We start from the raw sequence: 52,743 nt of genomic DNA, 5'->3' as shown, positions 1-52,743 counted from the left end.
TCCTTGAGGCCGTGCAGGCTGATCTGCGGGCTCTGAGCAATCCGCTCGGCTATGAAAGCGCGATGCGGTTCCAAAAGACGCTTGCGATGCCCGCCCATCTGACTGGGCGCGACGGAGCCGCTGCGGCGATAGCGCTGCGACCACTTCACGACAGATGAGACCGAGACACCGAACCGCGCCGCCACCGAGCGGCAGCTCTCTCCCGCCGCAGCAGCGCCCACGACACGTTCACGCAGATCATTCGAAAGAGGTGCGACCATCGATGCTGACCTCCTCTCAGCCAGCATCTTGAATCACATTCGACAACAAAAGGGAATCCGCGATTCAAATAAAATCAGAAACGCTCTAGCGGCTCGCCTTCGCCCGCTGCCGCTCGAAATAGATGAGATAGGCGGCAAGGCCTGATGTCATCACGGCAAGCCCGTACCAGGTGATAGCGTAGACCAGATGATTGTTGGGAAAGACGATCTGCGTCAGGCCGCCGACCGGCAGACCGCCGGGGTTCTTCTTGTCGTCGGCATCGATAAAATAGGGTGCGACGTTCTGCAGGCCCCGTGCCGCGGCGATCGCCGTAACGTCGCGGGAATACCAGCGCTCTTCCGAGGGCACGTTGGAGCGCAGCAGCGTGCCCTTCGGCTCGTTCATCCGCAGCAGGCCGGTGACGGTCGTCTCGCCGGAAAGCTCGCCGGCGGCTCGGGTATCCGGATTGCGCTTGTCGGCCGGCACAAAACCGCGATTGACGATGATGATCGTACCATCGGCCAGTTTCATCGGCGTCAGCACCCAGTAGCCGGGGCCGAGCACGGTCGAGGCATAGACCTGCGCTTCCTTGTCGTTGAGGAAGGTGCCGGTTGCCTGAACATGTTTGTATTCGTAGCCGGCGGCGTCGATCGCAGGCCATTCCGCCGGGCCGGGGGCGGCCGCGGGCGGCGCGTGCACGCGGGCATCGACGCGGGCGATCAGATCGAGCTTCCAATGCAGCCGCTTCACCTGCCATGTGCCGAGGCCGATGAGGAGTGCGGTCAAGAGCAGGAGCAGCAGCACCCAGATGGCAAGAGCAAGCATGGAACGCGGCTTGCCGTGAGAGGTGTTCGAGGAAATGTCGGTCATGGCGCTGGTCTCCGGGGACGCGCTGTCGCATGATTTCGGGAGGTCTTAATTTCTTCGCTGAAAATCACGCGTCCGGCGGAAGCAAGCGCCGGTGGAAGAGGGGCGGGCCTTCGGCAGAAGGCCCGCCGCTCGATCTTACGGCATGTTGCGCATCATGTCGGGCGACATGGGCATCATGTTGGAATTGAGGTGGTGCATGACCCAGAGCGAGCCGGAGAGCGCGATGATCACCAGCACGATGGTGAAGATCAGAGCCATCATGTTCCAACCGCCTTCCGACTTGGTGTTCATGTGCAGGAAATAGATCATGTGCACGATGATCTGGATGGCGCCGAAGATCATGATCAACGCCGCGGTGACGGTCGGATCGGAGAAGACCTTCGCCATGACCAGCCAGAAGGGGATGGCAGTGAGGATGACGGAGAGGATAAACCCCGTCATGTAGCTCTTGAACGTGCCGTGACCGGCCTCGTGGCCGCCATGGTGGTGGCCATGGGCGTCGGCGGAATGATGCGAAGGATTGGCGTTCGAGCTCATCCGAGAACTCCCATGAGATAGACGAAGGAAAATACGCCGATCCAGACGACGTCGAGGAAGTGCCAGAACATCGACAGGCACATCAGACGGCGCTTGTTTTCGGGAATGAGCCCGTGCCGGCTTGTCTGCACCATCAGTGTGACCAGCCAGACGAGGCCGCTGGTGACGTGCAGGCCGTGCGTGCCGACCAGCGTGAAGAAGGCCGACAGGAAGGCGCTGCGCTGCGGGCCGGCGCCCTCCAGGATCAGGTGATAGAATTCATTGAGTTCGAAATAAATGAAGGCGGCACCGAAGAGACCGGTGATCGCCAGCCACAACAGCGTTCCCGACTTGTTGTTCTTTTCCATCATCAGCATGGCGAAGCCATAGGTGATGGAGGAGAGCAGCAGCATCGTCGTGTTGAGGGCGACGACCGGCAGCTCGAACAGGTCGGCCGGCGAAGGACCGGCTGCATAGTTGTGGCGGAGCACGGCATAGGTCGCAAAGAGCACCGCGAAGATCAGGCAGTCGCTCATGATGTAGATCCAGAAGCCCAGCATCGTGCTGCCTTCGGGATGATGCTCTTCCTTCAGGTAGAAGGCGGGCGTTTCGCCATCTTTCAGAGCTGGCATGGTTTGAGTCGTCATGGGTCTTATACCTGTCCTGCGAGCTGCTTCGTACGCTCGTTCTCGGTCTTCACGACCTCGTCGGCGGGGATATGGAAGTCGCGCTTATAGTTGAAGGTATGGCCGATCGTAATGATGATCATCGCGGCGAAGGTAATGGCGGCGAGCCACCAGATGTACCAGATCATGCCGAATGCGAAGGCGATGGAGAGAACGCCGAGGATGATGCCCGTGCCGGTATTCTTCGGCATGTGGATCGGGATGAAGCCTTCGGTCGGCCTGACATAGCCGCGGCTCTTCATGTCCCACCAGGCGTCGTGATCGTAGACAATCGGCGTGAAGGCGAAGTTGTAGGCCGGCGGCGGCGACGAGGTCGACCATTCCAGCGTACGGCCGTTCCAGGGATCGCCGGTCACGTCGCGAAGCTCTTCGCGCTTCAGGAAGCTGACGACGAGCTGGATGAGGAAGCAGGCGATGCCGATAGCGATCAGCCCGGCGCCGAAGGCTGCGATGATGAACCAGATCTGCAGCGACGGATCGTCGAACTGGCTCACGCGGCGGGTAACGCCCATCAGGCCGAGGATATAGAGCGGCATGAAGGCGAACCAGAAGCCGATCTGCCAGAACCAGAAGCTCATCTTGCCCCAGAAAGGATCGAGCTTGAAGCCGAAGGCCTTCGGGAACCAGTAGTTGACGCCCGCAAACATGCCGAAGAGCACGCCGCCGATGATCACGTTATGGAAGTGGGCGATCAGGAACAGCGAGTTGTGCAGCACGAAATCGGCCGGCGGAACCGCAAGCATGACGCCGGTCATGCCGCCGATGGTGAAGGTCACCATGAAGCCGACGGTCCACAGCATCGGCACTTCGTAGCGGATGCGTCCATGGTACATCGTGAACAGCCAGTTGAAGAGCTTCGCACCCGTCGGGATCGAGATGATCATCGTCGTGATGCCGAAGAAGGAATTGACGCTGGCGCCCGAGCCCATCGTGAAGAAGTGGTGCAGCCAGACGAGGTAGGAGAGGATCATGATCACGCAGGTGGCGTAGACCATCGAGGCGTAGCCAAAGAGGCGCTTGCCACAGAAGGTGGCAACGACTTCCGAGAAGACGCCGAAGGCCGGCAGGACCAGGATGTAGACTTCCGGGTGGCCCCAGATCCAGATGAGGTTGACATACATCATCGGATTGCCGCCGAGGTCGTTCGTGAAGAAGTTCGTACCAGCGTAACGATCAAGGGTGAGCAGCGCGAGCGTGGCGGTCAAAATTGGGAAGCTCGCAACGATCAGGATGTTGGTGCAGAGCGACGTCCAGGTAAAGACCGGCATTTTCATAAAGGTCATGCCTGGTGCGCGCATCTTGACGATGGTGGCGACGAGGTTGATGCCTGAGAGCGTCGTTCCGATACCCGCGACCTGCAGGCCCCAGATGTAATAATCGACGCCGACGTCGGGGCTGTAGGCGATGCCGGAAAGCGGCGGATAGGCCAGCCAGCCGGTCTTCGCGAATTCGCCGATGAAGAGGGAGATCATGATGACGATCGCGCCTGCCGTCGTCATCCAGAACGAGAAGTTATTGAGGAACGGGAAGGAGACATCGCGCGCGCCGATCTGCAGGGGCACGACGAGATTCATCAGGCCGGTGACGAAGGGCATCGCCACGAAGAAGATCATGATGACGCCGTGGGCGGTGAAGATCTGGTCGTAGTGATGCGGCGGCAGATAACCCTCGGATCCGTTGAAGGCGATCGCCTGCTGCAGACGCATCAGCAGCGCATCGGAGAAGCCGCGCAGCAGCATGATCAGCGCCAGCACGACGTACATGATGCCGATCTTCTTGTGATCGATGCTGGTGAACCATTCCTTCCAGAGATAGCCCCAGAGGCGGAAATAGGTCAGCAGGCCGAGAAGCGCTATGCCGCCGATCGCGACGCCGATGAAGGTCACGACGAGGATAGGCTCGTGATAGGGAATCGAATCGAGCGTCAGCCGACCGAAGATGAATTTGTAGAGGTCCGGGTTGGAAGACATGGATTTCCTCTGTCCCTTATGAATGTCTTGTTATTGAGCGCACCGGATCAGTGACCCTGATGCTGCGCCGAACCGGTCGACGAATCGGAAGAAGAGCCGTTGCCCATATCCATGCCCTGCATGGAGCCCATGCCCTGCATCGAGTCATCTCCATGCTGCATGGCTTGCCCGGCGCCGCCGTCAGCCTTGACGGGCGTGACTTCGACCGCATCGGCATCGCGGTTGTCGTAGATCAGGCGCTCGCGGTTTTCCTGGCTGTCCTTGCCGGCACCGCCCTTGGCATCGATATGCATCATCTCGCCCATGCACATCTTGCTGGGATCGGCGCACATATTGAGGATTGCGTCATAGAGGCCTTCATCGACCGCATTGAAGTAACGCACCGGCTCTTTTTCACTCGGCTTGGCGAGCGCCAGATATTCCGGACGTCCGAGGGCCGTGCCCTGGCTCTTGACCTTCTGGACCCATTGGTCGAAGTCGGCTTTGCTCAGACCATGGAACTTGAACCGCATATGCGAGAAACCGGCGCCGCTGTAGTTGGCGGACAGGCCCTGATACTCGCCGGGCTTGTTGATGACAGCGTGCAGCTTCGTCTCCATGCCCGGCATGGCGTAGATCTGGCCCGCAAGTGCCGGAACGAAGAAGGAATTCATCACTGAGGAGGCGGTGATCTTGAAGTTGATTGGCGCATCCACCGGCGCTGCCAGTTCGTTGACTGTTGCGATGCCGAGATCTGGGTAGAAGAACAGCCACTTCCAATCGAGTGCCACGACTTCGACATTCAGCGCCCTCGTCGTGGTCGTTACCGGCTTGCCGGCGTCGACGCGATCGAGCGGCCGATAGGGGTCGAGCTGGTGGGTGCTGATCCAGGTCACCGCGCCGAGCGCAATGATGATAGCGAGCGGGGCCGACCAGATCACCAATTCGAGGCGAGTCGAATGATGCCAGTCCGGATCATAGGCTGCCGCCGTGTTCGACTGGCGGTATTTCCAGGCAAACAACAGCGTAAGGAAAATCACCGGTACGATGATCAACAGCATCAGGACGGTCGAGACGACGATAAGGTCGCGTTGCTGCACGGCGATGTCGCCGGAGGGAGCCATGACCACCATATTGCAGCCCGAAAGCAGCAAGATGAGCGGCAGGACGGATAAGCGGCTGAAAATCTTCGATAGTCTTGGCACGTCTCAAAGCTCTTTTTGTTATTGACCATACCGCGACTAAAGGACGGCGGTCATGAACGGTATGAGGTGTTTCGTCGCACCGCAGCAAGCCTGGGTGCATTGCGGTATCGAGCGCAACCTCCCCTATCGGGAAAATCCTGAGAAATCCAGCAGGTTTTCCCATGGCCAGGTGCCTTTGCCGCGGCTAATATAAAGACATCGGCGGATATGGCTACTGGCCGGCAACACGCCGAGCCGGCATTGTGTCGGCAAAAGGCGGAATTAGCCCGGATCCATCAGCTAATTTGCGAATTATTCCATGCACGGAGACTTGATAAGTTCGTAAGTTTGATAAACATCTTATTCCTACGCGAGTTCGCGTCTGGAGAGGGAGGCTCCCGTATATGGTCAGCGCCACGCATGAATCATTAAATCCAACGTCCGCAGGTTTGGAACGCGATGCGCGCGAGATGCATGCTCGCGGTACTGTCGATCCCGGTAATATTGCCATCGGCGTGATCATCGGTCGCACGTCCGAGTTCTTCGACTTCTTCGTTTACGCCATCGCATCCGTCCTGGTTTTCCCGAAGCTGATCTTCCCCTTCGCGGATCCCCTGCGGGGCACGTTGCTTTCCTTCCTGGTTTTTTCGCTTGCCTTCATCGCTCGCCCGATCGGCTCGTTCATCTTCATGGCGATCGACCGCACCTATGGCCGCGGCGTTAAGCTTACGATCGCGCTGTTCCTGCTCGGCGGGTCCACGGCCTCGATGAGCTTCCTGCCCGGCTACAGCGAAGTCGGCGTCTACGCGATCGTTCTGCTCGCCTTCTTGCGCATCGGCCAGGGCCTTGCGCTCGGCGGCGCCTGGGATGGTCTTGCCTCGCTGCTGGCGCTCAATGCGCCGACCGATCGCCGCGGCTGGTATGCGATGATCCCGCAGCTCGGCGCGCCGACCGGCTTCATGCTGGCAAGCGCTCTGTTCGCCTATTTCGCCATGAGCCTCTCCACGGTCGATTTCTTGGAGTACGGCTGGCGCTATCCGTTCTTCTGCGCCTTCATGGTCAATGTCGTCGCGCTGTTTGCCCGACTGCGCCTCGTCGCCACGCCGGAATTCGGTGCGCTGCTGGAGCGCCATGAGCTGGAGCCGGTCAAGATGACGGAGCTTCTGCGCGTTCATGGCCGCGACGTGCTCATCGGCGCTTTCGTGCCGCTGGCAAGCTTTGCGACCTTCCATCTGGTCACGGTGTTCCCCCTCGGCTGGGTAACGCTTTATAGCGCACAGTCTCCCGGTTCGTTCCTGTTGGTGGAATTCCTCGGTGCGATCTGCGGTATCGTCGCGATCGTCTGTTCCGGCCTGCTTGCTGACCGTATCGGCCGCCGCAACCAGCTTGCCGTGGGCGCCGTGTTGATTGCGATCTTTGCTTTCGTCGCACCCTGGCTGCTCGATGGCGGTGTCACCGGCCGCCATATCTATGTGGTCCTCGGCTTCACGCTGCTCGGCCTCTCCTTCGGCCAGGCTGCCGGCGCCAGTGCTTCGCGCTTCAGCCGGAACTATCGCTATAGCGGCTCGGCATTGACCTCGGATCTCTCCTGGCTGATTGGCGCCGGCTTCGCGCCCTTCGTGGCGCTTGCCCTCTCCAGCCAGTTCGGTCTGGTCTATACCAGCCTCTATCTGCTCTCCGGTGTGGTCTGCACGCTCGTTGCGATCTTCTTCAGCAAAACGCTGGAAACGCGCGACAACTGATCGGATCTTTTCGAACACCTAGAAGCCGCGGCGTGAGAGCGCCGCGGCTTTTTCGTGCTTGGCGGAGCCTCGCCGGCGAACGAACCTAAATCTTGACTCACTTTTCAAACTTTTGTGATAAAAAAGGGCGCACTGAAACTTGAAAAAGATAGTCAAGAAAAATATAGGCTACCGCACCACCGTCACGGACGGGTTTCAGCGAGAGGACGCCTATGACTTTTTCCTTTACCCATCTCACCAGCGCCTTGGTGCTTGCCGCAGGTCTTACGGTTGCGCCGCTGATGGCCAATGCCGCCGAATCCGAAGGCATCGTCGTGTATAATGCGCAGCATGAGGCGTTGACGCAGGCCTGGGCAGATGGATTCACCAAGGAAACCGGCATCAAGGTGACGATCCGCAACGGCAGCGACATGCAGTTCGCCAATCAGATCGTCGAGGAAGGTGCTGCATCTCCCGCCGACGTGTTCCTGACCGAAAATTCCCCCGGCATGGCACTTGTCGACGCCAGGAAGCTCTTTGCACCCGTGGATGCCGATACGCTGGCGCAGGTGCCGGAAACCTTCAAGGCGGCTGATGGCGATTGGGTCGGCGTTGCCGCCCGTTCCACGGTTTTCGCCTATGACAAGACCAAGCTGAAGGAAAGCGATCTGCCGAAGTCGCTGCTCGACCTCGCCGATCCCGCCTGGAAAGGCCGCTGGGGCGCATCGCCCGCCGGCGCCGACTTCCAGGCGATCGTCAGCGCGCTTCTTGAACTGAAGGGCGAGGACGTCACGAAGTCCTGGCTGAAGGCACTTAAGCAAAACGCGACTCCTTATAAGGGCAACAGCGTTGCCATGAAGGCGGTCAATGCCGGCGAAATCCAGGGCGCCGTCATCTATCACTATTATTGGTTCGGCGATCAGGCGAAGACGGGCGAAAACAGCAAGAACGTCGCGCTACACTACTTCAAGAACCAGGATCCGGGCGCCTTCGTCAGCATTTCCGGCGGCGGCGTCCTCGCCTCCAGCCAACACAAGAAGGAAGCGCAGGCGTTTTTGAAGTGGATCACCGGCAAGGGCGGACAGGCCGTTCTGCGCGACGGCGATTCCTATGAATATGCCGTCGGCAACGGCGCTCAGTCGAACCCGAAGCTGGTGCCGCTTGCCGAGCTGCAGGCGCCGAAGGTCGAGCCTTCCAAGCTGAACAGCAAGAAGGTGACCGAACTCATGACCGAAGCGGGTTTGATCTAAGTCCTTGCATCCGGTCCGCATGCCCTGCTAGGGGCATGCGGATGGCCATTCGGCCATTTCGATCCCGGCAATCGCCTCCCGGTGGCGGTTGTCTTCCTATTTCAGGGCGTGAAAGGCAGCTAAGACTTGCTGCAGAAGAACACATATGCCGCGCCGGCCGGTCAGGCCGCTGCACTGCGATTGCCTCCGTTGACCGCTGCGTCCGGTGGCCGTGTTCCGCACGCTTCCGTCATCGCCCTTGCATCCGTCGTCGCGCTTCTGAGCCTAGTGCCGCTCGGCTTCATCGTCTGGATCACGGCCGACACCGGCTGGAGGCAAGTCATCGCGCTCATTTTCCGCCCGCGCGTCGGCGAATTGCTGACCAATACGGTCCTTCTCGAAGTCTGTACCATACCGCTCTGCATCGTGCTTGCCGTTACGCTCGCCTGGCTGACCGAGCGTACGGATATCCCGGGTGCCCGCATCTGGTCGTGGCTGGCGGTCGCGCCGCTTGCCGTGCCCGCCTTCGTGCACAGCTATGCCTGGGTCAGTCTGCTGCCGGGCATGCGTGGGCTCTGGAGCGGCGTGCTGGTATCCGTGCTTGCCTATTATCCCTTCCTCTATCTGCCGGTGGCCGCACAGTTGCGCCGCCTCGATCCGGCGATCGAGGATGCCGCCGCCTCGCTCGGCCTTGGCCCGTGGCGGGTTTTCTTCCGCGCTGTCCTGCCGCAGCTTCGCCTTGCCATCTGCGGCGGCTCGCTGCTGATCGGCCTGCACCTGCTTGCGGAATATGGTCTCTATGTGATGATCCGCTTCGATACTTTTTCGACGGCAATCGTCGATCAGTTCCAATCCGCCTATAACAGCCCGGCCGCCAACATGCTCGGCGGCGTTCTCGTTTTCTGTTGCCTGCTGCTGCTCGGCATCGAGGTTTTGGTGCGCGGCAATGAGCGTTACGCCCGTGTGGGCTCCGGCGCAGCCCGCCCGGCGGACCGCCGCCGTCTCGGCTGGTTCGTCGTTCCGGCCGTTGCGCTGCCGCTAGCAGCGGCCGTGCTGACCCTCGGCGTGCCCTTCGTGACGCTGGGGCGCTGGCTCTATCTCGGCGGCGCCGGCATCTGGCGGATGGATACGGTCGGCTCGGCTTTGCTGCAGACGATCGTGCTTGCCGTTGCCGGCGGTTTGCTCGCGACCCTCGCCGCCGCGCCCATGGCCTGGCTCTCGGTGCGCGCGCCGGGCCGGCTGCAGCGCATCCTAGAAGCATGCCACTATTATGTCGGCTCGCTGCCGGGCGTCGTGGTGGCGCTGGCGCTAGTGTCGATTACCGTGCGGCTCGTGCTGCCGCTTTACCAGACCTTCGCGACACTGCTGCTCGCCTATGTCCTGCTGTTCCTGCCGCGCGCATTGGTCGGCTTGCGCTCCAGCATCGCCCAGGCCCCGGTCGAGCTCGAACGTGCCGCCATGGCGTTGGGACGCACGCCAAGCCAGGCCGTGCGGCAGATCACCATGCGCCTTGCCGCTCCCGGTTTTGCGGCGAGCGTCGCCCTTGTCGCTCTCGGCATCACCAACGAATTGACGGCGACGCTGATGCTGTCGCCCAACGGCACGGAGACGCTGGCGACGAAATTCTGGTCGCTCACCAGCGAGATCGACTACGTCTCCGCCGCGCCCTACGCCTTCATGATGGTGGTGCTGTCGCTGCCGCTCACTCTTCTTCTCTATGCACAATCCAAGCGGACGGCCGGACAATGACCTTTCTGGCGATTAAAAACATCGGCAAGCATTATGGCCCGGTGCACGCGCTTGATAACATCGATCTCACGGTCGCCGCCGGCAGCCGCACAGCGGTCGTCGGCCCGTCGGGCTCCGGCAAGACGACGCTGCTACGCATCATTGCCGGTTTCGAGACTCCGGATGTCGGCCAGGTGGCTTTGGAAGGTCAGGTCTTGGCGGATGGGCCGGCTGTCGTACCCGCCCATCGCCGCGGTATCGGCATCGTTTCGCAGGATGGCGCATTGTTTCCGCATTTGAGCGTGGCGGAGAATATCGGCTTCGGCATGGAGCGGGGCCAAGCGGACCGCGCGGAACAGATCAACGCGCTGATCGACATGGTGGAACTCGATCGCGGCATGCTCGATCGCCGCCCGCACCAGCTCTCCGGCGGCCAGCAGCAGCGTGTCGCGCTTGCCCGCGCGCTCGGTCGCAAGCCGAGGCTGATGTTGCTGGACGAACCCTTTTCCGCGCTCGACACGGGCCTGCGCGAAAACATGCGCAAGGCCGTCGCACGCGTCTTGCAGAATGCCGGCATCACCACGATCCTGGTAACGCACGACCAGGCGGAAGCGCTTTCCTTCGCGGATCAGGTGGCGGTGCTGCGCGAGGGGAAGTTGGTGCAGGCCGGAACGCCGCAAACGCTCTATCTCAACCCCCGCGACCGCGAGACTGCCACCTTCCTCGGCGACGCCATTTTGCTGCCGGCCGAGCTGGGCGATGGCTTCGCCGATTGTGTGCTTGGCCGCATCCCAACGGATGCCAACGGTCGCCGGGGCCGGGCGGAAATCATGCTGCGGCCCGAGCAGTTACGGTTCAGCATGATCGACGGCACTGCCTCCGATACCCAATGTGCCGGTAATGTCATCGATGTCGAATTCGGCGGTGCCGTCTGCACAGTGACGCTTGCCCTTGCCAATGCCACAGGCGCCGCACCCCTCACCATCAAAAGTTCCAGCGTCGGCCTGCCGGAGATCGGCAGCACCGTGCACGTCAGCGTGCTCGGCAAGGCGCATGTCTTCGATGTGGTAGGCTGATAGGCTCTTTCCTGTCGAAGCCCGATCTCAATGAAAACACCTTCGCCCCAGCGGGGAGAAGGTCGAGCGAAGCTCGGGTTGAGGGGGCGTTGCACCGTAAGGATTGCTCTTCACGTGCGCGCCCAGAACTACCGCTCCTCGCTCTCTTGAGCTTGTCGAAGGGCGGGCACCTTCTACTCAAGTGGAAGAAGGCAATACCGCCGTCTCCAACACCCGCCCCGTCACCACGTCAGCAATCCCCCGATCCGTCTGGTGCGGCCCGATGTTGCAAGCGAGCGTCGCACCGAAGCAGGCTTTGAAGACGAGGTAAGGCGGTCGCCAGGTGACGATTTTTTCCATCGCCTTGCGGATGGCGCGGAAGGCGAGGGCGGTTTCGTCGAGGGACGCAGTGGTCACCAACCCGGAGAGGGGCAGGGGCAGCAGCATGTCGACTTGACCATTCGAAGCAACAGCCATGCCTCCGCCAGCGGCGATGACGGCGTTGGCGGCAACCGTCATATCGCCAATATTGCCGCCGAAAACCGTCAGATTATGGCTGTCATGCGAGACCGTCGTGCAGAAGGCACCGCGCCATTCGCCCCAGCCGGTGAGAAAGCCGACGCGCGGTCGTCCGTCCGCCTTGCCGTGACGATGGGCGGCGGCGATCATCGTGGTCCCGGCGGGCGGCACGACGAATCCGTCCGCGACATCGGCCTCCGCCTCGCCCCATTGCGTGAAGCGCGGCTGGTCGATCGTCGCAAGGCGCACACGATTGCCGGCGGCCGGCACACGAAAATCGTCTTCGCCGAGAGGCGCGAGCTTGACCGAATTCTGTAGCGCTGTGGTATCGAGATGAGCGATCATGCCGATGACCTTGCCGGCCTCGGCAATGATCCTGCCATTGGCGATCACCTGTTTCGCTTTGAAATCCTGTAGGTCTTCAAAAAGAGCGATATCGGCGCGGCGTCCGGCGGCGATCAGGCCGAGATCGTTGCGACCGAGCCGCGTGGCGGCGTTCAGCGTCGCTGCCCTCAATGCCCATTCGGGCTTCAGCCCGTCGCGCACCAGGCGACGGACGACGTCGTCCAGGCCGCCGTCGAAATGCAGCTCGTCGGGAAAAACGTCGTCGGTGCAGAGCGTTACCGTCTGCGGCATGAAGCCGAGATTGTTGATGACCTCGACGAATTGCCTGAGCAGGTGGTCGTGCGAGCCGCGCAGCTCGATGGTCATGCCGGCGGAAAGCTTGGAGAGCAGATCAGCGCCGGAGGTCAGCTCATGGTCGGAGGTGATGCCGGCTGCCATGAAAGCATTGAGATCGGCGCCTTCCAGCCCGCGGGCATGGCCGCAGACGAGCTTGCCGGATTGCAGCCCGGCATTGACGATCGCGCTCGTGCGCGGATCGCCGTCGATGACGCCGCGCATGGTCATGACCTCGGCAAGGCCGGCGATCTCGGGCCATGCCAGCATGCCGGCCATGGCGGAAGCATCGATATCGGCACCCGCCAGCTCCAGCCCAGGTGCGGAGGGCACACAGGAAGGGGCAAGCGGGATCACGCGGAGTGGCAACGATCGTGTCGCCTCGATCGCCCAGCGCACGCCGTCGAGACCATGCACATTGCCGAACTCATGCGGGTCCCAGACGACGGTCGTCACCCCATTCGGCAACACGGCTTCGGCATAGGCCGCCGGCGTCACCATCGAGCTTTCGATGTGCATGTGCGTATCGATCAGACCGGGAGAGAGAAAGGCGCCGCCGGCGTCGATCGTGCTGGTGGCGTCCGTTCGGCCGCCCGGCGCATGGACGCTCGCGATCAGCGCACCGACGATGCCGATATCGGCGGCCCGGATCTGACCGGTCACCATGTCGACCAGACGGCCACCCGCGATCAGCAGGTCGAAAGGCGCATCGCCGCGGGCAGCAGCGACCGCACGCGCGCGCAGGTCGGGCAAATGGAGATCGGCGGGCTCGCTTGGGGAATGTCGGATCATCGGCGTGCCTCGTTGATCAACGCACCGAAAATGATGACGCGCGCCATGTCGGCATCGATCTCGGCGGCAAAATGAGCGTTAAACTCCGCATGTGACGCGCGTGTTTCGACGACGGTGCGCCCGCGGGTGTGCCGCCCCTGCAGCTCGACATCGATCCGGGCATGCTGAAGCGTGGCGATCTCGGGCGCGATGAAGACGGCGGCAGCGGTCGGATCATAGATCGCCATGGCAGGACGGCCGCGGCTGATGCCAATGTTGACATAGCCGCCGAGAAGATCGCCAAGCAGTTCGGCGTTTTTGCCGGCGGCCTGGCGCACAAGATCGACATCATCCGCCCGCGCCAGGACCTTTCGGCAGATATCGAGATCGATTATTCGCAGCGGCAGGTGATGGGCGAGCACGATGGCAAGCGCCTCCGGATCGGCATAGGCGTTGAATTCGGCGGAAGCCGTATGGTTGCCGGAGGTCACGCCGCCGCCCATCCAGGTGAGTTCGTCGATGCGGGCGGCGAGGTCGGGCCGGGCCAGCGCGAGTGCAGCGATATTGGTGAGCGGCCCGAGCGCGATGATGCGCCTCGGCTCCGTGCCTTGCTGCAGCCAGTCACAGAGGGCGGTGAAGGCATCGCTTAATGGCAATTCATTTGCCGGCGGCAGGCTCTTGCCCATGGTTGGCATGCCGCTTTGTCCGAGAACACGTTGCGCCGTTTCCAGCTTGCAAAGCACCGGCAATTTACGACCCGTGTAGATGGGAAATTGCCAGCCGAAAGCGGCAGCGGCGCTGGCGGCGTTGTGGCGCACCTGCGCCAGCGGCGCATTGCCGCTCACCAGCGAAACGCCGTCGATCTCGAGGCTCGAATGCGCCACCACCAGAATGGCGGCGATATCGTCGAAGCCCATATCGGTATCGATCCAGATCCCCATGGCCCTATCCGTGTTTTGCAAGCGAAGCTGCGGCTGAGACCGGCAGGTCGAAGGCGAGCTCGCTGCCCATGGCGTGAACGGCCGCGGCCGCGTCCACTTCGGCTTTGATCGGCCCGAGCGGCGTGTCGAGCAGATATTCGCGGCTGTCGCCGGCAAAAGACGTGCCGCGCACGGTACCCCGGAAAGGACCTGAACCGAGGACCACCGCCCGCGGCCGCCAGGCCAGGCCCGCCGCAGACGAGGGCGCAGGGGACGAAAGCGTAATGGCGCCGTTCGCCGTTTTCACCCTGCCGTTCTCCAGCGCAAAGACATTCTCGAAGCCGACGAAATTAGCAACGAAGGCCGAAACCGGCCTGTTGTAAATATCCTCCGGCGTGCCGATCTGCTTGATGCCGCCGTTCACCATGACAATGATGCGGTCGGCAAGCGCCAGCGCCTCCACCTGGTCATGCGTGACGAAGATCATCGTCACGCCGGTTTCCTTCTGCACCCGTTGCAGCTCGGTGCGCATTTCCAGGCGCAGGCGGGCGTCCAGGTTCGACAGTGGTTCGTCCAGCAGCAAGACTTTCGGCTCCATCACCATCGACCGCGCCAGTGCCACGCGCTGCTGCTGGCCGCCGGACAGTTCGCCGGGCTTTCGGCTGGAGAAGCTGGCTAGACCGACGGATTTCAAGCCCGCGCCGACCCGGTCAACGAGATCATTGCCGCGCATACCCTTGAGACGTAGGCCGAAGGCAACGTTTTCATAGACGGTCAGGTGCGGAAACAGCGCATAGGATTGGAAGACCAGGCCGACGGCGCGCTTGTTGGCGGAAACGCGGGTAATGTCGGCGCCGTCGAGGCTGATTTTGCCGGAAGCAGGCGTCAGCAGCCCGGCAATCGCCCGCATCGTCGTCGTCTTGCCGCAGCCGGAGGGACCGAGCAGGGCCACAAGTTCGCCTTTGCCGATCGACAGGTCGAGGTCCTTGACCGCGACCGTGTCGCCATAGGCGAGCGTCAGCCTGTCCAGCGTGAGGTAGGAGGGGTCAGACATAGCGGGAAAATCCTAGGAAACGTTCGGCAAGGAAAACGATGCCGATGGAAAGGAAGGCGAGCAGCGCCGACAATGCAGCGACGGAAGGATCGTAGGTCGTTTCCATATAGCCGAGCATGTCGATCGGCAGCGTCTGTACGCCCGGCCTGGCGAGAAACAGCGATACCGGCACCTGATTGAAGCTGGTCACGAAGCCGAGGACGAAGGCGGCGAGCACGCCGCTGCGAATATTCGGCAACACCACGCGGGAAAAGGCGCCGAGTCGCGACGAACCAAGCAGCACCGCCGCCTCTTCCATATCGGAGCGCAGATTGTTGAGGCTGGCCGAGACTACACGCACGGCATAGGGAAGCACCAAAGCCGTATGCGCGAAGAATAGCGCCAGCGTGATGTCGAAGGAGAAGGGTACGACGAGATAGCGCAGGATTGCCAGGCCAACGATGATGCCTGGCACGATGATCGGTTGGGAGACCATCGTGCGGACCGTTTCGCCGCCGGGCAGTCTGTATCGCGACAGCGCGTAAGCCGCGGGAACACCGAGGATCAGTGCCAAAAGCGTGCCGCCGATCGCCAGAAACATCGACATGGCGAAGCTTTCCCGGAAGCTGTCGACGGTAAAGACTTTTGCCACCCAGCGCAGCGAAAGGCCCTGCGGCGGAAAGGCCAGCGTCTCGCCGCCGGACAGAGACGCGGCGACGATGATGACGAAAGGTCCGATCAGGAAGGCCAGCAGCAGGAGAAGGACGAGCGGAGAGAACAGGCGGCGCATCATGCCCGGTTCCTCGCAGTGGCGAGCCGCTTCAGCACCAGATTGGCGCCGAAACTCATGACGATGAGGATGAAGGCGATGACGCTCGCGGAAACATAGTCGTTGGAGACTGAAATGCGTTGATAGAGCAGCGTCTCCAGCATCAGTACTTTCGAACCGCCGAGAATGGCCGGCGTGATATAGGCCGTCAGCGAGCCGGTGAAGACCAGCGTGCCGCCGATCACCAATCCCTCGCGCGTCAACGGCAGCACCACTTTCCAGAACACCTGGAACCAGTTGGCGCCAAGGACGCGCGCGGCAGGAATGGCGTCCTTCGGCATGTTTTCCAGCGCGCTGATCAGCGACAGGATCATCAACGGCAGGAAGAGCTGCAGAAGGCCGATGAAGACGGCGGTCTCGCTGAACAGCAGGCGCAGCGGCTCGTTGCTCAAACCGAGACCCTGGACAGCCCGGTTGACGATGCCGGTGCGCCCGAGAATGACGATCCAGGCATAGGTGCGCGCCACCGGCGAGATCATCAGCGGCAGGATGACTAGGCCGACCAGGCGGCCCTTGCCCTTCGGCGGCAGGTTGACGATGGCGAAGGCGCTGGCATAACCAATGACGGCGGAAACGACGGTAACTTCGACGCCGAGCCGCAAGGTGCGAAGGAAGACTGTCCGATTCAGAGCCTCGGAGAAGAAGCCGGTATAGGCCGAAAGAGTCCAGCCGTTGGAGGCGATGTGAAAGCCCTCCGAGAGCAGGACGAGCACCGGCGCGAGGAAGACCACCGCGACGAAGACCGCCGCGGGCAGGGCAAGCGCCAGAGCTTCGGCCCTATTCTGGAACATCGAGGCTAACCTTTGAAAAAGCGGGAGGGATATCCCGATGCTGCGCTCCGGGATATCGTTCGATATGGCTTCATTGGCCGACCTTGTCATTCCATTCCTTGACCCAGCCATTGCGCTGGTCTAGGGCGACAGCGGATGGAATCAGCTTCAGGCTTTTTGCCGTGTCTTCGCCGTAAGTCAGGTTTTTGGCGACTTCGCCGGGCAGTTTGACTTCCTTGTTCGCCGGGCTGTCGACGAATTTCGCGGCAAGCGCCGTCTGCACCTCGGTCGAGAGCCAGAAATCCATAAACTGTAGGGCTAGATCCTGGTTCTTCGAGCCTTTGGTGATGACCAGCACGTTCATGCCGCCGGTCTGGCCTTCCTTCGGCGTTGCCCAGGCGACGGGCACGTCGAGTTTGGTGAAGCCCGTCCACGAGAAGCGGCCGATCGGCGCGGCCCAGATTTCCTCCTGCTGCATCAGTTGCACGAGCTGCGAGGATTTTTCATAGAAGGTGACGATATCGCCCTTGTGCTCGCCGATGGCGGCGATCGGGGCAGAGAGGTCGGGCGTATTCCTGCCGAGCGCGAAGCCCAGCATATAGAGAGCCGGCGGACCTTGATTGGTAGTGATGTTCGGCCATGCGACATGGCCCACATATTCCGGCTTGAGAAGATCGGCCCAGGAATCGATCTTCATCTTGTCCGAGCGATAGGCGATCGAGGTAGCATAGAAGGTATAGCCGACGCTCATGCCATCGCCGTTCGGGTCTTTGGCGACGTCGTAGAGCTTGTTGAAATTGCTGAGCTTCGACGTGTCGATCTTGTCGATCAGGCCGGCGCGAGAAGCCTGTAGCGCATCCGCCATGGAGACGGCTGCCAAGTCGACAACCGGATTGGCCTTGTTTTCCTGCATTTTTGCAAGACGCTCCACGCTGTTTCCGGTTTCGACCACCAGCTTGCAGTCGCATTTGGCCTCGAAAGGATCGTAGACGAGCTTCTTGTAATCGTCCTGGGCGAAGGCATAGACAGAGATGGTGAGCGTCCGTTCCTCTGCCTGTAGGCCGAGCGATGAGAAAGCGAGCAGAGTGGCGGAAGCTAGAAGCAATCGTTTCATGTCAGGAGTTCTCCGCTGAAAGTTTCGTTTTTGCCAGTCTGAGCGGGCCGGAGGATTGACGGACGACAAGCTGCATCGGGACGCGGGATTTCTCTGCGATGACAAGCCGGTTGCCGGGCAGCGGCTCGTCCGCAGACGCGTCGCCTGGCCTCATCGTTTTGATTGGTTTGCCATTGTTGATGGCGCTGACCAGCGCGGTGATGGCGATCTCGGCAATCGCCGTTATATCCATGCGTATTGTGGTAAGCGCGGGGGTTACGACCGGCGACCAGATGAGGTCGTCGAAGCCGGTGACACTTACGCTGTCCGGCACCGCGATGCCGGCGCGCTGCAATTCGGTGAGCGCGCGCAGGGCATGCAGGTCGGAAACGGCGGCAAAGGCCGTAAATCCCTGCTGCACCTTGTCCGCCAATCCCAGCAGACAGCCGGGACCGTCCCGTTCCTCCAGCTTTTCGATCCAGAGAACCTCGGTCTTTATGGTCGTTGCATCGAGGGCGGATTTGAAGCCGCCGATGCGGTCGTTCTGCACGCTGGAGGCGCTGCTTGCACCGATCAACAGGATCTTGCGATGCCCGAGATTGCGCAGATGCCTGGCGATTTCGCGCCCGCCCTGCCAGTGGTCGGCGGAAACCGTATTGCCGGGTGTCGAGGGTGTATCGATGACGGCCACGGGACAGCCGGCATCGGCAATGCGCGTGCCGCGCCGCGGCACGATTACCATTCCGTCGACACCGCGTTCCACCAGCCGTTGAATCGCTTCGGACTGCATGCCGATATCACCGCGCGAATCGGCGATCAGCACACCATAGCCGGCGACGGCGGCGGAATGTTCGATCGCCTGGGCGATCTGCGGGAAAAGCGGATTGGAGATATCGGGCAGAACCAGGCCAAGAACGCCGCTGCGCCCGGTCCGCAGCGCGCGGCCTGCCTGGCTCGGCACATAACCGAGCGCCGCCGCCGTTGCGCGGATACGCTCCGCCAGTTCGACCGAGACTCGTCCCTTGCCGGAAAGCGCGTTGGACACCGTGGCAACGGAGATGCCGAGCGAGGCGGCGATCCTGGTGAGATTGGGGCCGAGGCGCGCGGATCCCATCTGGTGTTTGCCCGTGAATAAGTGAAATGATTAATCGTTTAATCAGGCCTACAAGAAATGGCGGCCTTTGTCGAATGCAAATTGAGGCGGGTGGTACAATCTTGATGCCGGCCACGTCGGCAATACGTGGCGGAAAATGGCGGAGGACGCGCGATCTCGTTCGCGCGTCCTCGTTTGAAAGATTTAAGCGGCAAGCGCGTCGAGAATGCGAATCCAGGAGCGGATGCCCTTGTGATAGGACCTCAGCTCGTATTTCTCATTCGGCGAATGGATGCGATCGTCCGCAAGGCCGAAACCGACCAACAGGGATTCCATGCCGAGCATCTTTTGGAAGTCTCCGACGATCGGGATCGATCCGCCCATGCCGATAACGATAGCCGGCTTCGGCCATTCGTTTGACAGAGCATTCTTCGCCTTGGTCAGCACTGGCGAATCATAGGCCAGTTGGATTGCCGGTGAGGCGCCATGGGCATGGAATTCCACCGAGCAATCGGCCGGAACCCTTGAGCGCACATAAGCGCGGAAACTGTCGCGGATTGCGTCTGGGTTCTGCTGCCCGACCAGGCGGAACGATACCTTCGCCGACGCCTTGGCGGCGATAACGGTCTTGAAGCCGGCGCCGGTATAGCCGCCCGAGATGCCGTTGACCTCAGCCGTCGGCCGCGCCCAGGTGAGCTCCATCACCGAACGGCCCTTTTCGCCCGAGGGAATGGAGAGGCCGACGCCGCCGAGGAATTTTTCCGTCGTCATGCCGAGCGTTTCCCAGGAAGCCTTAATGTTGGCCGGCGTCTCTTCGACGCCGTCATAGAAGCCGTCGAGCATGACGCGGCCGGTCTCATCATGCAGGCCGGCGAGAATGTCGGTAAGGATATGGATCGGGTTGGCGGCCGCGCCGCCGAACATGCCGGAATGCAGGTCGCGGTCGGCGGCATTGATGATGATTTCTTCGCCGACGAGGCCGCGCAGGCCCGCCGAGATCGCCGGCGTATCGCCATCCCACATGCCGGTGTCGCAGACCAGCGCATAGTCCGCCTTCAGCTCGGCGGCGTTCTCTTCGAGGAAAGGCTTCAGCGACGGGGAGCCGGATTCCTCTTCGCCTTCGAACAGGATAGTGATGCGGACCGGAAGAGCACCCTTGGTTTCCTTGTAGGCGCGGACGGCTTCGACAAAGGTCATCAATTGGCCCTTGTCATCGGACGTGCCGCGGCCGGTCAGGATCTTGCGGCCATTGCCCAGGTCCTTGACCGCAGGCGCAAAGGGATCGCTCTCCCAAAGCTCGATCGGATCGACCGGCTGCACGTCGTAGTGGCCGTAGAACAGCACATGCGGTGCATCGGCACTCGCCGCATCGTGATGGGCAACGACCATCGGATGGCCGGGCGTGTCGCGCACGGAAGCGGTGAAGCCGAGCGAGGTCAGGTAAGTGACCAGCCATTCCGCCGCCTTGCGGCATTCGGCCTTGAAGGCCGGATCGGTCGAGATGGATTTGATGCGCAGCAGTTCGAACAGATTATCGAGACTGGACGGAAGGTTCTGATCCGCACGGTCGAGAACGGGCGATACATCGGTCATATCCGACTCCTTACGTGAAAATTGGCCGGACGATAGACCAAAGCCAGTCCGGTTTCGAGGCGGGAAAACCGAAAATTTCCGAATGCACCGTCACTTGGACGAGCCGCGCGGAGCTAGAGATGCTTGGCGTTTTCCAGGATGCGCCTGATATATTCGAGCAGCAGCTCGCGCTCGAAGGTGCGGAAACCTCGAAACAGCTCCTTGTCCGCGGCCATCGCCGCTTCGACGGCTTCGGTCTGCATGGCACTGGCCTTGCCTGTCAGGAACACCAGTTGCGCGCGTTTGTCGGATGGATGTGGCCGCCGTTCGACAAGCCCGTCGCGTTCCATGCGCGACAGCGTATTAGCCATCGTCGCCTGCTCGATATCGACGCGCTCCAGCAATTGCTTCTGCGTCAGGCCGTCTTCGGACCACAACTCGATCAGGATCGGAAATTGGCCGGGGGAAAAACCAAGCCCCGCCGCCCGTTGTTGCAACGAGCGGGCAAATCCCTTCGCCATCTGACTGGCAAGGTAAGCCGCAGAGTCCAAACGATTAAATCCCATGATTGCAAGTATGCCCGTATTTCGGAGTAAAACAATCATCAAATCTTGGGTGGATTGCGTCGGATGCGGGTTAAATTCTGGTAATATTCTGTGGTTTGTTTTTCTGTCTATGTAAATGAATTCTAATAGAAAAGCCGCCATGGCTGGAGGGGGGGCCATGGCGGCTTCAAAGGGGGGACAAAGGCCCGGAGAGGGGGATAGGCCTTTGTCCAAGTCTGACATGGCGGGGGACAGGCCGGTTGCCAGACCCTCGGCGTAATCAATCGCCGGTGAGTATCAGATGTGGCTCAAAATATGGTTTTTCAAGGGAATCCGCAGATTAGATTGATTAAAAATTGGTAACGTTTGAGTGAGAAATTTGGCCCGTCCGCACAGCGCCTGATGGAACTTTATATGGACGTTGGAGACGTGCCACGCTATCCATGTTGCCATGAAAAAAGGTGATCATCTCTTCCTCGTCGACGGCTCCGGTTTCATTTTCCGTGCCTTTCATGCCCTGCCGCCGCTGACGCGCAAATCCGATGGATTGCCGGTCGGCGCTGTCTCCGGTTTCTGCAATATGCTGTGGAAGCTGCTGACCTCGGCGCGCGATACTTCGGTCGGCGTCACGCCGACCCATTTTGCCGTCATCTTCGACTATTCCTCGAGGACGTTCCGCAAGGATGTCTACGACGCCTACAAGGCAAACCGCTCGGCACCGCCGGAGGAGCTGATCCCGCAATTCGGGCTCATCCGCGAGGCGACGCGTGCCTTCAACCTGCCTTGCATCGAAACCGACGGCTTCGAGGCGGACGATATCATCGCCACCTATGCCCGGCAGGCCGAGGCGATCGGTGCCGACGTCACCATCATCTCCTCCGATAAGGATCTGATGCAGCTCGTCACCCCGATGGTCCACATGTATGACAGCATGAAGGACAAGCAGATCGGCATCCCCGATGTCATCGAGAAGTGGGGCGTGCCGCCGGAAAAGATGATCGACCTGCAGGCCATGACCGGCGATTCCATCGACAACGTACCCGGCATTCCCGGCATCGGTCCGAAGACGGCGGCGCAGCTTCTGGAGGAGTTCGGCGATCTCGACACGCTGCTCGCCCGTGCCGGCGAGATCAAGCAGCAGAAGCGCCGGGAAAACATCATCGCCAATGCCGAGCTGGCCCGCATTTCCCGGCAGTTGGTGACGCTGAGGACCGATGTGCCGCTGGAACTGCCGCTCGAGGCATTGGTGCTCGAATCGCAGAACGGCCCGAAACTGATCGGTTTCCTGAAGGCGATGGAATTCACCTCGCTCACGCGCCGCGTCGCCGACGCCTGCGATTGCGATGCGGCTGCGATCGAACCATCCGAGGTCAAGGTCGAGTGGGGCGACACAGCGCATGGTCCCGACCTCGACGTCGCTAAAAATGTCGATCTCGTTGGCGGCAGCGAGGTAAGGGTCGAGGGTGCCTCCGTGCCCGCACCGGTGGTCAAGGCGCGGATGGCATCGGAAAGCGCCGCCGAGCCAGTCGAACTCGCCAGGGCGCGGGCGGCAAGCTTCGCCACCGCGCCGATCGATCATTCGACATATGTCACCATCCGCGATGTGGCTGCCCTCGATCAGTGGATCGCGGACGCGCGCGAAACCGGCATCGTCGCCTTCGATACCGAGACGACCTCGCTTGACGCGATGCAGGCCGAAATCGTCGGCTTTTCAATGGCGATCGCCGATAACCGGAACGATCCCTCCGGTGCGATCATCCGCGCCGCTTACGTGCCGCTCGGGCACAAGAACGGCGTTGGCGATCTGCTCGGCGGCGGGCTGGTGGACAATCAGATTCCGCTCCGCGACGCCCTGCCGCGGCTGAAGGATCTGCTCGAAGACGCCTCCGTCCTCAAGATCGCGCAGAACCTGAAATACGATTATCTGCTGATGAAGCGCTATGGCATCGAGCTCAAGGCCTTCGATGACACCATGCTGCTGTCCTACGTGCTCGATGGCGGCGCCAATGCAGTACACGGCATGGACAGCCTGTCGGAGCGCTGGCTCGGCCACAAGCCGATCGCCTACAAGGATGTCGCCGGCAGCGGCAGATCCAATGTCACCTTCGATCTTGTCGATATAGACCGCGCCACCGCCTATGCCGCCGAAGATGCCGATGTGACGCTGCGGCTCTGGCTGATGCTGAAGCCGCGGCTGGCGGCGGAAAAGCTCACCACCGTCTATGAGCGTCTGGAACGGCCGCTAGTGCCGGTTCTTGCCCATATGGAAGAGCGCGGCATCACCATTGACCGGCAGATCCTGTCGCGCCTCTCCGGCGAGCTGGCGCAGGGTGCCGCCGCCCTCGAGGATGAGATCTACACGCTCGCCGGCGAGCGCTTCAACATCGGCTCGCCGAAACAGCTCGGCGATATTCTCTTCGGCAAGATGGGCCTTGCCGGCGGCAGCAAAACCAAGACCGGGCAATGGTCGACCTCGGCGCAAGTGCTGGAAGATCTGGCAGCCGCCGGCTTCGAGTTGCCGCGCAAGATCGTCGACTGGCGCCAGCTCACCAAGTTGAAATCCACCTATACCGACGCGCTGCCGGGCTATGTCCATCCCGAGACCAAACGCGTCCACACCTCCTATTCGCTGGCCTCGACCACGACCGGGCGCTTGTCCTCCTCCGAACCGAACCTGCAGAACATTCCAGTTCGTACCGCCGAAGGTCGCAAGATTCGCACGGCTTTCATCTCGACGCCGGGTCACAAGCTGATCTCGGCCGACTACAGCCAGATCGAACTGCGTGTGCTGGCGCATGTCGCCAACATCCCGCAGCTCGAACAGGCTTTCGCCGATGGCGTCGATATTCACGCCATGACGGCCTCGGAAATGTTCAGCGTGCCGATCGAAGGGATGCCGAGCGAAGTGCGCCGCCGCGCCAAGGCGATCAACTTCGGTATCATCTACGGCATTTCCGCCTTTGGTCTTGCCAACCAGCTTTCAATCGAGCGTTCGGAAGCCGGCGATTACATCAAACGGTATTTCGAGCGCTTCCCCGGTATCCGCGATTATATGGAAAGCACTAAAGCAGCAGCGCGCGACAAGGGCTATGTCGAAACCATCTTCGGCCGCCGCGTGCATTTTCCGGAAATCCGCTCCTCCAATCCGTCCGTGCGCGCCTTCAATGAACGCGCCTCGATCAATGCGCCGATCCAGGGGTCGGCGGCCGACGTCATCCGCCGCGCCATGATCAAGATGGAGCCGGCGCTTGCGGCCGCGGGCCTCGCCGATCGCGTGCGCATGTTGCTGCAGGTGCATGACGAACTGATCTTCGAAGTCGAGGATGCCGATGTCGAGCGCACGACGCCGATCATCGTCTCGGTGATGGAAAATGCCGCCATGCCGGCAGTTGATATGTCTGTGCCATTGAAGGTGGACGCGCGCGCGGCTCACAATTGGGACGAGGCGCATTGAGGTAATCCGGGCACAGCGAGGAGGCCAGCCATCGTAGCTAGGCGGCCCCTCATCCGACCCTTCGGGCCACCTTCTCCCCGGGGGAGAAGGAGAAACGGAACGTGCGGCAAGTCCCTACCTTCTCTCCATCGGAGAGAAGGACGCGCGAAGCGCAGGTTGAGGGGGCGTTGCACCGTGAGATTCCTTCTGCAGGCGCGGCACAAACGGTCTCTATCTTGATCAGCGCTTCCGGTTCGACGATGCTCACTCTACCTGCCTTGGACCCGGCCCTCTCATTCGACTCCTGAATTTGTCGAAGGGCGGGCACCGTCCTTCGGACCCGAGGAGAGAAGGAGAAACGGAACGTGCGGCAAGTCCCTACTTCTCTCCAGCGGAGAGAAGGACGCGCGAAGCGCAGGTTGAGGGGGCGATGCACCGTGAGGTTTGCTTCTGCAGGTGCGGCACAAACCGTCTTTATTTTGAAATCAGCGCTTCCAGCACCGAAATGATGGCGCGTTCAGCCTCTTCAAGCGTGCCGCTATTGTCGATATCGGCGACATCGTAGCTGCCCTGAACGGTCAGCGAGCTTCTTTCCAGCCGCTTCAGCACATCCTCACGGCTTTCGCGACCGCGTGCCATCAGCCGCTCGGCCAAGACCTCGCGCCGCGCCGTGACGTTGATGACCTTCAGCCGCGGAAATGCGCTCTGGAAGCGATGTAACGCCGAGCGCGAGCCGTTGGCGATGACGAGATGGCCGCCGGCTAGCTCATCGCGGACCGCTACCGGAATACCATATTTCAGGCCATGCGCTTCCCAGGAAACGGCGAAGGCGCCGGCGCGCTGCAGTGCGTCGAAATCGGCATCCGAGACGCTTTTGTGATCCTCGTTGCCGGCATCGCCTTCCCGCGTGATGACGCGGCGGACGAAGCGGACATCCGGCCGACCGGCAAAATGCCGGGCAGCGAGATTCATCAGCGTATCCTTGCCGGCACCGCTCGGCCCGACCACCACGGCCATGATGCCTGCTGTGTCGGACATCAAGTTGTTAGCCGGCTTTGTGTTGGCCTCGACCGTCATGCGACACGTCGTCCTTCTCGCCAGACCGAGCGCGTCACCGGCACGCCATGATCGCGGCGAACGCGCACGAGATCGGCGCGCAGGCCTTCGGCGATGCGGCCACGGTCGTTCAGGCTGACGGTCTTCGCCGGGGTCGCGGTCACCATGGCGATCGCCTGTGGCAGGGAAATGCTCTCGACCTCGTCGGCGAGGATGAAGGGAGCATGCAGCAGGCTGAGCGGCACATAATCCGACGACAGCACGTCGAGCACGCCGAGTTCGGCGAGATCGCGGGCGGCGATATTGCCGGAATGCGACTTGCCGCGGACGATGTTCGGCGCGCCCATCAGCACGCTCATGCCCGCGCCATGCGACGCCTTGGCGGCATCGATGCTGGTCGGGAATTCCGCAAGGCGAACGCCGTAATTGATGGCTTCGTCGACATGGGCAAGGGTCGCGTCGTCATGGCTGGCGATGGTGATGCCGCGTTCGGCGCAAACCTTGGAGATGGCGTCGCGATGCGGCGTTGCGTATTTGGCCGATTCTTCCTGGCGCTTGGCAACGAAACGGGCGAAGGCTTCGTCGCTCAGGCCGCGCTTCTTCTGATAGTAGAAGATATATTGATCCATGGTCTGGAACTGGCGCTGGCCCGGCGCGTGGTCCATCAGCGAAACCAGCCGGACATAAGGGTCCTTCTCAAAATCCTGGAAATGATCGAGGACGTTGTCCGCGGAGACTTCGCAACGCAGGTGGATCAGGTGTTCGGCGCGCAGCCGGTCCTCGCGCTCCGCCGCCTGGATGGCATCGGCCATGTCGCGCATCTCGCCGCGTTCGAAACCGCCATCTTCATCCGAGCCCATGCGCAGGCAGTCGAACACAGTGGTGATGCCGGAGGTGACGATCTGGGCGTCATGCGCCTGGATGGCCGCCGTCTTGTTCCAGCGAACGCCGGGGCGCGGCGAATAGTGAGCTTCCAGATGGTCCGTGTGCAGCTCGACCAGGCCCGGGATCAGATAGTCCCCCTCGAAATCCTCTCCGATCGCCGAATTGCTCTCGGATATGCCGGCGATGCGACCGTCACGGATCAGCACGGAACCTTCGACGATCTTGTCTTCGAGGACGATGCGGGCGTTGGAGAGGACGGTTTCTTTGGTCATGTCAGGTCTTTCGCTATTAGGCGCCGGAAAGCGGCAGCCAGGAACGGACGGTAAAGGGAGCGCCACGCTTCTCTTCAATAAAGACCGCGAGGCCGGAAACATCGAGTGCCTTGCCGATATGGTCGGCGAAGCGCGCGCGCAGAACGTCGTGCATGTCGGCCTGACGTTCGATTGGAACGCGCCCGGTCAACGTCATATGGAAACGGAACTCGTCGTTGACGTACGGATAGCCCCAGCGCAGCAGATTGGCGCGCTGCGGTTCGCTCAACCCTTCCGGATTGCGCCGGGTGATATCATGATCCGAAAGCGGCGCGCGAAAGGGTTCGAAGGTCTTGACCACACGCGAGGCAAAATCCTGTAGCGGCTGGTAAAGCGAGCCTGGCACGAGCGCGAAGAAATGCCCGAGCTGGCCGAGCACCAGTTCCGGAATCGTAAAAGCCTTGGTGCGGGCGGCGAACTCGGCGGCGACATCGAGAAGATCGCGCTCAGTCACCGAGCCGGCAAGCTCGAACGGCGCCTTCAGCGTGGCGTGAAAGCCATATCGGCGCGGATCGGCGGTCAGTTCGGCATGGCCTTCCGGCAGGGGACCCATGGCCCTGTCGGAAAAGATCTCATCGGAAAATGCATCGCGGCCGAGCCAGCGGGCGGCAAGCGCGGTCAGCGGATCGTCTTTGGGCGGCGTGAAATAGAGAGCATAGCGCAAGGCTGCATTCCTTGGAAAATCGGCGGCGCGAGACACTGTTGGGTGATTTGCGACAAACCGCAAGAGCAGCAAGGCAGCAGCGGTTCGAATCCGGCTAAAGCGAACTCGAGCAATGTTGTCTTGCCGACCTGCGCTACCGGATTCCCGTGACAAAATGATGATGCGCCGCGATTTTTTCCGAAGGCTTCCTACCTGTTTTGCGTGCCCATCAGGCGCGAGCGCAGTGCATTGGAAGCGGCGTCGAACAGGAAGACGACGATCAGGATCAAGAGCACCATATAGGCGACGTTTTCCCAATTGGCATTGGTGCGCATCGCCTCCCAAAGCTTCAGGCCGATACCGCCGGCGCCGACAGCGCCGATGATGGTGGCGCCGCGCACATTCGATTCCCACTGGTAGAGGGTCTGGCTGACGATGACGGGAACGATCTGTGGCAGGATGCCGTAGCGATGTACGAGAACCGTCGACGAACCCGTCGATTTGACGCCTTCGCGCGGCTTGTTGTCGATGTTCTCCAGGCCTTCGGAATAGAGTTTGCCGAGTGTGCCGGTTTCCGTCAGGAAGATTGCGCCGCTGCCGGCGAGCGGGCCGGGGCCGAAGGCGCGGGTCAGGAATAGAGCCCAGATCAGCATATCGACCGAACGCAGGAAATCGAAGAAGCGCTTCAATATCTGATTGACCAGCCGGTTCGGCGTGATGTTGCGCGCCGCCATGAAGGCCAGCGGGAAAGCGGCGAGCGAACCGAGCAGTGTGCCGAGGAAGGCCATGACGATGGTCTGGAACAGCTTGGTCCAGACATCGCCATGCTGCCATGCACCGTTGTTCCAGATATTGTCGAAGGCCAGCGAGAGATTGGACTGGTCCGGCTCCAGCCGCGGCCCGGACACGATCAGGCTGATGACTTCGCTCGCCGGCTTGTCGAAGAAGGGCGAGTGCGTATCGAAGACGAAATTAGCCCAGCCGATGAAGCGCTTGCGGATCTTCACGCGGTCGGTGGAGATGCTGACGTCGCCGGCAAAGCCCATATTGGCGAGGATGTTGTCGTCGTAGACCGTGATCCATGACGGCGGCGGCTCCGAGCCGAGGACCTTCGGCGAATTACCGGTGAAGTCGATCGGAACGGTGACGCCATGCGCGGTCAGGATCGCTTGCGTCTTGGTAACTTTCACGCTGCGGCTGGTGCCGCTGACGGAGACCGTCAGGCTGCCGTCGGGATTGTTCGTCACCCAGTCCGGATGCGGATTGTCGCCGAGCGGCGAAAAACGCGGATATTTGACGCTGATCTTGTCGCCGGAAACGCGGAATTCCGGCTGAACGTCGTAGCTGATCCATTCGCTCAGATAGATGCCGACGCGTTCCCAATGCGCTTCCGCGATGATCTTCGGCAGGTCGAAAAACCAGACGGCGTAGATGCCGTAAAGGATCACGCCAAGAAAGATCATCAGCGCGCCGAAACGCTGGCGGAACGATCGGTGCAGGATTTCCGGGTAGCGGGCTTTGATTTCCTGCATGCGACCGGCGTCGATGACGGACATGGGCAACCTCAGTGTTGCAGAAGGAAGGCATGTTCGCCGACGAGACGGCGACGGAGCCATGCGGAAAATTGGTCGACGGCGATGATGGTGACGAAAAGCAAGAGCACGAGCGCTACCGTCTTGGCGCCGAAACCGCGCGAGATCGAAAGCTTCAGCTCCTCGCCGATACCTCCCCCGCCGACGGCGCCGATGATCGTCGAAGCGCGGACATTGATCTCCAGACGCAGCAACACATAGGACATGAAATTCGGCAGAACCTGCGGCAGGGCGGCGAAGCGAACACGCTCCGTCCAACCCGCGCCGACCGCCTTCATGCCCTCGTCCGGCTTCATGTCGATATTCTCGATCACTTCGTAGAAGAGCTTGCCGAGGGCGCCGATCGTATGCAGGCCGACGGCGATGATGGCGGCAATCGGGCCGATCGACAGGATCGCCGAAAACAGCCCCGCGATGACGATCTCGGGAAAGGCGCGCAGCAATTCCATGAAGCGTTTGGTCACCAGACGAACCGGATGCGACGGCGACATGTTGCGGGCGGCAAAAAAGCTGAGGGGCAGGGCGACGGTGAAGCCGATGAGGGTGGAGACCAGCGCCACGTTGATCGTAATGATCATCAGCTCGAAATATTCAGGGATGTAGAAATCGCCCCAGACATAGACGCGGCCGAGCGGGAAATTGAATTCCTCGCCGCCGGCGCCATTTGCCCCGTTGGGGCTCGGCAGGTCGAAGAGCGCGCGGTAGACGTCGGACCAATCCTTGGGGATGAGCCAGCTCAGGAAATCGAAAAGATGCGGCAGGCGGTCGAAGAAATGGCCGGCATTGCTCTCGTCGGCAAAGCGGACGGAGCTGACGAAAGCGATAATCAGGATCAGCAGGCCGATACCGGTATAGAGGCGGCGACGGGCCACCATCCTGCTCCAGGCGTCGCCGATGTCCTTGGCGCTCTGAGGCGCACCTTGCGTCTGTAGCTGAGTATCGGCAATCGTCATGAGATCATCGTCTTTGAAAAAGAAATCCACCTTCTCCCCATCGGGAGAAGGATGCCCGCAGGGCAGGTTGAGGGGGCATTGCACCGTAAGGCGACTTTGGAATATGCCGCGTCCCCGGTCCCGTGTTTCGGTTCCGGCGTTCGTTGCGGCAATCGATCCACTGGATCGATTGCTCCAGCTTCGCCAGAGCGCACCGCGCCCCCTCATCCGTCACTCACGATTTCGCTGCGCTCTATCGCTCGCGCCACCTTCTCCCCACCGGGGGAGAAGGGGTTGATCAGCAAGCCGATCAGCCGCCGATGGCAGCCTTACGAACTTCGACAACGGCCTTGTAGAAGTCCGGGTTGACCTTGACGTAACCCTTGAAGTCGCCGCCTTCGATTGCCGAGAAGCACTTGGCGTCGGTGGTCGGGAGCTTCAGGAAGAAGTCGGTCAGCTTGGCCTGCCATTCGGTGCCGAGAGCGTTGCGAACGACGAGCGGGCCGTTCGGGATCAGCGGCGAGCGCCAGACTTCGACGAGTTTGTTCGGATCGACGGCGCCCTTGTCGACTTCCTTGCGGAAGGTACCAGAGGTGTAGCCATCCTTGAAATCGCCGAGGCCCGAAGAGTCGTCAACGGCAACGTCGACCTTGCCGTCATAGGCGGCGAGCAGGTTGTTCTCGTGACCGCCGTTGAACTGGGTCGAAGCGAAGAACTTGTCGTTCGGCATGCCGGTGGTCTTCGGAATCTGCGTCAGCGGAACGAGGTAGCCCGAGGTGGAGTCCGGATCGGCGTAGCCGAGCTTCTTGCCCTTGGCGTCGGCGATCGTCTTGATGCCGGAGGACTTCAGGGCGAGACCGATCGAGTAGTAGCCGGTCGAACCGTCCGTCTGCTGCGTGGTCAGGATCGGGGTAACGGCCTTCGGGTCCTTGATGTAGGTGGCTGCATAGCCGGAAGCGCCGAGTTCGGCGAAGTCGAGCGTGCCGCCGAGCAGGCCCTGGATGACGCCGTCATAGTCGGCGGCCGGGAACAGCGATACCTTCTCGAAGCCGAACTCCTTCTTCAGGTGGTCGGAGAGGCAGGCATAGTTGCGCAGGCGGTCGGCTTCGTTTTCGCCACCGAGAATACCAACGCGGAATTCCTTGATGTCCTGAGCGGCAGCGCCGCCAGCGAGCGCGAGAAGCGCCGTGGCTGCGAGAAGGGTCTTCTTCAACATGGGTTCGTCTCCTGATTAACCGGTGTCCCCGGATGTCTTCGGTCTAGAAGAAATGCGCCCTTGACGTGGGCCTTCGATCGCGGCCGGCTCCCTCAGAGACCGGCCAGTGCCAGCGGTTGCGGGCCGGCGGATGCGTTTGCCGCGGCTTGCGCGGGCTGATCGGAAAGATTGATGGCGGTCGACGTCATCGTCTCGTCGACACCGGCGCCATCCTTGTCGGTGCCGTAGATTTCTTTGACGGCCGCGGCCGTCAGCTCCACCGGCTTGCCGTCGAAGACGACGCGGCCGGCGGCCATGCCGACGATGCGTTCGCAGTAGTTGCGCGCGGTATCCAACGTGTGCAGGTTGGTGATGACGGTGATGCCCTCGCGCTCGTTGATATCGCGCAGCGCATCCATGACGATCTTGGCGTTCAGCGGATCGAGCGAGGCGATCGGCTCGTCGGCGAGCATCATCTTCGGCTGCTGCATCAGGGCGCGGGCAATGGCGACACGCTGCTGCTGGCCGCCCGAAAGCGTGCCGGCCATCTGCAATGCCGTCTGCTCGATGCCGAGGCGTTCAAGCGCGGCGATGGCCTCGATGCGCTCTTCGCGGCTGAAGATGGAAAGCAGACTGAGCGCGGTCGGACGCTGGTTCAGGCGGCCAAGCATGACGTTGGTCAGCACGTCGAGGCGGGGAACCAGGTTGAACTGCTGGAAGATCATGGCGCAATCGCGCTGCCAGTTGCGCAATGCCCGGCCGCGCAGCTTGGAAACTTCGGTGCCGGCGAAATGGATGGAGCCGGAGCTTGGATCGGCGAGGCGGTTGATCATGCGCAGCAGCGTGGACTTGCCGGCGCCCGAGCGGCCGATGATGCCGACCATCTGTCCCTGCGGAATGTCCAGCGTCACGGAATCGACGGCGAGCTTGTTTCCGAACCGGCGCGAGACATTCTTCAGCTCGAACATGAGGCTTTCCCTTTCGCGGCTGCCCGGCTCCGCAACAAACGTTGACGTTGGCGCCGCGGAAGCCTGTTAGACGAGCGCACGACCCCTTGTTTCGAAGAAGCCTTCGAGGCCGCCATGCGCTGAGCATGAGCAACGCATTATTCCCGGTTCATGAAGCTCCAATGTCAGATTTGTGTAACTGCTGTTACAATGCCCGCCGTTTTGCTGCCTTTCGCAACGACATGCAAAAGCCCGGAAACCGAGGGGTTTCCGGGCTTCGAAATGAATTCTAGTCAGGATTGTGCAGGTCGTGCTGGCGTCAAGCGCCGTAGCGGATGAGGAACTCCTCGGCCGAAAGGGCACGAAAGTCGTCGAGCGCGGTACGCAAGGTGGCGTGATCCCAATCCCACCAGGCAAGCTTGTCCATGCGCTCGCCGACAACTTCGGCGAAGCGCTGGCGGATGAGCTTGGCCGGCACGCCGCCGACGATCGTATAGGGGGCGACATCCTTGGAGACGACCGCGCCGGCGCCGATGACCGCACCGTTGCCGACTGTGACGCCCGGCAGGATGATGGCGCCGTGACCGATCCATACGTCATGGCCGATCACGACCCGATTGTCGCGCCGCCAGGTGAAAAAATCCGTCTCCATATCGGCATCCGGCCAATAGTCGGCGGCGCGATAGGTGAAGTGATGCAGCGTCGCTCGCCAGGTCGGATGGTTGGTGGCGTTGATGCGCACGGCGGCAGCAACGTTGACGAACTTGCCGATCGTCGCGCACCAGACTACACCATCCTGCATGATGTAGGAATAATCGCCGATCTCGGTTTCGTCGATGCGGCAGCGATCGGAGACTTCGGTATAGCGGCCGAGCGTCGAATTGCTGACGCTGGCCGAGGGGCTGATGAAGGGCGTTTCGCCCAATTGGCGGCTCATGCGGCGGACTTCCTGGGTGAAAATTGCGAGACATCGAGAATGCGGCTGCCGACGGCCTCGCGCACTTCCTTGTCATGGAAGATGCCAAGGAGGGCGACGCCGGCCTTTTTCTTCTTTTCGATCATGTCGACCACGACGGCACGGTTCCTGGCGTCGAGAGAGGCGGTCGGCTCGTCGAGCAGCAAAATGGCGTGATCGGTAATGAAGCCGCGGGCGATATTGACACGCTGCTGTTCGCCGCCGGAGAAGGTGGCGGGCGGCAATTGCCAAAGCTCTTCCGGCAGGTTGAGTTGCGCCAGCAGGCTGCCTGCCCTTTCGCGGGCAGTCTCGGCACTCGCGCCACGTGCCAATAGCGGCTCGGCAACCACGTCGATGGCAGCAACGCGCGGCACAGTGCGCAGGAACTGGCTGACATAGCCCATGGTATGGCGGCGAACTTCCAGCACGGTGCGCGGATCGGCGGCGGCTAGATCGACGATCCTTTCCTTATGCATCACCAGGATTTGGCCGTTATCGACGGCGTAGTTGCCGTAGATCATCTTCAGGAGCGAGCTCTTGCCGATGCCGGAAGGGCCGCCGAGCACCACGCATTCGCCCGATGCGACCGAAAAGGAGACGTCGGCGACGACCGGCAGCCGGATGCCGTCGCGCAGGTGCATGGTGAAGCTCTTGAAGACTTCGGAGACGACGAGGGGAGTGGCCATGGCTTTAAACCTGCAGGATCGAGGAGACGAGCAGTTGCGTATAGGGCTCGCGCGGATCGTCGAGCACGCGGTCGGTGAGACCATGCTCGATTGCCACCCCGTCCTTCATCACCATCATGCGGTGCGAGAGCAGGCGGGCGACGGCGAGGTCATGCGTGACGATGATGGCCGACAGGCCGAGATCGTTGACGAGGCCGCGTACGAGATCGAGCAGGCGGGCCTGCACGGAAACGTCGAGGCCGCCGGTCGGCTCGTCCATGAACACCAGCCGCGGGCCGGTCACCAGGTTGCGAGCGATCTGCAGGCGCTGACGCATGCCGCCCGAGAAGGCGCGCGGCTGATCGTCGATACGGTCGGCGTCGATTTCCACGCGTTCCAGCCAGTCGATGGCCGTATTGCGGATATTGCCGTAATGCCGGTTGCCGACGGCCATCAGCCGCTCGCCGACATTGGCGCCGGCCGAAACGGTCATGCGCAGGCCGTCGGCCGGGTTCTGATGCACGAAGCCCCAGTCGGTGCGCATCAGGAAGCGGCGCTCGGCCTCGTTCATACGGAAGAGCTCGCGATAGGTCTCGTCGCGCATATGGTACTCGACGCTGCCAGTGGTCGGCAGCAGCCGGGTCGAAATGCAGTTGAGCAGCGTCGTCTTGCCGGAGCCGGATTCGCCGACGATCGCCAGCACTTCACCGGGCCAGAGATCGAAGGACACGTTGCGGCAACCGATGCGGCTGCCATAGAATTTCGAGATATCCTTGACCTTGAGGAGTGGCGTGTCGCTCATTCGGCGGCCTCCTGGTTGGGTGCCAGCCCATTCGTCGCCAGCATGGTGCCGATATGGCCATGGGCGCGGCGGTCTTCGCAAAAATCTGTGTCCGAGCAGACGAACATCCGCCCGCCCTTGTCGTCGAGGATCACTTCGTCGAGATAGACCTGCTCGGCGCCGCAGAGAGCACAGGGCTTGTCGAAACGCTGCACCTCGAAAGGATGATCCTCGAAATCGAGGCTGACGACTTCGGTATAAGGCGGCACGGCATAGATACGCTTCTCGCGGCCGGCGCCGAAGAGCTGCAGCGCATCCGACATGTGCATTTTCGGATTGTCGAATTTCGGCGTTGGAGACGGGTCCATCACGTAACGACCGGCCACTTTCACCGGGTAGGCATAGGTGGTGGCGATGCGGCCGTTGCGGGCGATGTCTTCATAAAGCTTCACATGCATGAGGCCGTATTCCTCGAGCGCATGCATCTTGCGGGTCTCGGTCTCGCGCGGTTCGAGGAAACGCAGCGGTTCGGGGATCGGCACCTGGTAGACCAGCACTTGCTTGGGTCCGAGCTTGCCTTCCGGGATGCGGTGGCGCGTCTGGATAATGGTTGCCTCATCCGTGCGGGTGGTGACGGCGACGTCAGCCACCTTCTGGAAGAAGGCGCGGATAGAGACGGCGTTGGTCGTGTCGTCGGCGCCCTGGTCGATGACCTTGAGCACATCGTCCGGCCCGATGATCGCGGCAGTCAATTGCACGCCGCCCGTGCCCCAGCCATAGGGCATCGGCATTTCGCGCGAGGCGAACGGCACCTGATAGCCGGGAATGGCGATTGCCTTCAGGATGGCGCGGCGGATCATCCGCTTGGTCTGTTCGTCGAGATAGGCGAAGTTATAGGTGGCAAGTTCGGTCATTCGGCAGCCTCCGTCAGGGGATCCTTGCCTGCGTTCTGTGCATTTTCGAAATCGCGGCGCATGCGGCGCACCAGATCGAGTTCGGCCTGGAAGTCGACATAGTGCGGCAGCTTCAGATGTTCGACGAAGCCGGTCGCCTGCACGTTGTCGGAATGGGAGATGACGAATTCCTCGTCCTGGGCGGGTGCGACGATATCCTCGCCGAGTTCGTCGGCGCGGAGCGCCCGGTCGACCAGGGACATCGCCATGGCCTTGCGTTCGCTCTGGCCGAAAACGAGGCCATAGCCGCGGGTAAACTGCGGCGGCGCCTTGGCCGAGCCCTTGAACTGGTTGACCATCTGGCATTCGGTCACCTGAATGCTGCCCAGCGAAACGGCGAAACCGAGTTCCGGCACGTCCAGTTCAACCTCCACTTCGCCGATGCGGATTTCGCCGGTGAAGGGGTGGGTGCGGCCATAGCCGCGCTGGGTCGAATAGCCGAGCGCGAGCAGGAAACCTTCGTCGCCGCGGGCGAGCGCCTGCAAGCGCAGATCGCGGGTCATCGGGAACTCCATCGGCTCGCGCGTCAGGTCGCCGGTCTCATGGTCGATCGGCATCTCGCCATCGCCTTCGATCAGCCCTTCCTGGCTCAGAATTTCGGAGACGCGCATCACGCGGCCTTCTTCCGCCGGCCGCTGCATCGGCTCATCCACCGGCGTATCGGTGAGAAGGCTTGGGTCGAGCAGGCGGTGCGTGTAGTCGAAAGTGGGGCCGAGGAGCTGGCCGCCCGGCAGATCCTTATAGGTCGCCGAGATGCGGCGTTCGATCTTCATCGCCGAGGTATCCAGCGGCTGGGAATAGCCAAAGCGCGGCAGCGTGGTGCGATAGGCGCGCAAGAGGAAGATCGCTTCGATCATATCGCCGCGGGCCTGGCGAACGGCAAGCGCGGCCAGCGTGCGGTCGTAAAGCGAGGCTTCGGCCATGACGCGGTCAACGGCGAGCGCCAGTTGCGCGACGATCTGGTCGATGCCGATGGCCGGCAGCGAACGATCGCCGCGGCGGCGATCGGCGAGCAGCCGGTGGGCATTGGCGATGGCGGCTTCGCCGCCTTTAACGGCAACATACATGCGTCACATCTCCGTCGCGATGATCGTGGCGGTGCGCGGCAGGCAAAGGAATTGCCGTTCCGCCGTCAGAACGAGATCGACGCCGCGCGGGAAAAGCGCGCGATTGTCGTTCCAGAGGCGCAGGAACGTATCGGGCACGCCGATCGGCGCGATCGTGCGAATACCGGCAATACCGGGACCGGAGAGCGCCAGTTCCTTGCCGCCCTCGAGGGCTGCGATTTCCAGCACCAGCGTCGTCGAGCGGTCGGGATATTCCTGGGTGCCGACGGCGAACTGGTTGAGGGAGGCGAGCGCCGTGCCGGCCTCGATAAAAGCAAAACGGGCTTCGATCCTTTCCGGTGTCACCGATGTGCCGGTGTGAAAGCTCAGCCACGCCGGCATGGCCGATTTGGCGAGACCGGTCGACAGCCAGACCGGCGTATCATGATCGCAAAGCGTAAGGCCGATCGCGCCGGCTGCAATCCCGAGCGGGGCGGGCGGAACGATATCGGAGGTGACCGTCTGGACGGTGCCTGGCCGTGCCATGCCGTCCATCATCATCTTGAAGACGTTCTGAGCGTCGAACACCGGATGGGCGAAACCGCCGGTCAGCGCCTCGTTGCGAGTCGTCGTGGAAGTGGTGGAAAGGCTCATTTGTCTTCTCCGCGGACCATAGTGAAGAAATCGACGCGGGTGGCAGCCGTTTGCTCGGCGCGTTTGCGGTCGTATTCGGCAATCCGATCGGTAACCGGAAGCAGGATCGCCTTCTCCACGAATTCCTTGGTGGCCGGCTGATGCCAGAGTGCATCGAAGATTGCCGCGAGCCGCACCTTGTCGCGATCGGTGCCGAGTGCATGCGCATGACCGATGGCACCGGAGGCAAGCTTGACGGTGGCGCGCGTCACGGTAACCTCGCCGAGATTGAAGGGTGAGCCGCCGCCGCCTATGCGCCCGCGTACCATGACGAGCCCGGTTTCCGGTCCTCGTACGGGCTGGATCACGGGCTTGTCGAGTAATGCTTCCCAGGCCGCGTCAAGCTCGTCGCGTTCGGCCCGCGCCAAAAGATCGGCGGCGCGCTTGCGCTCGCGGCGCTCCTGCGCAGCCGCCTCTTGCCTCTGTGCTGAATTCATCGCCTCATCCTCAAAATGTCTATTGATATAGACAACCATACAAGGTAGCTTTATATTTATTGGCGAGTCGTGACAAGCGTGTGACATTAGCAGCAGGCGATATGGCGGGGCAGAAGGTACAGAGACAGACGGGCGTGGCGCTATGGCGGCAGATTGCTGACCGGATTCGTACGTCGATCAATCACGGCGATTTCGACGAAACGGGCATGGTGCCGCCGGAAACGGCGCTGGCGCTGCAGTTCGGCGTCAACCGCCACACGATACGAAGCGCGCTTGCGGCATTGGCGCAGGAAGGGATCGTCAGAGCCGTGCAGGGGCGCGGCACACTGATCGAGCGCAAGGAGCGCTTGAGCTTCCCGATTTCCAGGCGGACGCGATTTTCACAAGGGATTGGCGATCAGGTACGCGAGACCCGCAGCGTCCTTCTTGCGGCCAGCGAAGAGGCCGCGAGTCCGGACTTGGCCCGGCAGCTCAAGATCAGCACCGGCACCCGACTGGTGCGTCTGGAAACGCTCGGCCAGGCGGATCATCGCCCGGTATCGCGCGCCACAAGCTGGTTTCCGGCGGATCGCTTCGGCGCCATTGCCGAAATTTATCGAACGACCGGATCGATCACCAAGGCATTTCGCGAGCTTGGCGTGCCGGACTATGTGCGTGTCGTTACCGAGATCACCGCGACGCATGCCGACGAAGGCGATCTGGCCGACCTGCAACTATCCCCCGGTGCCATCGTGCTGGTCGCACAGGCGCTCAACGCGGATCTCGACAATATCCCGGTGCAATATTCGATCTCCCGCTTCGCCGCCGACAGGGTGCGGTTCACCGTCGAGAATTGAGATCACGTCATTTGGGTGGACGCGAGGAAACTGGCCGAATCCCGCTCGGAGGCCATTGCTGCGCGGCATGAAGCACGCGAAGTATTCGCACTGTTTCGTCTGCGAGATCGTAAATCAGCAAATAATTCTATGGACGACCAGCTCTCGTGTTCCCGGCACGCGGCCGGGCCGGCCTACCATCGGATGTGTAACGAGCTGCGCCGATCTTCTGGCGAAAAGTTCGTCAAGCGCGAGCGCAGCGGAGGCATTATCCGCCTCGATATAAGTGTAGATTGCGCGTCGATCTGTTTTTGCCTCAGGAGTCCAAACAAGATTCACGAGGATTTTCCGCTTAGCTTGCGGCGTGTTTCTTCCCGCAAGGCAGCGAACTCGGCTTCTACCTCATCGGCGGGGATGAGATTGCCGGCATTGGCGGAATCAAGCCCCGCCTGAACTTGTTGACGGAACCAGATGTCATATTCAGCTTCATCTTGCTGGCGCTTTACATAGTCGCGCATGAAAGCTCGAAGCAGTTGCGCCCCGGTTTGATCATGCGCCCGCGCGGCCTCGCTGAAGGCAAATTTCAAGTTTTCTTCAACTCGAAAAGTGAATGTTGCGTCTGTCATGTCCAATCCATGTGTTACATCGCTCGTGCAATGTAACACCGGACGTTACATTTTCCACCCCTCAATGTCGAAACCGCACGAGGGGTGGGTTTGCAGTCCTAGCAGCTCAGTGCGCGCCGGACATGTCGCCGAGCACTTCCTTGGAAGCGACGGTGGAGTCGGCGTTGAGCTTATAGACCATCGGCACGCCGGTCGCGAGGTTGAGCGACAGGATCTGTTCCTTGGTCAGCCGGTCGAGGACCATCACCAGCGAACGCAGCGAGTTGCCGTGGGCGGCGACCAATACCTTCTGACCGGCGAGCACGCGCGGCAGGATTTCCGTGAGGTAATAGGGCCAGACCCGGGCGCCGGTGTCGCGCAGGCTTTCGCCGCCGGGCGGCGGGACGTCGTAGGAGCGGCGCCAGACATGCACCTGCTCTTCGCCCCACTTGGCGCGGGCATCGTCCTTGTTCAGGCCCGAAAGATCGCCGTAGTCGCGCTCGTTCAGCGCCTGATCCCTGATGGTTTCGAGACCGGGCTGGCCCACTTCATCGAGAATGATCTTCAGCGTGTGCTGGGCGCGCGTCAGCGCCGAGGTGAAGGCGACGTCGTACTTGATGCCGTAATCGGCAAGCGCCTTGCCACCGGTCCTGGCTTCTTCGATGCCGAGTTCGGTGAGGTCGGGGTCCTTCCAGCCGGTAAAGAGATTCTTCAAATTCCAGTCGCTCTGCCCGTGGCGAACGAGGACGAGAGTACCGCTCATGAAATATTCCTCCTTGATAGAGCAATCCCGGGAAAAGTGCGAGGCGGTTTTCCGTGCGGAATTGCGTAAGAACAAAAGGCTGGAGCGGTTCGCCACTCCAGGATGGGATCAACGTGTGGAAAGCCCGAGGACGTCGAGCATGGAATAAAAGCCGGGTTTCTTGTCGCGCGCCCAGAGCGCGGCCTGAAGCGCGCCGCGGGCAAACAACGAACGGTCACCGGCGCTGTGCGACAGTGTCAACCGTTCGCCTTCGCCGGCGAAGATGACGGAGTGGTCGCCGATGACGGCGCCGCCGCGCAGCGTGGCGAAGCCGATGGTGCCTGCCGGCCGCGGACCGGTATGGCCGTCACGGACGCGCACGGAATTCTCAGCGAGATCGATGCCGCGGCCCTTTGCCGCCGCCTGGCCAAGCAGGAGCGCGGTGCCGGAGGGGGCGTCGACCTTGTGCTTGTGATGCATCTCCAGCACTTCGACGTCCCAATCGGCCGGCGGAAGCGCTCGCGCCGCCTGCTCGACAAGAACGCTCAAGAGGTTGATGCCAAGACCCATATTGCCCGATTTGACGATGCGGGCGTGGCGGGAGGCTGCCTTGAACTTGGCTTCGTCTTCCGCCGAGCAGCCGGTCGTCCCGATGATGTGAACGATGCGCGCCTGCGCGGCGAGACCGGCGAAGGTGACGCTGGTTGCCGGCGTCGTGAAGTCGATCACGCCTTCGGCATGCAGGAAGGCCGAAAGCGGATCGTCGGTGACGGGAATGCCGATCGGCCCGAGACCGGCAATTTCGCCGGCATCCTTGCCGATGAAAGCGGAGCCTGGACGTGCGACGGCGGCGTGCAGGGTAACACCTTCCGTGGCGTGGATGAGGCGGATCAGGGCTTGGCCCATGCGGCCTGCTGCGCCCACCACCACCAGCTTCATCGCATCATCACTCATGTCTTCTCAATCGTCTTATTTGCGGGAAGTGCCGGAAACGGCCGGCCGCTGGAGGTTGTTGAGGCGAGCGTAAAGGCCATTGTCGGCCGTCGCAAGCGTCTCGTGGTTGCCCTCTTCGACGACGCGCCCATTCTGCATGACAATGATCTTTTCCGCCCGCACGACCGTCGAGAGGCGATGGGCGATGACGACGACGGTGCGGCCGCTCATGGCTTCGTCCAGCGCCTTCTGCACGGCTGCTTCCGACTCGGTATCCAGCGCCGATGTCGCTTCGTCCAAAAGCAGGATCGGCGCGTTGCGCACCAGCGCGCGGGCGATCGACAGGCGCTGGCGCTGACCGCCGGACAGCGTTACGCCGTTTTCGCCGACCGGCGTATCGTAGCCCTGCGGTTGCGCCTGGATGAAATCATGGGCATAGGCGAGCCTTGCGCCCTCTTCGATTTCGGCATCCGTAGCTTCCGGGCGGCCGTAACGGATATTGTCGCGGATCGTGCCTTCAAAGAGGTAAGGCTGCTGTGAGACATAGGCGAGCTGTTCGCGCAGCGATTGCTTCGTGACATGCGCGATGTCCTGCCCGTCGATGAATATGCTGCCGGCCTTGGGGTCGTAGAAGCGCGGAATGAGATTGATGACGGTGGACTTGCCGGCGCCGGAAGGCCCGACCAATGCCGTCGTTTCGCCGCCCTCGGCAACGAAACTTACGCCGGATAGAACGGCTTCGTCGCCATAGGCGAAGTGAACGTCGCGAAACTCGATGCGAGCCTCGGTGACGGCGAGCGGCTTGGCGTCGGCCAGGTCGCGCTGACGCGGCTCCATGTCGAGCAATTCGTAGATCATGCGTGCGTTGACGACGGCGCGCTCCAACTGAACCTGTAGCTTCGCCAGGCGGCGGGCCGGATCGTAAGCGAGGAGAAGGGAGGTCGCGAAGGAGAAGAAAGCGCCCGGCTGCACATTGTAGTAGATCGAACGATAGGCGGCGTAGGCAAAAACGCTCGCGATCGCAAAGCCCGCAAAGCTTTCCGTCAGCGGCCCATTGCGCTCGGAAAGGCGGGCGATGCGGTTCTGCCGGTGTTCGGCTGCCGTGATCAGCTTGTTGATCTTGCGCTCCAGCTCGTTTTCCATCGTGAAAGCTTTGACGATGGAAATGCCCTGGATGGTCTCCTGCATTGCGCCGAGGACGTGGCTGTTCAGATTGACGGCTTCACGCGTTGCGGCACGCAAACGCTTGGAGACATAGCGCAGCGCCAGGAACAGCGGCGGCGCCACGGCGAAGACGGCCAGGCTCAGCAGCGGGTCCTGAATGATCATGACGCCGAGCAAGAAAATAAAGGTCAGAAGGTCTCGCGCCGTAGACGTGATGGTCAGGTTCATCACGTCGCGGATGCCGGAAACATTCTGGCTCACCCGTGCGGCGATCTGGGCGGAACGGGCTTCGCTGAAAAAGCCGACCGACAATGTCATCAGATGCGAATAGAGCCGGCGCTGGTAGCGGGCGATGATATTATTGCCGATCTTGGACAGAATGACCGATTGGAAATAGCCGGCGAAACCACGCACCACGAAAGCGACGAAAATGCTTGAGCAGATCACCCAGACGACTTCGGCGCGACGCTCGACGAAAGCCTCGTTGATGACCAACTTCATGATGTAGGCGATATAGGCCGTCGATGCCGCCACAAGGATCAGGCAGATGATGGCGATGGCATAGCCCCAAATGTGATCACGGCCGTTCTCGGCGATGATGCGCTTCAGCATGCCGCTGATGGCTTCGCTGTCGACGCTATTGTTTTTGGTGTCGGGCGATTTCAAAAATCGGCTTCCTGTCTCAAACCAAGCGAGCCGCATATGGCACGTGCTTTCGCGGGTCTATAAAGAGTTGGGACGGTTTTGGCTAGATATGGCCTGTTGCACTGGTTAAAGCGGCCAGAAAGCCAAGCTCATTATAAGCGAAGGCAGCTCCTCCAAAAGGCGTCGCGTAGTCGTCAGCGATCCCGTCGACGACCGCGCCTGACCACTCGCTGCAGCGCACTTACTCAACGCCGCCAGCGGCGGCCGTCCGTCGCCAGGCCGAAATTGGCCGGCATACGGGCGTAGGCCGAGAGGCCGGCGAGTGCGGCGAGCGGATGGGTGACTACATGCGTCGGGATCGATTTCAGCAATGCGGAATGCGGCGCCTTGTCCTCGAAAGCGGCGCGGAATTCCGGCTTCTGCAGCGCCGGCAGGATCTTTTGCGAGATCCCGCCGGAAAGGTAGACGCCGCCGCGCGCCATGAAAATCAAGGCGATATCGCCTGCGACGCGACCGAGATAGGTGACGAACAGCGTCACGGTCTCTTCGGCCTGAGCATTGGTGCCGGCAAGCGCATGGGTGGTGATATCAGCCGGCTGCGTCAGCACGGGCTCGATACCGTCTGCCTTGCAGATCGCGTGATAAAGGTACTGCAGGCCGCGGCCGCAAAGGACCTGCTCGGCGGAGATGCGGCCTTCGATGGGCTCCAGATGCGGCCAGATCTGCAGATCGCGTGCACTGCGCGGCCCGAGGTCGATATGTCCGCCCTCGCCGGGCACCGGAATCCAGGCATGCTGGGCATGAACGAGGCCGGCGACACCGAGGCCGGTGCCCGGCCCGAGCACGGCGCGCGATGCGATCCCGCCATCAGAGGCCTCGCCGATGGTCTCGCGATGCTCCTCGGAGACACCGGCGATCGCCAGTGCCTGTGCCTCGAAATCATTGATGATCAGCACATCATCAAGGCCCAGATTGGTGATCATCGTCTTCGGCCGGATTACCCAGTCGCAATTGGTTAGCGGGATCTCGTCGCCACGAACCGGCGCTGCAATGGCAAGGATCGCCGCACGCGGCTGTACCGCCGTCTTGTCGAGAACGCCCTGTTGGATCGCCTCGTCGATCGTTTTGAAATCGGCGGTATGGACATTCGGGAAATGCTTCGGCTCGGCATAGGCATCGACGAGGATCGAAAAGCGTGCGTTGGTTCCCCCGATATCGCCGATCAAGATGGGAAAGGGCAGGGGGGCTTCGCTATTAGTAAGCTTGGGCATGGCCAGGTCCGTGGTCTGCCGCCGAGGCGGATTAATGGTTCAGTGTTTTAATGAGTCGTTCTGCGGTGGCTTCGTTGAGAGCCATGGGAATGTCGTAGAGAACGGCAAGCCGCGTCAATGCTTTCACGTCGACATCATGCGGCATCGGGGTCATCGGGTCGATGAAGAAGACGAGCACATCGATCTCGCTGGTAGCGATCATGGCGCCGATCTGCTGATCGCCGCCGAGCGGACCGCTCTTCAGGCGGGTGACCTTCAGGTCGGGGCAGGCATCGAGCACCCGGCCGCCGGTCGTGCCCGTGGCGACGATATGCCAATCGGTAAGCGCATCCTGGTTGCGGCGGGCAAACTCCGCCATCGCATCCTTTTTCTGATCATGCGCGATCAGCGCGATGCATTTGCCGGCCATGAAACTCCCGCTCTGCCCAAGACTTGGTGCCCCAAGACGTGATGCCCAAGACATTTAATCGATTTATCTGCCTTCTATACTAAGAGACAAGCCTTTGAAAGACGGGTCGAGCCGGTAGAAACCCCTGTCGCTCTACTGCTGCGGGACGGTGCCGGGCGGGGTGCTGCCCGTATCTGCGCTGGAAACCGGCATCGCACCGGTCGGGGTGCCGGCCGCGGCAGCCTTGGCGCCGAAAGTGGCGGCGCGGGCGGAGGCGACGGAAGGCGCGTTCAGCACGGCCTGGCAGGCCTTGGGCAGATCGGAAACCATCACTTCGCGCGGCTTTGCCGGCGGCTTCTCGCTGGGCTTCGGCTTGGCCCAGGGCGCCGGTGTGAACCACCAGGCGAGCGACTTGTCGCAGCCGTCGCCAGCGGCCACTGGTGCCTGCGGCTTGCAGTTGGCCGAGCCTGCGGGGCAGCGGATGCGGATATGGAAATGCGAGTCGTGGCCATATTCAGGGCGCAGCTTGCCGAGATTGGCGCGGTCGCCGGTCCACGTGTCGCACATCTTCTTCTTGATCGCCGGATTGACGAAGATACGTTCGACTTCCGGATAGCTGGCGGCGCGCATCAGGAGGCGGGCATGCTCCGGTGTCCAGACCTTGTCGTTGATCGTCAGAAACTTGTCCTTCGCCAGCATGCTGGTGAAAGGCAGGGTCTCGCGCTCGGCCGCTGTCAGCGTGCGTGACGGCATCGGCGTCAGCCAGACGTCGGCATCGAGGCCGATCTGATGCGAGGCATGACCGTTGAACATCGGGCCGCCGCGTGGCTGCGAGATGTCACCCACTAGGATGCCGGGCCAGCCGTCATATTTGGCGGCGTCGCGCGACAGGCGCTCGAGGAGCGCAATCATTTCAGGGCGGCCCCAGCGGCGGTTGCGTGACAGGCGCATCGCCTCCCAGGTCGGTCCGTCGGTCGGCAGCGCCACGGCGCCGGAAAGGCAGCCCTTGGCATAAAAACCAAAGGATTGCGGCAGTCCCTGTGTCGGCAGGGTCACGGCTCCGAAAATCGCCTTGGCGCTGCCGGGCATCGGGGTTGCCTGCTGCGCCAGCGCATCGCCGCTGATGAGACCCGCGCCGATCGTGGCGGCGAGAGAAAGTTTGCTGACCAGATTAAAGGTCCGAACCAGGGCAGAAATCATGTGGTTCCCTAAGAAGCTGCCGGCGATGGCCGAGGTGATTTGCGCGCGAATCTACCTTGAAAAGCGATTTTGGTGAATCCGTGTTTTATCGCTCGAGCCTAATGAACGACCGCAAATTGCCTGTCCGAACCGCTAAGTACATGATCAAGCGGCCAGAATTTCCGCCGTCTTGCGGATGCGCGACAGCCGTGGCAACACCTTGGTGCAGGAAAAATCCTGCATTTCCTGCGAAAAGGTCGTCACCGCGTCCTCGGCGACGATGATGGAATAATTGGCAGCATAGCCGTCGCGAACGGTCGATTCGACGCCGAAATTGGTGGCGACACCGGTAAGGATCAGTGTTTTGATGCCCCGGCGGCGCAGTTGCAGATCGAGTTCGGTGCCGTAAAAGGCGCTCCAGTGGCGCTTGACGATCGCGATGTCTGATGTCAGCGCAGCGATTTCGGCGGGTGCAGCGAGAGCTGCCGGCGGCAAACCTCCCTCTGGAAAGCTGAAGCTTTCATCGACGGGCTGGTTGACAGCGTCGGCATAGTCCGTGGAAAATCCAACGGTCACAAAGACTGTCGTTCCGCCGTCTGCTTTCAATTTTTTGGCGATGGCGGCGGTATTCTCGACGATCTGTTGCGCAGAGTGGGGTGCGAGCGGGCGGCTGAGAAGCAGGCCCTGCAGATCGATGGAGATAAGTGCGGTGGTTTGGGGATCGTAAAGAGGCATCAGGGGCTCCGGGGGAAATATGAGGGTGTCCTCACAATGACAAATATGAGGGAATCCTCGCAAAAATCAAGCGCGGAGCCGCAAACGCGTATTCCGAAGCGCCGCCGCGGCCATGATCGCGTTGCCGTGCTCTTGGAAGCGGCCGCAAAAATCTTCGTTCAGAAGGGTTATGACGCTGCCACGATGACCGAGATCGCCGCCGAGGCGCATTCGTCGATCGGCTCGCTCTATCAATTTTTCCCAACCAAGCCGCTGCTTGCCGAAGCGCTGCATATCGATCGGCTGGAGCGGCTGAAAGCCGTGCTTCAGGACATCGCGGAAAAGAGCGGCGGCCTTTCGGCTGCCGATAGCGGCGAGGCCATCTTCGACCGGCTCGGCGCCTTCATCGAGAAGTTTCCGGAATTTCCGGTGCTTGCCGCCCGCCGCGACGTCCCGAAGGATCGCAAGATCCGTTCGCGGGCGGAGCTCAAGGAGCTGATTTCCGCCATCCTGCGGCGCGCCGAGCCGCCGGTCACGGACGATGTCGCCTTGATGGCGGCGATCGTTCTCGAACTGCTGCGTATCGCCGTCGTCGCCGCCAACGAGCCGGAAGCGGCCGGCGACCGGCGTCTTGTGCGCGAATTGCGCCTGATGCTGCGCAAACGCCTTGAAGAAGCTGCGGCAAAAGCCTGATTTCATAGAGCAGCAATCGGCGGGTTTGCGAAAAGATGAGCAATTCCGTCCTGCTTTTTGCCCTCATTTGGCCTATGCTTGATTCCCATCAAATCATCAGAGGATCATGAATGGCATTGTCGCGGTTGAAAGCAGGCTTGGTTGCTTCTCTTTTCTGCCTGCTGATCTTGCCGGCGCCATCTAACGCCGACGAGCTACAGTTCCGTATTGGCACCGCCATTCTCGGTGATCTGAAATACCAGCCCGGCTTCAAGCATTTTGACTACGTCAATCCGAACGCACCGAAGGGCGGCGAATTGAAGCTGTCCGCCGAGGGCACGTTCGACACGCTCAACACTGTGCTGTTCAAGGGAAATCCCGCCGACGGGACGGAGCTGATCTACGATACGCTGCTGAAGAAGGCCGATGACGAGGCCAATTCCTCCTACGGCCTGCTTGCCGAGGGCGTTTCCTATCCCGACGACGTCTCGAGCGCCACTTTCCGGCTGCGCGCCGAGGCGAAATGGGCAGACGGTACTCCGGTGACGCCGGAGGACGTCATCTTCAGCTTCGAGAAAGCCAAAGAACTCAATCCGATGGCGACGAGCTACTACGGGCATGTCGCGGGCGCCGAAAAGACCGGCGAGCGCGACGTCACCTTCCGTTTCGACGAGAAGGGCAATCGCGAGTTGCCTTCGATCCTGGGCCAGTTGACCATTGTGCCGAAACATTGGTGGGAAGGCACCGGACCGGACGGCAAGCCGCGCGATATTTCCCGCACGACCCTGGAGCCGGTCATGGGGTCCGGCCCCTACAGGATCGCATCCGTCCAGCCGGGAGCCTCGATCCGCTATGAGCTGCGCGACGATTATTGGGGCAAGACCCTGCCGGTGAATGTCGGCGAGAACAATTTCCGCGCGATAAACTATCTCTATTTTTCCGATTACGACGTCGCCTTCGAGGCGTTTCGCGGCGGTACGATCGATTACTGGCAGGACAATTCCACTAGTCATTGGGTGACCGGCTACGATTTTCCCGCCGCCAAGGACGGCCGCATCAAGCGCGAGGAATTGCCCAACACGCTGCGCTCGGTCGGCATCATGCAAGCGCTCGTTCCCAATATGCGGCGCGAGCAATTCAAGGACCAGCGTGTCCGCGAGGCGTTGAACTACGCCTACGATTTCGAGGAGCTGAACCGCACCCTGTCCTTCGGCAAGCTGACGCGCGTCAATACTTTCTTCTTCGGCACCACATACTCCTCTTCCGGCCTGCCGCAAGGCGCGGAATTCGATGTCTTGAACAGTGTCAGGGACAAGGTGCCTGCAGAGGTCTTCACCACCCCCTACGCCAATCCCGTCGGCGGCGATTCGCAGAAGGCGCGCGATAATCTTCGCAAAGCGGTGGCCTTGTTCAAGGAAGCGGGCTGGGTCCTCAAGAGCAACCGGATGGTGAACGAGCAGACCGGAAAGCCGTTTTCGCTGGAGCTTCTGCTGAACAATCCCTCGCTGGAGCGGTCGGTGCTGCCCTATGTGCAGAATCTGCGCAAGATCGGTATCGATGCCAGCGTCAGGACCGTCGATCCCTCGCAATATATCAACCGCGTCCGCAGCTTCGACTATGACATGATCTGGGTCGTCTGGGCCGAGACGTTGAACCCCGGCAATGAGCAGGCCGATTTCTGGGGCTCCGCTTCCGCCAGCCGCCAGGGCTCGCGCAACTATGCGGGCATTGCCGACCCGGGCATCGATGCTCTTATCCAGAAGGTGATCTTCGCAAAGGACGTGTCGGAAAAGGAAGCGACGACCAGGGCGCTCGACCGCGTGCTGCTCGCCCATCACTACGTCGTGCCGACCTTCTACGGCACGACGACCAGGATAGCTTATTGGGACAAATTCGCCCATTTGCCGGAGCTGCCCTATTACTCCATCGGCTTTCCCGAGGTCTGGTGGTCGAAAGACGCCGCGAAGTGAGCGGCTCTTGCAATGACGGCGGCGCTGGCTCCAAATGGCCGGTGCCGATTCGGCAATCCTGATGCGGCGGAAGGGAAGAAACGATTTGAACGACGGACGGATGCGCCCCGCATGTGGCGGTTTCCCTGGAACGGGAGTGACGAGCTGATGGGCGCCTATATCCTCAGACGTCTGCTGCTGATGATCCCGACCATCATCGGCATCATGGCGATCTCCTTTACCATCGTGCAGTTCGCGCCCGGCGGTCCCGTCGAGCAGGTGATCGCGCAATTGACCGGCCAGGCCGACAACGCCAATGGTCGTCTTTCCGGCGGCACCGATGTGCTCGGCCAGCAGAGCGTCGATGACAGCAATTCGAAATACCGCGGCGCCCAGGGTCTTGATCCGGAGCTGATCGCCAAGCTCGACAAGCAGTTCGGCTTCGACAAGCCGCCGCTTGAGCGCTTCGGCCAGATGATGTGGAACTATATCCGCTTCAATTTCGGCGAAAGCTTTTTCCGCAATACCACGGTGATCGACCTCATCGGGCAGAAACTGCCCGTGTCGATCTCGCTCGGCATCTGGATCCTGATCTTCTCCTACGCCATCTCCATCCCGCTCGGCATCCGCAAGGCGATCCAGGATGGATCGACCTTCGATGTCTGGACATCCGGGGTCATCATCATCGGCTATGCCGTTCCGAGCTTCCTCTTCGGCATCATGCTCATCGTGTTATTTGCCGGCGGTTCCTTCTTCGATTGGTTTCCGTTGCGCGGCCTCGTCTCCGACAATTTCGCCGATCTTACATGGTGGCAGAAGATCATCGATTATCTCTGGCATCTCGTGCTGCCGCTGATCTCGCTGTCGCTCGCCGCCTTCGCCACGACGACGCTTCTGACCAAGAATTCCTTCATCGAAGAGATCAAGAAGCAATATGTCATCACGGCCCGCGCCAAGGGCCTTAGCGAACGGCGCGTGCTTTATGGCCACGTCTTCCGCAATGCCATGCTCATCGTCATCGCCGGTTTCCCCGGTGCCTTCATCTCCGCCTTCTTCACCGGTTCGCTGCTGATCGAGAACATCTTCTCGCTCGACGGCCTCGGCCGCCTCAGCTATCTCTCCGTCGTCCAGCGTGATTATCCGATCGTGTTCGCAACGCTCTACATCTTCTCGCTGCTTGGCTTGTTCGTCGGCCTGATCTCGGACCTGATTTATACCTGGATCGACCCGCGCATCGATTTCGAGCGGAGGGACGTCTGATGGACGCTACGACCAAATCGGCAGCCCCGGCAGCGGTAAAGCCGCCGCGCAAGGGCCTCTTTTCGCCGACCAACATTCGCCGCTGGCAGAATTTCAAGGCGAACCGCCGCGGCTACTGGTCTCTCTGGCTATTCCTGATCCTGTTCGTTCTCAGTCTCGGAGCGGAGTTCATCGCCAACGACCGGCCGATCCTCATCTCCTATAAGGGCGAGATCCTGACGCCGGTCTTCGTCGATTACCCCGAGGACAAGTTCGGCGGCTTCCTGGCACAGACCGATTATCGCGCAGAGGATATCAGGCAGGAGATCAACGCCAATGGCTGGATGATCTGGCCGCCGATCCACTATTCCTACCAAACGGCGAACTCCAACCTTCCGAAGGGAATGTCGGCGCCGACCCCGCCCTTCTGGCTGATGAGCAGGGAACAGCGATGCTCCGGCTATGAAAAGGGTGTTGACGATCCGAATTGCACTTTGAGCAATCTCAACTGGCTCGGCACGGACGACCAGGCGCGCGATGTGCTGGCACGCATGATCTACGGCTTCCGCATCTCGGTGCTGTTCGGCCTGGCGCTCACCATCTGCTCGGCGGTCGTCGGCGTTGCCGCCGGTGCCATCCAAGGCTATTTCGGCGGCTGGACCGACCTTCTGCTGCAGCGCTTCATCGAAATATGGTCCTCGATGCCGGTGCTCTACATTCTGCTGATCATCGCCTCGGTCCTGCCGCCCGGCTTCTTCATCCTTCTCGGCATCCTGCTGCTATTTTCCTGGGTGGGCCTCGTCGGCGTCGTGCGCGCCGAATTCCTGCGGGCGCGCAATTTCGAATATGTGCGCGCCGCGCGAGCGCTCGGCGTCAACAACGTCACCATCATGTACCGCCACCTGCTGCCGAACGCCATGGTCGCGACCCTGACCTTCGTGCCCTTCATTCTCTCGGGCTCGATCACGACGCTGACCTCGCTGGATTTCTTAGGCTTCGGCATGCCCCCCGGCTCGCCTTCGCTCGGCGAGATGATCGCTCAGGGCAAATCCAACCTGCAAGCCCCCTGGCTTGGCCTTTCCGCCTTCTTCACCATGTCGATCATGCTGTCGCTTCTGATCTTCATCGGCGAGGCCGTGCGCGATGCATTCGATCCGAGGAAGACGTTTCGATGAGCGGAAACTCAACCCCATTGCTCTCCGTCCGCAATCTATCCGTCGCCTTTCACCAGGGCGGGCGAACCTCGACTGCGGTCGATGGTATCTCCTTCGATATCGCCAAGGGCGAAGTCTTGGCGCTGGTCGGCGAATCCGGGTCCGGCAAATCGGTGTCGGCCAACTCGATCCTGAAGCTGCTACCTTATCCGTCTGCCAGCCATCCCTCGGGTGAAATCCTGTTCAAGGGCAAGGACCTGCTGAAAGCGTCCGATAATGAGCTGCGTGCCGTCCGCGGCAACGACATCACCATGATCTTCCAGGAGCCGATGACCTCGCTCAATCCGCTCCATACGATCGAAAAGCAGATCGGCGAAATCCTCGCGCTGCACCAGGGCATGGTCGGCCAGCCGGCCCGCGCCCGCACACTGGATCTCCTCAACCAGGTCGGCATCCGCGAGCCGGAAAAACGCCTCAAGGCCTATCCGCATGAGCTGTCCGGAGGCCAGCGCCAGCGCGTGATGATTGCCATGGCGCTCGCCAACCGGCCGGAGCTTCTGATCGCCGACGAGCCGACGACGGCGCTTGACGTCACCGTGCAGGCGCAGATCCTCCAATTGCTGCGGGACCTCAAGGGCGCGCATGGCATGTCGATGCTGTTCATCACCCACGATCTCGGCATCGTCCGCAAATTTGCCGATCGCGTCTGCGTCATGACCAAGGGCCATATCGTCGAGACCGGCACGGTGGAGGAGGTCTTCACCCATCCGCAGCATGACTATACCCGGCACCTGCTGGCTGCCGAACCGCGCGGCGAGCCGCCGGTGGGCGACACCAGCAAGCCCGTCGTCATGGAAGGCTCCGACATCAAGGTCTGGTTCCCGATCAAGGCAGGGCTGATGCGCAAGGTGGTCGACCATGTGAAGGCGGTCGACGGCATCGATCTGAGGCTGAGGGCCGGCCAGACGCTCGGCGTCGTCGGCGAATCCGGCTCCGGCAAGACGACGCTCGGCTTGGCGCTTGCCCGGCTGATCTCCTCCAGAGGCCGCATCAGCTTTGTCGGCAAGGACATTGCGGACTATTCCTTCAGAGAGATGCGGCCGCTGCGCAACCAGCTTCAGGTCGTTTTTCAGGATCCCTATGGATCGCTGAGCCCGCGTATGTCGGTCGGCGAAATCATTGCCGAGGGGCTGAAGGTGCATGAGCAATCTCTATCGGCGGAAGAGCGCGATCAGCGCGTCTGCTGGGCGCTGGAGGAGGTGGGTCTCGATCCCTCGACCCGCTGGCGCTTCCCGCATGAATTCTCGGGCGGCCAGCGCCAGCGTATCGCCATTGCCCGCGCCATGGTGCTGAAGCCGCGTTTCGTCATGCTGGACGAGCCGACCTCGGCGCTCGACATGAGCGTGCAGGCGCAGGTGGTCGATCTGCTGCGCGATCTGCAGCGGCGCCATGACCTTGCCTATCTCTTCATCAGTCATGATCTGAAGGTGGTGAAGGCACTTGCGAACGACCTGATCGTCATGCGCTTCGGCAAGGTCGTGGAGCAGGGCTCGTCGGCGGAGATTTTCCGTGCGCCGAAAGAGGATTACACCAAGGCGCTTCTCGCCGCCGCCTTCAACATCGAGGCGGTCCCCACTGCCGCCGTTCAGCAATAAAGACAATCGCCATGCCCGTCAAAAGCCCCGTTCTCGTCGATCTCAAATTCACGCCTGAAGCCATCGCCGCGGCCCTAAAAACCGCTTTTGCCG

General features: G+C 61.4%; 50 protein-coding genes (1 of these 50 only partly in view). 12 read left to right on the top strand and 38 right to left on the bottom strand.

Annotation, left to right across the window (positions count from 1 at the left end; all coding sequences use genetic code 11):
* From K290_RS0125420 to cyoA, 6 genes are all read right to left on the bottom strand, one after another.
* The coding region (locus K290_RS0125420; protein ID WP_028754466.1) for a helix-turn-helix domain-containing protein at positions 1-260 on the bottom strand (260 nt) is incomplete at its 3' end.
* 85 nt (positions 261-345) lie between these two features.
* Complete coding sequence (locus tag K290_RS0125415; protein ID WP_028754465.1) at positions 346-1,110, bottom strand: SURF1 family protein; 765 nt, start codon at positions 1,108-1,110, stop codon at positions 346-348.
* 135 nt (positions 1,111-1,245) lie between these two features.
* Positions 1,246-1,647 (bottom strand): cytochrome o ubiquinol oxidase subunit IV, encoded by a 402-nt coding sequence (cyoD, locus tag K290_RS0125410; protein WP_028754464.1) that lies wholly within the window; start codon positions 1,645-1,647, stop codon positions 1,246-1,248.
* Positions 1,644-2,273, bottom strand: coding sequence for a cytochrome o ubiquinol oxidase subunit III (gene cyoC, locus K290_RS0125405; protein WP_028754463.1), 630 nt, complete (start codon positions 2,271-2,273; stop codon positions 1,644-1,646). Before cyoC ends, cyoD begins: the two co-directional genes overlap by 4 nt.
* A gap of 5 nt (positions 2,274-2,278) precedes the next feature.
* Positions 2,279-4,282 (bottom strand): cytochrome o ubiquinol oxidase subunit I, encoded by a 2,004-nt coding sequence (gene cyoB / locus K290_RS0125400; RefSeq protein WP_028754462.1) that lies wholly within the window; start codon positions 4,280-4,282, stop codon positions 2,279-2,281.
* Between the two features lie 47 nt (positions 4,283-4,329).
* Complete coding sequence (gene cyoA / locus K290_RS0125395; protein WP_028754461.1) at positions 4,330-5,466, bottom strand: ubiquinol oxidase subunit II; 1,137 nt, start codon at positions 5,464-5,466, stop codon at positions 4,330-4,332.
* A gap of 383 nt (positions 5,467-5,849) precedes the next feature.
* Here cyoA and K290_RS0125390 point away from each other — a divergent pair, with 383 nt between their 5' ends.
* The 4 genes from K290_RS0125390 (at position 5,850) to K290_RS0125375 (ending at position 11,199) form a co-directional block, all read left to right on the top strand.
* Positions 5,850-7,187 carry an MFS transporter gene (locus tag K290_RS0125390; protein ID WP_028754460.1) on the top strand — a complete coding sequence of 446 codons (1,338 nt, stop codon included), beginning with the start codon at positions 5,850-5,852 and terminating at the stop codon, positions 7,185-7,187.
* A gap of 212 nt (positions 7,188-7,399) precedes the next feature.
* Positions 7,400-8,416 (top strand): iron ABC transporter substrate-binding protein, encoded by a 1,017-nt coding sequence (locus K290_RS0125385; RefSeq protein ID WP_028754459.1) that lies wholly within the window; start codon positions 7,400-7,402, stop codon positions 8,414-8,416.
* Positions 8,417-8,542: 126 nt separating this feature from the next.
* Entirely contained in the window at positions 8,543-10,144 is a 1,602-nt protein-coding gene (locus K290_RS0125380) for an ABC transporter permease (protein WP_028754458.1), read from the top strand.
* The gene (locus K290_RS0125375; RefSeq protein WP_028754457.1) at positions 10,141-11,199 is read left to right on the top strand and encodes an ABC transporter ATP-binding protein; all 1,059 of its coding nucleotides are present in this window, start codon (positions 10,141-10,143) and stop codon (positions 11,197-11,199) included. Before K290_RS0125380 ends, K290_RS0125375 begins: the two co-directional genes overlap by 4 nt.
* Before the next feature lie 177 nt (positions 11,200-11,376).
* Here K290_RS0125375 and K290_RS0125370 read toward each other — a convergent pair whose 3' ends face one another.
* From K290_RS0125370 to K290_RS0125330, 9 genes are all read right to left on the bottom strand, one after another.
* On the bottom strand, positions 11,377-13,167 hold the full coding sequence (locus tag K290_RS0125370; protein WP_028754456.1) for an adenine deaminase: 1,791 nt from the start codon (positions 13,165-13,167) through the stop codon (positions 11,377-11,379).
* Positions 13,164-14,087: a nucleoside hydrolase gene (locus K290_RS0125365; protein WP_028754455.1), complete on the bottom strand. Its 924-nt coding sequence runs from the start codon at positions 14,085-14,087 to the stop codon at positions 13,164-13,166. The genes K290_RS0125370 and K290_RS0125365 overlap by 4 nt, the downstream gene beginning before the upstream one ends.
* A 4-nt stretch (positions 14,088-14,091) precedes the next feature.
* Positions 14,092-15,120, bottom strand: coding sequence for an ABC transporter ATP-binding protein (locus tag K290_RS0125360; protein ID WP_028754454.1), 1,029 nt, complete (start codon positions 15,118-15,120; stop codon positions 14,092-14,094).
* A complete protein-coding gene (locus K290_RS0125355) occupies positions 15,113-15,892 on the bottom strand; it encodes an ABC transporter permease (RefSeq protein ID WP_028754453.1) in 780 nt (259 codons plus the stop codon). The genes K290_RS0125360 and K290_RS0125355 overlap by 8 nt, the downstream gene beginning before the upstream one ends.
* Positions 15,889-16,719 carry an ABC transporter permease gene (locus tag K290_RS0125350; RefSeq protein ID WP_028754452.1) on the bottom strand — a complete coding sequence of 277 codons (831 nt, stop codon included), beginning with the start codon at positions 16,717-16,719 and terminating at the stop codon, positions 15,889-15,891. The genes K290_RS0125355 and K290_RS0125350 overlap by 4 nt, the downstream gene beginning before the upstream one ends.
* 70 nt (positions 16,720-16,789) lie before the next feature.
* Complete coding sequence (locus tag K290_RS0125345) at positions 16,790-17,812, bottom strand: ABC transporter substrate-binding protein (RefSeq protein WP_028754451.1); 1,023 nt, start codon at positions 17,810-17,812, stop codon at positions 16,790-16,792.
* Between the two features lies 1 nt (position 17,813).
* Positions 17,814-18,905, bottom strand: a complete 1,092-nt coding sequence (locus tag K290_RS0125340; protein WP_028754450.1) for a LacI family DNA-binding transcriptional regulator — start codon at positions 18,903-18,905, stop codon at positions 17,814-17,816.
* A 183-nt stretch (positions 18,906-19,088) separates the two neighbouring features.
* Entirely contained in the window at positions 19,089-20,477 is a 1,389-nt protein-coding gene (locus tag K290_RS0125335; protein ID WP_028754449.1) for a M20/M25/M40 family metallo-hydrolase, read from the bottom strand.
* Positions 20,478-20,590: 113 nt separating this feature from the next.
* Positions 20,591-21,007, bottom strand: a complete 417-nt coding sequence (locus K290_RS0125330; RefSeq protein ID WP_028754448.1) for a MarR family winged helix-turn-helix transcriptional regulator — start codon at positions 21,005-21,007, stop codon at positions 20,591-20,593.
* 445 nt (positions 21,008-21,452) lie between these two features.
* On the opposite strand from K290_RS0125330, the gene polA reads away from it, so the two are divergent.
* Positions 21,453-24,455, top strand: coding sequence for a DNA polymerase I (gene polA, locus K290_RS0125325; RefSeq protein ID WP_028754447.1), 3,003 nt, complete (start codon positions 21,453-21,455; stop codon positions 24,453-24,455).
* Between the two features lie 453 nt (positions 24,456-24,908).
* Here the strand turns inward: polA and phnN are convergent, their stop codons facing one another.
* The 14 genes from phnN to phnG all read right to left on the bottom strand — a co-directional run bounded on the left by phnN (position 24,909) and on the right by phnG (position 37,525).
* Positions 24,909-25,472, bottom strand: a complete 564-nt coding sequence (phnN, locus tag K290_RS0125320; protein WP_037136243.1) for a phosphonate metabolism protein/1,5-bisphosphokinase (PRPP-forming) PhnN — start codon at positions 25,470-25,472, stop codon at positions 24,909-24,911.
* Between the two features lie 35 nt (positions 25,473-25,507).
* Positions 25,508-26,647, bottom strand: a complete 1,140-nt coding sequence (locus K290_RS0125315; RefSeq protein WP_028754445.1) for an alpha-D-ribose 1-methylphosphonate 5-triphosphate diphosphatase — start codon at positions 26,645-26,647, stop codon at positions 25,508-25,510.
* A 16-nt stretch (positions 26,648-26,663) separates the two neighbouring features.
* Positions 26,664-27,350 (bottom strand): DUF1045 domain-containing protein, encoded by a 687-nt coding sequence (locus K290_RS0125310; RefSeq protein WP_028754444.1) that lies wholly within the window; start codon positions 27,348-27,350, stop codon positions 26,664-26,666.
* A gap of 188 nt (positions 27,351-27,538) precedes the next feature.
* Entirely contained in the window at positions 27,539-28,885 is a 1,347-nt protein-coding gene (phnE, locus tag K290_RS0125305) for a phosphonate ABC transporter, permease protein PhnE (protein WP_028754443.1), read from the bottom strand.
* An 8-nt stretch (positions 28,886-28,893) separates the two neighbouring features.
* A complete protein-coding gene (phnE, locus tag K290_RS0125300; RefSeq protein ID WP_028754442.1) occupies positions 28,894-29,874 on the bottom strand; it encodes a phosphonate ABC transporter, permease protein PhnE in 981 nt (326 codons plus the stop codon).
* 289 nt (positions 29,875-30,163) lie between these two features.
* Complete coding sequence (gene phnD, locus K290_RS0125295; RefSeq protein ID WP_028754441.1) at positions 30,164-31,069, bottom strand: phosphonate ABC transporter substrate-binding protein; 906 nt, start codon at positions 31,067-31,069, stop codon at positions 30,164-30,166.
* 92 nt (positions 31,070-31,161) lie between these two features.
* The gene (gene phnC / locus K290_RS0125290; RefSeq protein ID WP_028754440.1) at positions 31,162-32,016 is read right to left on the bottom strand and encodes a phosphonate ABC transporter ATP-binding protein; all 855 of its coding nucleotides are present in this window, start codon (positions 32,014-32,016) and stop codon (positions 31,162-31,164) included.
* A 298-nt stretch (positions 32,017-32,314) separates the two neighbouring features.
* Positions 32,315-32,932: a DapH/DapD/GlmU-related protein gene (locus K290_RS0125285; RefSeq protein ID WP_028754439.1), complete on the bottom strand. Its 618-nt coding sequence runs from the start codon at positions 32,930-32,932 to the stop codon at positions 32,315-32,317.
* A complete protein-coding gene (gene phnL, locus K290_RS0125280; RefSeq protein WP_028754438.1) occupies positions 32,929-33,636 on the bottom strand; it encodes a phosphonate C-P lyase system protein PhnL in 708 nt (235 codons plus the stop codon). Before phnL ends, K290_RS0125285 begins: the two co-directional genes overlap by 4 nt.
* 4 nt (positions 33,637-33,640) lie before the next feature.
* Positions 33,641-34,417 (bottom strand): phosphonate C-P lyase system protein PhnK, encoded by a 777-nt coding sequence (gene phnK, locus K290_RS0125275; RefSeq protein ID WP_028754437.1) that lies wholly within the window; start codon positions 34,415-34,417, stop codon positions 33,641-33,643.
* On the bottom strand, positions 34,414-35,310 hold the full coding sequence (locus K290_RS0125270) for an alpha-D-ribose 1-methylphosphonate 5-phosphate C-P-lyase PhnJ (protein WP_028754436.1): 897 nt from the start codon (positions 35,308-35,310) through the stop codon (positions 34,414-34,416). Before K290_RS0125270 ends, phnK begins: the two co-directional genes overlap by 4 nt.
* Complete coding sequence (locus tag K290_RS0125265; protein ID WP_028754435.1) at positions 35,307-36,416, bottom strand: carbon-phosphorus lyase complex subunit; 1,110 nt, start codon at positions 36,414-36,416, stop codon at positions 35,307-35,309. The genes K290_RS0125270 and K290_RS0125265 overlap by 4 nt, the downstream gene beginning before the upstream one ends.
* Positions 36,417-36,419: 3 nt before the next feature.
* The gene (gene phnH / locus K290_RS0125260) at positions 36,420-37,049 is read right to left on the bottom strand and encodes a phosphonate C-P lyase system protein PhnH (RefSeq protein ID WP_028754434.1); all 630 of its coding nucleotides are present in this window, start codon (positions 37,047-37,049) and stop codon (positions 36,420-36,422) included.
* A complete protein-coding gene (gene phnG / locus K290_RS0125255; RefSeq protein WP_028754433.1) occupies positions 37,046-37,525 on the bottom strand; it encodes a phosphonate C-P lyase system protein PhnG in 480 nt (159 codons plus the stop codon). The genes phnH and phnG overlap by 4 nt, the downstream gene beginning before the upstream one ends.
* Before the next feature lie 101 nt (positions 37,526-37,626).
* Here phnG and phnF point away from each other — a divergent pair, with 101 nt between their 5' ends.
* Positions 37,627-38,361, top strand: a complete 735-nt coding sequence (gene phnF, locus K290_RS0125250) for a phosphonate metabolism transcriptional regulator PhnF (protein WP_028754432.1) — start codon at positions 37,627-37,629, stop codon at positions 38,359-38,361.
* 114 nt (positions 38,362-38,475) lie between these two features.
* On the opposite strand, the gene K290_RS36495 is transcribed toward phnF, so the two are convergent.
* The 9 genes from K290_RS36495 to K290_RS0125210 form a co-directional block, all read right to left on the bottom strand.
* A complete protein-coding gene (locus K290_RS36495) occupies positions 38,476-38,679 on the bottom strand; it encodes a type II toxin-antitoxin system RelE/ParE family toxin (protein ID WP_425337606.1) in 204 nt (67 codons plus the stop codon).
* Complete coding sequence (locus K290_RS0125245; protein ID WP_028754431.1) at positions 38,676-38,966, bottom strand: CopG family ribbon-helix-helix protein; 291 nt, start codon at positions 38,964-38,966, stop codon at positions 38,676-38,678. The genes K290_RS36495 and K290_RS0125245 overlap by 4 nt, the downstream gene beginning before the upstream one ends.
* A 106-nt stretch (positions 38,967-39,072) precedes the next feature.
* Positions 39,073-39,708 carry a 2,3-bisphosphoglycerate-dependent phosphoglycerate mutase gene (locus K290_RS0125240; protein ID WP_028754430.1) on the bottom strand — a complete coding sequence of 212 codons (636 nt, stop codon included), beginning with the start codon at positions 39,706-39,708 and terminating at the stop codon, positions 39,073-39,075.
* Between the two features lie 108 nt (positions 39,709-39,816).
* Positions 39,817-40,641 carry a 4-hydroxy-tetrahydrodipicolinate reductase gene (gene dapB, locus K290_RS0125235; RefSeq protein ID WP_028754429.1) on the bottom strand — a complete coding sequence of 275 codons (825 nt, stop codon included), beginning with the start codon at positions 40,639-40,641 and terminating at the stop codon, positions 39,817-39,819.
* A gap of 15 nt (positions 40,642-40,656) precedes the next feature.
* A complete protein-coding gene (locus K290_RS0125230) occupies positions 40,657-42,396 on the bottom strand; it encodes an ABC transporter ATP-binding protein (RefSeq protein ID WP_425337607.1) in 1,740 nt (579 codons plus the stop codon).
* A gap of 278 nt (positions 42,397-42,674) precedes the next feature.
* Positions 42,675-43,700 (bottom strand): glucokinase, encoded by a 1,026-nt coding sequence (locus tag K290_RS0125225; RefSeq protein ID WP_028754427.1) that lies wholly within the window; start codon positions 43,698-43,700, stop codon positions 42,675-42,677.
* A gap of 31 nt (positions 43,701-43,731) precedes the next feature.
* Positions 43,732-44,109, bottom strand: a complete 378-nt coding sequence (locus tag K290_RS0125220; protein ID WP_028754426.1) for a methylglyoxal synthase — start codon at positions 44,107-44,109, stop codon at positions 43,732-43,734.
* Positions 44,110-44,241: 132 nt separating this feature from the next.
* A complete protein-coding gene (gene mepA, locus K290_RS0125215; RefSeq protein WP_028754425.1) occupies positions 44,242-45,288 on the bottom strand; it encodes a penicillin-insensitive murein endopeptidase in 1,047 nt (348 codons plus the stop codon).
* 144 nt (positions 45,289-45,432) lie between these two features.
* Positions 45,433-46,002 (bottom strand): hydrolase, encoded by a 570-nt coding sequence (locus K290_RS0125210; RefSeq protein WP_028754424.1) that lies wholly within the window; start codon positions 46,000-46,002, stop codon positions 45,433-45,435.
* 36 nt (positions 46,003-46,038) lie between these two features.
* Between K290_RS0125210 and K290_RS0125205 the strand changes: the two genes are divergently transcribed.
* The 6 genes from K290_RS0125205 to K290_RS0125180 all read left to right on the top strand — a co-directional run.
* Complete coding sequence (locus K290_RS0125205) at positions 46,039-46,674, top strand: TetR/AcrR family transcriptional regulator (RefSeq protein ID WP_028754423.1); 636 nt, start codon at positions 46,039-46,041, stop codon at positions 46,672-46,674.
* A gap of 110 nt (positions 46,675-46,784) precedes the next feature.
* The gene (locus K290_RS0125200; RefSeq protein ID WP_028754422.1) at positions 46,785-48,623 is read left to right on the top strand and encodes an extracellular solute-binding protein; all 1,839 of its coding nucleotides are present in this window, start codon (positions 46,785-46,787) and stop codon (positions 48,621-48,623) included.
* A 147-nt stretch (positions 48,624-48,770) separates the two neighbouring features.
* The gene (locus tag K290_RS0125195; RefSeq protein ID WP_028754421.1) at positions 48,771-49,862 is read left to right on the top strand and encodes a microcin C ABC transporter permease YejB; all 1,092 of its coding nucleotides are present in this window, start codon (positions 48,771-48,773) and stop codon (positions 49,860-49,862) included.
* Positions 49,862-51,016, top strand: a complete 1,155-nt coding sequence (locus K290_RS0125190) for an ABC transporter permease (RefSeq protein ID WP_028754420.1) — start codon at positions 49,862-49,864, stop codon at positions 51,014-51,016. Before K290_RS0125195 ends, K290_RS0125190 begins: the two co-directional genes overlap by 1 nt.
* Positions 51,013-52,650, top strand: a complete 1,638-nt coding sequence (locus K290_RS0125185) for an ABC transporter ATP-binding protein (RefSeq protein ID WP_028754419.1) — start codon at positions 51,013-51,015, stop codon at positions 52,648-52,650. Before K290_RS0125190 ends, K290_RS0125185 begins: the two co-directional genes overlap by 4 nt.
* Before the next feature lie 11 nt (positions 52,651-52,661).
* A protein-coding gene (locus tag K290_RS0125180; protein WP_028754418.1) for a 2-hydroxyacid dehydrogenase crosses the window boundary here: on the top strand, positions 52,662-52,743 show its 5' end (the start). 878 nt of this gene lie beyond the right edge of the window; only the first 82 of its 960 coding nucleotides appear in the window; its start codon is at positions 52,662-52,664; the stop codon falls past the right edge of the window.

Source organism: Rhizobium leucaenae USDA 9039 (assembly GCF_000426285.1).
Taxonomy (GTDB): Bacteria; Pseudomonadota; Alphaproteobacteria; order Rhizobiales; family Rhizobiaceae; genus Rhizobium; species Rhizobium leucaenae.
Note: the sequence above shows the minus strand (reverse complement) of the source record. Positions and strands in the feature narration are given on the sequence as shown.

Excerpts from the sequence above, each read along its gene's own strand:
- K290_RS0125335 (WP_028754449.1), bottom strand. The coding sequence starts at position 20,477 with ATGACCGATGTATCGCCCGTTCTCGACCGTGCGGATCAGAACCTTCCG.
- K290_RS0125190 (WP_028754420.1), top strand. The coding sequence starts at position 49,862 with ATGGACGCTACGACCAAATCGGCAGCCCCGGCAGCGGTAAAGCCGCCG.
- K290_RS0125265 (WP_028754435.1), bottom strand. The coding sequence starts at position 36,416 with ATGTATGTTGCCGTTAAAGGCGGCGAAGCCGCCATCGCCAATGCCCAC.
- K290_RS0125370 (WP_028754456.1), bottom strand. The coding sequence starts at position 13,167 with ATGATCCGACATTCCCCAAGCGAGCCCGCCGATCTCCATTTGCCCGAC.
- phnC (WP_028754440.1), bottom strand. The coding sequence starts at position 32,016 with ATGTTCGAGCTGAAGAATGTCTCGCGCCGGTTCGGAAACAAGCTCGCC.
- K290_RS0125245 (WP_028754431.1), bottom strand. The coding sequence starts at position 38,966 with ATGACAGACGCAACATTCACTTTTCGAGTTGAAGAAAACTTGAAATTT.
- phnF (WP_028754432.1), top strand. The coding sequence starts at position 37,627 with ATGGCGGGGCAGAAGGTACAGAGACAGACGGGCGTGGCGCTATGGCGG.
- K290_RS0125385 (WP_028754459.1), top strand. The coding sequence starts at position 7,400 with ATGACTTTTTCCTTTACCCATCTCACCAGCGCCTTGGTGCTTGCCGCA.
- K290_RS0125365 (WP_028754455.1), bottom strand. The coding sequence starts at position 14,087 with ATGGGGATCTGGATCGATACCGATATGGGCTTCGACGATATCGCCGCC.
- phnE (WP_028754442.1), bottom strand. The coding sequence starts at position 29,874 with ATGACGATTGCCGATACTCAGCTACAGACGCAAGGTGCGCCTCAGAGC.
- K290_RS0125355 (WP_028754453.1), bottom strand. The coding sequence starts at position 15,892 with ATGATGCGCCGCCTGTTCTCTCCGCTCGTCCTTCTCCTGCTGCTGGCC.
- cyoB (WP_028754462.1), bottom strand. The coding sequence starts at position 4,282 with ATGTCTTCCAACCCGGACCTCTACAAATTCATCTTCGGTCGGCTGACG.
- phnH (WP_028754434.1), bottom strand. The coding sequence starts at position 37,049 with ATGAGCCTTTCCACCACTTCCACGACGACTCGCAACGAGGCGCTGACC.
- K290_RS0125225 (WP_028754427.1), bottom strand. The coding sequence starts at position 43,700 with ATGCCCAAGCTTACTAATAGCGAAGCCCCCCTGCCCTTTCCCATCTTG.
- K290_RS0125315 (WP_028754445.1), bottom strand. The coding sequence starts at position 26,647 with ATGACCAAAGAAACCGTCCTCTCCAACGCCCGCATCGTCCTCGAAGAC.
- phnG (WP_028754433.1), bottom strand. The coding sequence starts at position 37,525 with ATGAATTCAGCACAGAGGCAAGAGGCGGCTGCGCAGGAGCGCCGCGAG.
- K290_RS0125345 (WP_028754451.1), bottom strand. The coding sequence starts at position 17,812 with ATGAAACGATTGCTTCTAGCTTCCGCCACTCTGCTCGCTTTCTCATCG.
- K290_RS0125205 (WP_028754423.1), top strand. The coding sequence starts at position 46,039 with ATGACAAATATGAGGGAATCCTCGCAAAAATCAAGCGCGGAGCCGCAA.
- K290_RS0125285 (WP_028754439.1), bottom strand. The coding sequence starts at position 32,932 with ATGAGCCGCCAATTGGGCGAAACGCCCTTCATCAGCCCCTCGGCCAGC.
- K290_RS0125390 (WP_028754460.1), top strand. The coding sequence starts at position 5,850 with ATGGTCAGCGCCACGCATGAATCATTAAATCCAACGTCCGCAGGTTTG.
- K290_RS0125415 (WP_028754465.1), bottom strand. The coding sequence starts at position 1,110 with ATGACCGACATTTCCTCGAACACCTCTCACGGCAAGCCGCGTTCCATG.
- phnE (WP_028754443.1), bottom strand. The coding sequence starts at position 28,885 with ATGTCCGTCATCGACGCCGGTCGCATGCAGGAAATCAAAGCCCGCTAC.
- cyoD (WP_028754464.1), bottom strand. The coding sequence starts at position 1,647 with ATGAGCTCGAACGCCAATCCTTCGCATCATTCCGCCGACGCCCATGGC.
- K290_RS0125230 (WP_425337607.1), bottom strand. The coding sequence starts at position 42,396 with ATGCTGAAGCGCATCATCGCCGAGAACGGCCGTGATCACATTTGGGGC.
- K290_RS0125210 (WP_028754424.1), bottom strand. The coding sequence starts at position 46,002 with ATGCCTCTTTACGATCCCCAAACCACCGCACTTATCTCCATCGATCTG.
- phnN (WP_037136243.1), bottom strand. The coding sequence starts at position 25,472 with ATGTCCGACACAGCAGGCATCATGGCCGTGGTGGTCGGGCCGAGCGGT.
- dapB (WP_028754429.1), bottom strand. The coding sequence starts at position 40,641 with ATGAGTGATGATGCGATGAAGCTGGTGGTGGTGGGCGCAGCAGGCCGC.
- phnL (WP_028754438.1), bottom strand. The coding sequence starts at position 33,636 with ATGGCCACTCCCCTCGTCGTCTCCGAAGTCTTCAAGAGCTTCACCATG.
- mepA (WP_028754425.1), bottom strand. The coding sequence starts at position 45,288 with ATGATTTCTGCCCTGGTTCGGACCTTTAATCTGGTCAGCAAACTTTCT.
- K290_RS0125360 (WP_028754454.1), bottom strand. The coding sequence starts at position 15,120 with ATGTCTGACCCCTCCTACCTCACGCTGGACAGGCTGACGCTCGCCTAT.
- phnK (WP_028754437.1), bottom strand. The coding sequence starts at position 34,417 with ATGAGCGACACGCCACTCCTCAAGGTCAAGGATATCTCGAAATTCTAT.
- K290_RS0125195 (WP_028754421.1), top strand. The coding sequence starts at position 48,771 with ATGGGCGCCTATATCCTCAGACGTCTGCTGCTGATGATCCCGACCATC.
- cyoC (WP_028754463.1), bottom strand. The coding sequence starts at position 2,273 with ATGACGACTCAAACCATGCCAGCTCTGAAAGATGGCGAAACGCCCGCC.
- K290_RS0125200 (WP_028754422.1), top strand. The coding sequence starts at position 46,785 with ATGGCATTGTCGCGGTTGAAAGCAGGCTTGGTTGCTTCTCTTTTCTGC.
- polA (WP_028754447.1), top strand. The coding sequence starts at position 21,453 with ATGAAAAAAGGTGATCATCTCTTCCTCGTCGACGGCTCCGGTTTCATT.
- phnD (WP_028754441.1), bottom strand. The coding sequence starts at position 31,069 with ATGTTGAAGAAGACCCTTCTCGCAGCCACGGCGCTTCTCGCGCTCGCT.
- K290_RS0125340 (WP_028754450.1), bottom strand. The coding sequence starts at position 18,905 with ATGGGATCCGCGCGCCTCGGCCCCAATCTCACCAGGATCGCCGCCTCG.
- K290_RS0125240 (WP_028754430.1), bottom strand. The coding sequence starts at position 39,708 with ATGAGCGGTACTCTCGTCCTCGTTCGCCACGGGCAGAGCGACTGGAAT.
- K290_RS0125220 (WP_028754426.1), bottom strand. The coding sequence starts at position 44,109 with ATGGCCGGCAAATGCATCGCGCTGATCGCGCATGATCAGAAAAAGGAT.
- K290_RS0125270 (WP_028754436.1), bottom strand. The coding sequence starts at position 35,310 with ATGACCGAACTTGCCACCTATAACTTCGCCTATCTCGACGAACAGACC.
- K290_RS0125350 (WP_028754452.1), bottom strand. The coding sequence starts at position 16,719 with ATGTTCCAGAATAGGGCCGAAGCTCTGGCGCTTGCCCTGCCCGCGGCG.
- K290_RS0125185 (WP_028754419.1), top strand. The coding sequence starts at position 51,013 with ATGAGCGGAAACTCAACCCCATTGCTCTCCGTCCGCAATCTATCCGTC.
- K290_RS0125375 (WP_028754457.1), top strand. The coding sequence starts at position 10,141 with ATGACCTTTCTGGCGATTAAAAACATCGGCAAGCATTATGGCCCGGTG.